This window comes from Rhizobium sp. 2YAF20 (assembly GCF_052114685.1).
Taxonomy (GTDB): domain Bacteria; phylum Pseudomonadota; class Alphaproteobacteria; order Rhizobiales; family Rhizobiaceae; genus Rhizobium.
This window is the reverse complement of the sequence record NZ_JBFRFF010000044.1, coordinates 1-46217: the sequence shown is the minus strand read 5'-3', so window position 1 is coordinate 46217 and position 46217 is coordinate 1. Positions and strand designations below refer to the sequence as shown.

Annotated in this window: 46 protein-coding genes and 6 pseudogenes; 29 read left to right on the top strand and 23 right to left on the bottom strand. The window is 59.0% G+C overall.

Going from position 1 to position 46217, the window contains the following annotated elements:
• Positions 1-111 precede the first annotated feature (111 nt).
• The 4 genes and pseudogenes from AB4Z52_RS30815 to AB4Z52_RS30800 all read right to left on the bottom strand — a co-directional run bounded on the left by AB4Z52_RS30815 (position 112) and on the right by AB4Z52_RS30800 (position 3740).
• Complete coding sequence (locus tag AB4Z52_RS30815) at positions 112-1056, bottom strand: HEPN domain-containing protein (RefSeq protein WP_442221666.1); 945 nt, start codon at positions 1054-1056, stop codon at positions 112-114.
• A gap of 159 nt (positions 1057-1215) precedes the next feature.
• Positions 1216-2181 (bottom strand): annotated as a pseudogene (locus AB4Z52_RS30810) (type IV secretory system conjugative DNA transfer family protein); the annotation flags it as partial.
• A 48-nt stretch (positions 2182-2229) separates the two neighbouring features.
• Positions 2230-3053, bottom strand: a pseudogene (locus tag AB4Z52_RS30805) (IS5 family transposase).
• A 108-nt stretch (positions 3054-3161) separates the two neighbouring features.
• The gene (locus AB4Z52_RS30800) at positions 3162-3740 is read right to left on the bottom strand and encodes a TetR/AcrR family transcriptional regulator (RefSeq protein WP_442221665.1); all 579 of its coding nucleotides are present in this window, start codon (positions 3738-3740) and stop codon (positions 3162-3164) included.
• Positions 3741-3968: 228 nt separating this feature from the next.
• Here AB4Z52_RS30800 and AB4Z52_RS30795 point away from each other — a divergent pair, with 228 nt between their 5' ends.
• The 6 genes and pseudogenes from AB4Z52_RS30795 to AB4Z52_RS30770 all read left to right on the top strand — a co-directional run.
• Positions 3969-4928, top strand: a complete 960-nt coding sequence (locus AB4Z52_RS30795) for an SDR family oxidoreductase (protein ID WP_442221664.1) — start codon at positions 3969-3971, stop codon at positions 4926-4928.
• 516 nt (positions 4929-5444) lie between these two features.
• Positions 5445-6197 carry an SDR family NAD(P)-dependent oxidoreductase gene (locus AB4Z52_RS30790; RefSeq protein ID WP_442221663.1) on the top strand — a complete coding sequence of 251 codons (753 nt, stop codon included), beginning with the start codon at positions 5445-5447 and terminating at the stop codon, positions 6195-6197.
• Positions 6198-6393: 196 nt separating this feature from the next.
• The gene (locus AB4Z52_RS30785) at positions 6394-7014 is read left to right on the top strand and encodes an NADPH-dependent F420 reductase (RefSeq protein ID WP_442221662.1); all 621 of its coding nucleotides are present in this window, start codon (positions 6394-6396) and stop codon (positions 7012-7014) included.
• Positions 7015-7081: 67 nt separating this feature from the next.
• On the top strand, positions 7082-7498 hold the full coding sequence (locus tag AB4Z52_RS30780) for a nuclear transport factor 2 family protein (protein ID WP_442221661.1): 417 nt from the start codon (positions 7082-7084) through the stop codon (positions 7496-7498).
• An 8-nt stretch (positions 7499-7506) separates the two neighbouring features.
• Complete coding sequence (locus AB4Z52_RS30775; protein WP_442221660.1) at positions 7507-7656, top strand: hypothetical protein; 150 nt, start codon at positions 7507-7509, stop codon at positions 7654-7656.
• Positions 7656-8042 (top strand): annotated as a pseudogene (locus AB4Z52_RS30770) (hypothetical protein); the annotation flags it as partial. The gene AB4Z52_RS30775 and the pseudogene AB4Z52_RS30770, both read left to right, overlap by 1 nt.
• 97 nt (positions 8043-8139) lie before the next feature.
• Here the strand turns inward: AB4Z52_RS30770 and AB4Z52_RS30765 are convergent.
• Positions 8140-9177 (bottom strand): LysR family transcriptional regulator, encoded by a 1038-nt coding sequence (locus AB4Z52_RS30765; RefSeq protein ID WP_442221659.1) that lies wholly within the window; start codon positions 9175-9177, stop codon positions 8140-8142.
• A 12-nt stretch (positions 9178-9189) separates the two neighbouring features.
• On the opposite strand from AB4Z52_RS30765, the gene AB4Z52_RS30760 reads away from it, so the two are divergent.
• From AB4Z52_RS30760 to AB4Z52_RS30750, 3 genes are all read left to right on the top strand, one after another.
• Positions 9190-9789, top strand: a complete 600-nt coding sequence (locus AB4Z52_RS30760; RefSeq protein WP_442221658.1) for an FMN-dependent NADH-azoreductase — start codon at positions 9190-9192, stop codon at positions 9787-9789.
• A 28-nt stretch (positions 9790-9817) separates the two neighbouring features.
• On the top strand, positions 9818-10447 hold the full coding sequence (locus AB4Z52_RS30755) for an NADPH-dependent F420 reductase (protein ID WP_442221657.1): 630 nt from the start codon (positions 9818-9820) through the stop codon (positions 10445-10447).
• Positions 10448-10510: 63 nt separating this feature from the next.
• Positions 10511-11359: a pirin family protein gene (locus AB4Z52_RS30750; RefSeq protein WP_442221656.1), complete on the top strand. Its 849-nt coding sequence runs from the start codon at positions 10511-10513 to the stop codon at positions 11357-11359.
• Between the two features lie 955 nt (positions 11360-12314).
• Here AB4Z52_RS30750 and AB4Z52_RS30745 read toward each other — a convergent pair.
• Positions 12315-12878: a TetR/AcrR family transcriptional regulator gene (locus tag AB4Z52_RS30745; RefSeq protein WP_442221655.1), complete on the bottom strand. Its 564-nt coding sequence runs from the start codon at positions 12876-12878 to the stop codon at positions 12315-12317.
• 128 nt (positions 12879-13006) lie between these two features.
• Between AB4Z52_RS30745 and AB4Z52_RS30740 the strand changes: the two genes are divergently transcribed.
• Positions 13007-13726 (top strand): SDR family oxidoreductase, encoded by a 720-nt coding sequence (locus AB4Z52_RS30740; protein WP_442221654.1) that lies wholly within the window; start codon positions 13007-13009, stop codon positions 13724-13726.
• Positions 13727-14054: 328 nt separating this feature from the next.
• Entirely contained in the window at positions 14055-14807 is a 753-nt protein-coding gene (locus tag AB4Z52_RS30735) for an SDR family oxidoreductase (protein ID WP_442221653.1), read from the top strand.
• 57 nt (positions 14808-14864) lie between these two features.
• Here the strand turns inward: AB4Z52_RS30735 and AB4Z52_RS30730 are convergent, their stop codons facing one another.
• Both AB4Z52_RS30730 and AB4Z52_RS30725 read right to left on the bottom strand, forming a co-directional pair.
• The gene (locus tag AB4Z52_RS30730; protein WP_442221652.1) at positions 14865-15809 is read right to left on the bottom strand and encodes an alpha/beta hydrolase family protein; all 945 of its coding nucleotides are present in this window, start codon (positions 15807-15809) and stop codon (positions 14865-14867) included.
• Positions 15810-15841: 32 nt separating this feature from the next.
• Positions 15842-16600, bottom strand: a complete 759-nt coding sequence (locus AB4Z52_RS30725; RefSeq protein ID WP_442221651.1) for an SDR family oxidoreductase — start codon at positions 16598-16600, stop codon at positions 15842-15844.
• Between the two features lie 98 nt (positions 16601-16698).
• On the opposite strand from AB4Z52_RS30725, the gene AB4Z52_RS30720 reads away from it, so the two are divergent.
• Complete coding sequence (locus AB4Z52_RS30720; RefSeq protein ID WP_442221650.1) at positions 16699-17598, top strand: cupin domain-containing protein; 900 nt, start codon at positions 16699-16701, stop codon at positions 17596-17598.
• A gap of 387 nt (positions 17599-17985) precedes the next feature.
• Here the strand turns inward: AB4Z52_RS30720 and AB4Z52_RS30715 are convergent, their stop codons facing one another.
• Positions 17986-18876 carry a LysR family transcriptional regulator gene (locus AB4Z52_RS30715; RefSeq protein WP_442221649.1) on the bottom strand — a complete coding sequence of 297 codons (891 nt, stop codon included), beginning with the start codon at positions 18874-18876 and terminating at the stop codon, positions 17986-17988.
• Between the two features lie 110 nt (positions 18877-18986).
• On the opposite strand from AB4Z52_RS30715, the gene AB4Z52_RS30710 reads away from it, so the two are divergent.
• Together AB4Z52_RS30710 and AB4Z52_RS30705 are read left to right on the top strand one after the other, a co-directional pair.
• Entirely contained in the window at positions 18987-19856 is an 870-nt protein-coding gene (locus tag AB4Z52_RS30710; RefSeq protein WP_442221648.1) for an SDR family oxidoreductase, read from the top strand.
• Positions 19857-19896: 40 nt separating this feature from the next.
• A pseudogene (locus tag AB4Z52_RS30705) lies at positions 19897-20151 on the top strand (AtaL-like protein); the annotation flags it as partial.
• 57 nt (positions 20152-20208) lie between these two features.
• On the opposite strand, the gene AB4Z52_RS30700 reads toward AB4Z52_RS30705, so the two are convergent.
• Positions 20209-21282, bottom strand: coding sequence for an ROK family protein (locus AB4Z52_RS30700; protein WP_442221647.1), 1074 nt, complete (start codon positions 21280-21282; stop codon positions 20209-20211).
• Between the two features lie 369 nt (positions 21283-21651).
• Between AB4Z52_RS30700 and AB4Z52_RS30695 the strand changes: the two genes are divergently transcribed.
• The 5 genes from AB4Z52_RS30695 (at position 21652) to AB4Z52_RS30675 (ending at position 27162) form a co-directional block, all read left to right on the top strand.
• Positions 21652-22977: a glycoside hydrolase family 30 protein gene (locus AB4Z52_RS30695; protein ID WP_442221646.1), complete on the top strand. Its 1326-nt coding sequence runs from the start codon at positions 21652-21654 to the stop codon at positions 22975-22977.
• A gap of 64 nt (positions 22978-23041) precedes the next feature.
• The gene (locus tag AB4Z52_RS30690) at positions 23042-24313 is read left to right on the top strand and encodes an ABC transporter substrate-binding protein (RefSeq protein ID WP_442221645.1); all 1272 of its coding nucleotides are present in this window, start codon (positions 23042-23044) and stop codon (positions 24311-24313) included.
• A 72-nt stretch (positions 24314-24385) separates the two neighbouring features.
• Positions 24386-25291, top strand: coding sequence for a carbohydrate ABC transporter permease (locus AB4Z52_RS30685; RefSeq protein WP_442221644.1), 906 nt, complete (start codon positions 24386-24388; stop codon positions 25289-25291).
• Complete coding sequence (locus tag AB4Z52_RS30680) at positions 25288-26118, top strand: carbohydrate ABC transporter permease (protein ID WP_442221643.1); 831 nt, start codon at positions 25288-25290, stop codon at positions 26116-26118. The genes AB4Z52_RS30685 and AB4Z52_RS30680 overlap by 4 nt, the downstream gene beginning before the upstream one ends.
• Before the next feature lie 30 nt (positions 26119-26148).
• On the top strand, positions 26149-27162 hold the full coding sequence (locus AB4Z52_RS30675) for an ABC transporter ATP-binding protein (protein WP_442221642.1): 1014 nt from the start codon (positions 26149-26151) through the stop codon (positions 27160-27162).
• 452 nt (positions 27163-27614) lie between these two features.
• Here AB4Z52_RS30675 and AB4Z52_RS30670 read toward each other — a convergent pair whose 3' ends face one another.
• The 6 genes from AB4Z52_RS30670 to AB4Z52_RS30645 all read right to left on the bottom strand — a co-directional run bounded on the left by AB4Z52_RS30670 (position 27615) and on the right by AB4Z52_RS30645 (position 30879).
• Positions 27615-28814, bottom strand: a complete 1200-nt coding sequence (locus AB4Z52_RS30670; protein ID WP_442221641.1) for an MFS transporter — start codon at positions 28812-28814, stop codon at positions 27615-27617.
• Positions 28815-28915: 101 nt separating this feature from the next.
• Positions 28916-29050, bottom strand: a complete 135-nt coding sequence (locus AB4Z52_RS30665) for a DUF1330 domain-containing protein (RefSeq protein ID WP_442221640.1) — start codon at positions 29048-29050, stop codon at positions 28916-28918.
• 7 nt (positions 29051-29057) lie between these two features.
• On the bottom strand, positions 29058-29309 hold the full coding sequence (locus AB4Z52_RS30660; RefSeq protein WP_442221639.1) for a hypothetical protein: 252 nt from the start codon (positions 29307-29309) through the stop codon (positions 29058-29060).
• A gap of 37 nt (positions 29310-29346) precedes the next feature.
• Complete coding sequence (locus AB4Z52_RS30655) at positions 29347-29751, bottom strand: putative quinol monooxygenase (RefSeq protein WP_442221638.1); 405 nt, start codon at positions 29749-29751, stop codon at positions 29347-29349.
• Positions 29752-29769: 18 nt separating this feature from the next.
• Positions 29770-30486 (bottom strand): carboxymuconolactone decarboxylase family protein, encoded by a 717-nt coding sequence (locus tag AB4Z52_RS30650; protein ID WP_442221637.1) that lies wholly within the window; start codon positions 30484-30486, stop codon positions 29770-29772.
• Between the two features lie 18 nt (positions 30487-30504).
• Entirely contained in the window at positions 30505-30879 is a 375-nt protein-coding gene (locus AB4Z52_RS30645) for a DUF2255 family protein (protein ID WP_442221636.1), read from the bottom strand.
• Positions 30880-31027: 148 nt separating this feature from the next.
• Here AB4Z52_RS30645 and AB4Z52_RS30640 point away from each other — a divergent pair, with 148 nt between their 5' ends.
• A complete protein-coding gene (locus AB4Z52_RS30640) occupies positions 31028-31927 on the top strand; it encodes a LysR substrate-binding domain-containing protein (RefSeq protein WP_442221635.1) in 900 nt (299 codons plus the stop codon).
• A gap of 52 nt (positions 31928-31979) precedes the next feature.
• Here the strand turns inward: AB4Z52_RS30640 and AB4Z52_RS30635 are convergent, their stop codons facing one another.
• The 6 genes from AB4Z52_RS30635 to AB4Z52_RS30610 form a co-directional block, all read right to left on the bottom strand.
• Positions 31980-33020, bottom strand: coding sequence for an alpha/beta hydrolase (locus AB4Z52_RS30635; protein WP_442221634.1), 1041 nt, complete (start codon positions 33018-33020; stop codon positions 31980-31982).
• Between the two features lie 147 nt (positions 33021-33167).
• On the bottom strand, positions 33168-34145 hold the full coding sequence (locus AB4Z52_RS30630; protein WP_442221633.1) for an amidohydrolase family protein: 978 nt from the start codon (positions 34143-34145) through the stop codon (positions 33168-33170).
• Positions 34146-34243: 98 nt separating this feature from the next.
• The gene (locus AB4Z52_RS30625) at positions 34244-34933 is read right to left on the bottom strand and encodes a type 1 glutamine amidotransferase domain-containing protein (RefSeq protein ID WP_442221631.1); all 690 of its coding nucleotides are present in this window, start codon (positions 34931-34933) and stop codon (positions 34244-34246) included.
• Positions 34934-34945: 12 nt separating this feature from the next.
• On the bottom strand, positions 34946-35995 hold the full coding sequence (locus AB4Z52_RS30620; protein ID WP_442221630.1) for an NAD(P)-dependent alcohol dehydrogenase: 1050 nt from the start codon (positions 35993-35995) through the stop codon (positions 34946-34948).
• A 94-nt stretch (positions 35996-36089) separates the two neighbouring features.
• Complete coding sequence (locus AB4Z52_RS30615; protein ID WP_442221629.1) at positions 36090-36389, bottom strand: superoxide dismutase; 300 nt, start codon at positions 36387-36389, stop codon at positions 36090-36092.
• A gap of 20 nt (positions 36390-36409) precedes the next feature.
• The gene (locus AB4Z52_RS30610; protein ID WP_442221628.1) at positions 36410-36988 is read right to left on the bottom strand and encodes a flavodoxin family protein; all 579 of its coding nucleotides are present in this window, start codon (positions 36986-36988) and stop codon (positions 36410-36412) included.
• A gap of 165 nt (positions 36989-37153) precedes the next feature.
• Between AB4Z52_RS30610 and AB4Z52_RS30605 the strand changes: the two genes are divergently transcribed.
• From AB4Z52_RS30605 to AB4Z52_RS30570, 8 genes and pseudogenes are all read left to right on the top strand, one after another.
• On the top strand, positions 37154-38077 hold the full coding sequence (locus tag AB4Z52_RS30605; RefSeq protein ID WP_442221627.1) for a LysR family transcriptional regulator: 924 nt from the start codon (positions 37154-37156) through the stop codon (positions 38075-38077).
• Positions 38078-38544: 467 nt separating this feature from the next.
• Entirely contained in the window at positions 38545-39285 is a 741-nt protein-coding gene (locus AB4Z52_RS30600; protein WP_442221626.1) for an SDR family oxidoreductase, read from the top strand.
• A 108-nt stretch (positions 39286-39393) separates the two neighbouring features.
• Positions 39394-40239, top strand: a complete 846-nt coding sequence (locus tag AB4Z52_RS30595) for an NmrA family NAD(P)-binding protein (RefSeq protein WP_442221625.1) — start codon at positions 39394-39396, stop codon at positions 40237-40239.
• 301 nt (positions 40240-40540) lie between these two features.
• Positions 40541-41446: pseudogene (locus AB4Z52_RS30590) on the top strand (NADP-dependent oxidoreductase).
• 496 nt (positions 41447-41942) lie between these two features.
• Entirely contained in the window at positions 41943-42875 is a 933-nt protein-coding gene (locus AB4Z52_RS30585; protein ID WP_442221624.1) for an NAD(P)-dependent alcohol dehydrogenase, read from the top strand.
• Positions 42876-42877: 2 nt separating this feature from the next.
• Positions 42878-43582 (top strand): helix-turn-helix transcriptional regulator, encoded by a 705-nt coding sequence (locus tag AB4Z52_RS30580; RefSeq protein ID WP_442221623.1) that lies wholly within the window; start codon positions 42878-42880, stop codon positions 43580-43582.
• Positions 43583-44275: 693 nt separating this feature from the next.
• A complete protein-coding gene (locus AB4Z52_RS30575; protein ID WP_442221622.1) occupies positions 44276-44554 on the top strand; it encodes a hypothetical protein in 279 nt (92 codons plus the stop codon).
• 303 nt (positions 44555-44857) lie between these two features.
• On the top strand, positions 44858-45367 hold the full coding sequence (locus AB4Z52_RS30570; protein WP_442221621.1) for a hypothetical protein: 510 nt from the start codon (positions 44858-44860) through the stop codon (positions 45365-45367).
• 5 nt (positions 45368-45372) lie between these two features.
• Here AB4Z52_RS30570 and AB4Z52_RS30565 read toward each other — a convergent pair whose 3' ends face one another.
• The gene (locus tag AB4Z52_RS30565; protein ID WP_442221620.1) at positions 45373-45549 is read right to left on the bottom strand and encodes a hypothetical protein; all 177 of its coding nucleotides are present in this window, start codon (positions 45547-45549) and stop codon (positions 45373-45375) included.
• A gap of 94 nt (positions 45550-45643) precedes the next feature.
• On the opposite strand from AB4Z52_RS30565, the pseudogene AB4Z52_RS30560 reads away from it, so the two are divergent.
• Positions 45644-46217, top strand: a pseudogene (locus AB4Z52_RS30560) (IS6 family transposase); the annotation flags it as partial.

Below are 46217 nucleotides of genomic sequence, written 5' to 3'. Positions count from 1 at the left end.
CGCATGGATTGATCTCCTGTATCTCTCCATGATTATAGCATGAAGTAGGATAGAATCCTACTCATTCCAAGCCGCGTATGACAGGGGTTGGGCGGCGTCAAAGTCTGGAGACTACAGGCCCGCTTTTTCCAGCCGTTCACGGCAGATTTGCTCGACAATTTCCTGAAGCATTCTGACGTGTTCGATCAGCCATTCAAGCTCTTCGACCGTGATTTTATATTGTGAGGAATAGCGCGCCTCGACGTAGGCGCGCGACAGAAGTTCGAAGCGGCGTCGGGCTATACGGGTGTCGCGCGGCCAGGCCTCGATCAGCCGGCCATCGATATCTTCTGCTTTTGACCGAAGAACCTTAATACGATGAAGTTTTGGACTGTAGAGCGTGCAGACAAATAAAAAGCAGTGGTATGCGCGCTCGGTAGCCTGATGCAAATTAAAGGCTGCATGGTTGTATTGGTGTTTGCCAATAGCGAATAAAGCCATTTCGAGGAAAAACGCAGCGTCAGGTAGCCATTTTTCAAAATACCGCATCGCTTCGGCCTTAGCATCCTCTGGCGTCAGCGGCTTCGGCTCGGCAAGCGGATGTCCCGGCGCCTCATAGAGGATCTTGCCGTCCCGCACGATGTCGATGAAGAAGGGCCGGCCGCGTGCCAGTTGATCGTTGACATCTGCAAGGCTGTGAATGATCGGCACGACAGGCGTCTGGATATGACGAGCGATCTGCGCCTGGATGAGCCGCTCCTCGAGAGCGAGCCAAAGATCGTCTTCCTCGGCGAAGCTTTGGCCATTGACGACGATCAGAAGATCATAGTCGGACCGGTAGCCGCTGGCGCGATCCTCAACCCAATCACCGCGCGCATAGGAGCCATAGAGAATGACCTTCAAAACCTTGCCGCCAGTCTTGCGATCGGACTGCTTGTGCGCCCGGAAGGTCTGTACCTCGTCGAACAGGATTTCCAGCGCGCGGGCAAGCTCGCGTCTCTTGCTGGCAGGTAAATGGTTGAGCGTATCGGTCAATGTCAAAGCCGCATCAAAATCTTCACCGGGAATCGTATCCATCCTAACGGCTCGCTGTTAACAAGGGGCGCAACCTTTTTACGTGTATTTCTTTTAATCGGCAACTAAAGAAGGCGGTCGACCGATCGATCTACGGAATTGCTTCGCAGTCGGTGCCGCCCGGCCAAACGAGTGTCTTCGAAATATCCTTGAATTCATCATTCATGTTGGATCGAACGTCCCTGTGTATTCAGGGTCGGCATAGTAGGCAAGTTTTCGGGCGAGGATGGGCCGCTGGCCGGCTAGAAATAGAAGTTGGGTCTGCGCCGGCAGGTTACGGACCTCATCCGGCGTGAGCAGCGGACGAGCGCTATGTTGCTCCCCGAATGTGAGCCCGGACTTTTCCGCATCGAGGGCGCGGCTGATGGTCTCGAAGACGACGGTCTCCTGTCCGAGCAGATCGGAGACGAGACGGGCGCTGTCATGATCATTGACACCGAAGACCTGCAGCACGCCGGCATTCGACAGGAAGGTGCCGGCCCGCTTGCCATAGTTGGCACGCAGCTGATGGATGTCCTGCAGGATCGGCCAGAGCTGCACGCCGTAGCCTGCCATCAGGCCCATGGCGCGCTCGACCGGGGTGAGGTGGCCAAGCGCTGCGAACTCATCAAGCAGATAAAGAACCAACCTGGTTGGAGGCTTGGCCAGCGACCTGGTCGGAGGCACGGTCGATGACGCGAACGGTGTTCCCGGGCCTCTCGCCATATCGATCAGGCTGTGGGTGATGAGGAGCCGCAGCCATCGGGAATAGGTCCCAAGCCGATCGGGCGGCAGTACCAGGAACACCGTTGCGGTGCGCACTTTCAGATCCCGGAATGCGAAGTCCGATCGCCCGAGGACGTTGGTCATGCGCGGACTGTCGAGGAAATGGGTATGGCGTTGAGCCGCCGACAGCACGCCGGCAGCTTCACGGTCGGACTTGCCGAGATGACGATTGGCGGCACGCGCAATCAGCCCCGCCGCGGCGTCAGTCGCCTGCATGCGCCGGAGGAGCGCGCTAAAGGCGTCGGGCGGCAAGGTCAGGTATTCCCTGAGCGTCGCAAGATTGCGCCGGCTCTGCGTTTTGACGGCGGCGATTTTCAGGAGAAGGCCACCGATCAGCGTCTTGGCTTCCTCGTTCCAATGGGAGGGCGGCAACCACCCCATCTTGTTATGACCCCTAGGAAGTGTGGACAGTTATCTGATCCATAGGACGATTGCTGCGATAGTGACGACTGCGAGGTAGTTTTCGGCGGTTTTTTCGAAGCGCGTAGCGACCCTGCGGAACTGCTTGGGTCTCGAGAAGCAGCATTCGATCAGGGGGCGCTGGGCGTAGAGATGCTTGTCCAGCGGGTATTTTTGGGCGCGGGAAGGATTGTTGGGGATCACCGCCACAGCGCCTTTATCAGCGATGGCATTGCGCAGGCGATCGCTGTCATAGGCGGTGTCGGCCATGACGATGTCGGCGGGTAGGCCCTCGATCAGGGCATCGGCTTGCGGCGCATCGCCCTTCTGGCCTGCGGTCAGTGTGAAGCGGACCGGGCAGCCGAGACCACGCACGGCCATGTGTATCTTGGTGCTCAGGCCGCCGCGAGAACGGCCAAGGGCTTGATCTTCAGCCCCTTTTTTGCGCCGGCAACGTGCTGATGGGCGCGGATGATGGTGGAATCAACGATCAGGTATTCGAAGTCCGGATCCTCCGACATCGCGGCGAGCATGCGCCACCAGATGCCCTTCCGGCTCCAGCGGCTGAAACGGCGGAAGACACTGTTCCACTCGCCGAACACTTCCGGCAGGTCACGCCAGGGCGAGCCGGTCCGCACAATCCAAAGCACTGCTTCCACGAACATGCGGTTGTCGCGGCCGGACGAGCCGCGCGTGCGCTCGTCACCAATGATGTGATGCGCTATCCGCGCCCACTGCTCGTCCCGAAGGATTAGACGATCCAAAACACCCTGACTGCCTCCAAAAGACAGTCTTGAATCTGATTTGCTCAGCCTTGGAAACCCAAGAGTCCACACTTCCTAGTCTCCACGGCTGGAACAAGGTGGATCTCCTACGCTTGCGCAGCGGGCGGCCTGTTCCCGTTCGGTTGAGGGCGAGCATCGACCGTTAGATGCGGACGTTGTTCAATACGCTGCCTTCTCAACATCGCTGCTCGACGGATTTGCCAGGATGGCGCTCGCGACAATGTGAGTGAGATGATCGGCCCGTGGCGCAAATGAGGGTAAGTCAACGAGCCATCCGAGCGCCGACATCAAGCCAAACAGATCGTCCCCATTCATATCGGCGCGCGCCCTGCCTTCTCCCTGAGCGCGGGCCAGTAATCGCGCGCTCGCTGAGTGCACCGCAGCGCATGAAGCATAAAGGGCGGAATCCGGGTTCGTGTGTGCGGCCGCCATCATTGCGACAACGCCCTTCTGGCCTTGGGCGAATGCTATCCATTCGCGAAACCAAGACAGGAGCGCTTCGTCAGGCTGGGTCGACGTTTCGAGCTCGTCTGCCTTTTGCGTCAGTGCGTCCAGCTTTGTACACACCAACGCTTCAAACAAGGCTTCCCGCGTCGGGAAATGACGAAGCAGCGTGGCCAGCCCGACGCCGGCGCGGCGGGCAATATCGCGCATGGACGCGTTGACACCGTGCTCTGCGACGACGTCACGCGCGACCGCGAGGATATGGTCGTAATTTTTCCTAGCGTCCGCTCGCATATTTCGCCTTGATAAAAGGATCGGTGATCCATATATAGCGGATCAGTGGTCCGATAGATATAGTGCATGTTTGCAAATGGCAACAGAGGCGCTGTTCGATAGCGTGGAAGTGGAAGCCATGGGAAGCACGAACATGCGCATTTTCGGCGTCATCGGCTCAAGCGGCATGGCTGCAGCAGTCGGCTAGCCTTGCCGCCGCGGCCGGTCCCATTATCAAGGAGCAATAGCATGCATGTTTTCGTTACTGGCGCGACCGGTCACGTTGGTTCGTACGTCATCCCCGACTTGATCGCAGCTGGCCACGAGGTGACCGGCCTGGCCCGGTCGGACAAGTCCGCGGGCGCGGTGTCCGCGCTCGGCGCCAACGTTCGTCGCGGCGATCTTGCCGACCTCGAAGCGCTTAAGGCGGCGGCCGCGGGCTCGGACGGCGTCATCCATCTCGGTTACAGGGCTGAACTGCTTGGGTCCGGCGGGATCGTCGCGCTGCGCGATTCGGAACTGTCGATTGTGCTCGCGTTCGGTGAGGCGCTGGCGGGCACTGGAAAGCCGCTGGTCGTGGCGGGTAGCATCGCCACGCCTACGAACGTCGGCCGCGCGGGCCGCATAGGCGCACCGGTCAGTCTCGGCCGGCCGGCGACCGAGGATGATCCAGCCCTTCCCAGCGGTCCCATGGACGAAGGCACTCTGGTGTCTCGCAACGTCGTAGAGAGCACGGTGGTCGGACTTGCTGAGCGGGGCGTGCGCTCTTCGGTCGTGCGTATTCCCCTCATCGTGCACAGTTCGACCGGTCGCTTGCAGATGATCGGGCTTGCGAAGGAGAAGGGCTCCGTCGGTTATCCCGGAGAGGGAAAAAATCGTTGGCCCGCCGTGCACGTCCGTGACCTCGCCTCCTTGTTCCGCCTGGCGCTGGAGAAGGGCCCCGCCGGCAGGACCTGGCACGCGGTCGGTGACGAAGGAATCCCATTCCGCGATCTTGCCGAGGCCGTTGCCGCTCGCATGGGCCTGCCCACGGTGAGCATCCCCGCTGACGAACTGATGGTACCGGGTTACTTCGGGTCCATGTCGGCTGTGGTCACGGGCGACTTTCCCGCGTCCAACGCCGTTACGCGCCAAGCCCTCGGCTGGGAGCCGGTTCAGCCGGGCCTGCTCGAGAATCTGGACAGCGGCCATTACTTCCCTGCCGGCTAAGTTGAGCAGACGGCGGGGCTCGCATCGCGACGAGCCGATCACAGACCTCGTCGGCCCAGCGACATACGGACAACGCGCCGCGTTGCCCGGCTCACGCGGACCCCTTGATAATCGTTTCAGTGATAAATCCGGATCAGCGCTCCACAAGACGGGAAGCATGAGACGAAACGGAACTGAGGCGCTGCCCAGCAACGGGACGGAGGGAGTCACGAGACACCCGCAAGGAACACGCACATGAGCTTTATCAGCCCGACTTCGGCACGACGAGAGATGTCTCGCATTGACGCGTCGGGGCCATACCCGGTGATCACCTCGCGCGCGACCGAGAGTAGGTCGCTGAAATTTTATTTGCCTCGGCGCGCAGGAGGTGCCTTGTAAAGTGGACCGGTGATCCACATATACAGATCGGTGATCCGTTTATAAGCGGATCGATGATCCGTTGGATAGGGCGCAAACGTGCAAATGGCAACAGAGGCACTGCCCGACCACACTTAAGAAAAGCGAAGGATGCACGATATGACAAGACTGAATGGAAAGATCGCCGTGATTACGGGCGGAAGCAGCGGGATCGGCTTGGCCACAGCCAAGCGTTTCGTGGAAGAAGGTGCGCTGGTCGTGATCGTTGGGCGACGCGAGAAAGTCTTACAAGAGGCCGCGGCCCTTATCGGGAGAAACGTGACAACAGTCGTGGGCGACGTCTCGCGCTTGGAAGATTTGGACCGGCTCTACGCCATCGTGAAAGAGAAACATGGTCACATCGACATTCTCTTCGCAAACGCGGGCGCAGGGACAGTCGCGCCGCTCGCGACAGCTACTGAGGCACATTTTGACCAGACCTTCGATGTGAACGTCAAGGGGTTGTTCTTTACGGTGCAGAAGGCCCTTCCCATCTTCAAAGACGGCGGATCGATCATTCTGAACTCTTCGGTCTCGAATGTGATGGGGCTGCCAGCGTTCAGCGCCTACGCAGCAAGCAAGGCGGCTGTTCGCAGCTTCTCGCGGTCTTGGACCCAGGAGCTGAAGGACCGCAATATCCGCGTCAATACGATGAGCCCTGGCGCGATCGAGACTCCCGCCTTGACGACAACGACCGGCCTTACCGCTGAGCAAGCCGAGCAGGCGGTCGCCCAGTTTGCTGCACAGATCCCAATGGGTCGCAGGGGCAAGCCAGAGGAAATCGCGGCTGCCCTGACGTTCCTCGCCTCAGATGAAAGCTCCTACATCACCGGTATAGATCTCGCCGTCGATGGTGGTTGGGCGCAGGTCTGACCCGGGTGGGTCCCACGACTGGCTGGCCTCCAGCCCCGCCGGACGTGGGACCACCCTTCACAAATTCTGATTCTATGCGGGCTGAGTTGAGGCAGGGAGCCGGTTCGCAACGAGCCCAGCGGACATCGAAATCTCAACTGGGGGATGCCCTGCTTAGACAGGACGAACAATGCCCCAACTGAAAAGGAGACTGAACATGAGCACTATCAGTATCATTGGCTCTGGAACCATGGCTGCGGCGGTTGCGGGCCGTATCGCTAGTGCCGGACACACCGTCGAGGTCGTCAACCGCGACGCCGCGAAAGCACGAGAACTGGCCGACAAGCTCGCGGGCAAAGCGACCACGGGGACGTATGGCGCTGCACCGGTGGGCGACATCGTCATCCTTGCGGTGCCTTACGGCAGTGTGGCCGCGGTAGTGGCCGACTTTGGCGACGCCCTCGGCGGCAAGGTGATCATCGACCTCGCCAATCCAGTCAACGCCGACATGACGGGCCTCGTTACCCCTGCCGGCAGTTCCGGCGCGCAGGAGACTGCAAAAAGCCTTCCCGCGGGCGCTCACGTCGTGAAGGCGTTCAACACGATCTTCGGTCACGTGCTCGCCAAGGGCGGGCACCTCGACGCCTTTATCGCAGCCGACGATGCAGAAGCGAAGGCGCGTGTCTCGAAGTTCCTCGAAAGCCTCGGGCTGCGTCCGTTGGATGTCGGCGGCCTGAACATGGCACAGACGCTCGAGGCACTTGGCCTGATGATGATCGGCCTCGCCAAGAACGGCGCCGGCTCCTGGAACATCGCCATGAACGTCGAGATCGGCTGAGCTACCGACCGCACGCTATCGGATAGATCCACAACGCAACCGACACAAGGAAAATGGAGAGACTTCGATGAGCATCGAAGACAACGTCCGGACTGTTAAGGCATTCTTCGCGGCGATGGGTGAAGGCGATAAGCAAGCCCTGTTCGCGTTGTCTGCCGAAGACATCGAATGGATCGTCCCGGGCGAGGGCTGGCCGCTGGCCGGTACACACCGCGGACACGCCGGATTGGCGGATTTGCTTCAGACGGCTTTGAAAGAGCTGGAAACGTCATTCTCGTTGCCTCCCGAATACGTAGCGCAGGGCGACCGGGTTCTGGTCGTCGGCTCCGCGGAGGGGACAATAAAGGCCACCGGCAAGGCGTGGGAGGATAACTGGGTCTTCGCCATCACGGTTCGAGATGGCAAGCTGACGAACATCCGTGAGTATGTCGATACGCAAGCACTGGCGCGGGCCTCCGAGACGGCCGCGAGCCCCAGACCCTGAGCTTCACGATGACGAGGCAGCACAACCGTCGGGTCGAGTGCCTCATTATCCGCGGCGGTCCCGCGGGACTGACTGAGGCGGCCGCGCTTGCGCAGCGCGCTGTTGCCTATCTCCACAATCTCCAGCCGCAGTTGGAGACCGGGCGCGAGACCGCGTGATGCTCCATGCTCCGAATCTTGCAGGGAGGCAATACGCTCCCCAATCCGGCTGCGCGCGCTCTCGCTTGATGCCGGCGTCCAGTCCACGACGATGGCCCTTATGGCCGCGCACGGCGAGATCGGGTCGATGCCAGACTGCGCTATTTCCGCGGATACAGGCTGGAAACCCAAGGCCGTCTAAGACCATCTCGAGTGGCTGAGGTCACTGAATGTGCTGCCGTTTCCCGTGCACGTCGTCTCGGACGGAAAACATCCGAGCGCAGCTTATACAGGCCGGCCCGGATAACCGCTGGGCTTCTATTCCGGCCTAGGCAAAGTCCGTCACGCCTGCCGGCACAAAACTGCCGGTCCTCGACGAGGACGGTGCACTGGTAGAGGTCGCGACAGAGACACCAACCGATACGCCTGCCTGATACGGCGCCGCTCACAGACGCCGGCACGCCAGTATGACCAGTGCGCTCGACACCAGTAGAATCTTCATCGTCATCCTCGCGAAATTTGTGCCGCGTGCCTGTCAGCCGCGTTGAAATGCAGCCCCGGACCCGACCTCAACCGTTCGATCAGCCATCGAGCGCCGGGGCCTAACCGATCGCCGGTGGGATAAGCACATCCCATTACCAGACGAGCGACACGCGGATCGAAGTCTGCCGGTCGGATGATCTTCAACCGACCCCGCTCGATGTCATCTTCAACCATATGAAAAGGCATGTTGCCCCAGCCGAGGCCGGCCAGCAGCATCGACTGCTTGGCACGAAGGTCTGCCAAGCGCCAGGTTCGCGCGGAAAGGACGCCGTAGTCCCGCCCCGCCGTCAGGGCGGAGCGATCGGTCAGCACGAGTTGCACGTGCTGCTGCAGGACATGCGTCTCGATCGTTCCTTCGATCGCCGCGAGTGGGTGATCGGGAGCGACGACCGGGACGAGGTCGATGGTCAGTAGTGGAAAGCTCTTAAAGGCGGCCATGTCACTGAAGATGAGTGGGAGGAGACCGACTACGCAAGTTCCGTCGAGCACCAGTTCCGCTGCCGCGCCGAGCGGCTGTACGTAGACGCGCGGTTGGACGGTTGGAAACGTCATCGTAAAGGCCCGGAGCGTTTCGACGATCGGGGGCACCGGGAACATCGAGTCCATCACGATCGTCAACTCGGCTTCCAGCCCGCTTGCCAGACTTCGCGCGGACTGCTGAAAAGCATCCGACTCGTCGGCAATGCGTCGCGCACGCCAAAGGAGCGTGCGGCCCGCCTCGGTCAGCGTCGGACGGTATGCGATGCGGTCGAACAGCGGCAATCCGATTTGCGCTTCGAGCTTCTGTATCCCGTAGGTCACGGCGGACCGTGCACGGTTCAACCTAGCCGCCGCTTTCGTGAAGCTTCCTTCGTCAACGACGGCAAGGAACACTTGGATTTGATCGAGCGTCAACGGACCCATGTTCGAATAAATAGCCCGAGTTGATCGAAACTTCGACAGTTTTTTTTCACCACTACGATGCGCGATCTTACGGGCAACCACAGACCTTCGCAGCATTGGAGCTCCGACATGACCTCACTTCTCGCCATCGACTGCAGCCCTCGATACGAGCTCTCGACTTCCCGCAAACTCACGTCGCTCTTCGTCGAAAAATGGCGAGCAGCGCACCCAGGCGGCGAGGTGGTCGAACGCGACCTGGTCAAGACCACCCTGCCGTTTGTCGATCTGCCATGGATTGGCGGCGCGTTCACGCCCCCGGAGCAACATTCGCTGGAGAGCGCTGCCGCCATCAAGATATCAAATGATCTGGTCGGCGAACTGCAGGCTGCCGATCGCATCGTCATCGGCACGCCGATGTACAATTTCACCATCCCGGCGGTGCTGAAGGCCTACATCGACCATGTCGTCCGGGTCGGCGTCACTGTCGTCGATAATGTCGGGCAGCTGACGGGCCAGAAGGCCACCGTCATTCTTGCGAGCGGGGGTGATTTCAGTCCGGGCTCGCCGATCGAAGGCTATGATCACGCCGGCAGCTACCTCCGTCAGGTGCTGGGGTTCATCGGAATTACAGATCTGGACATCGTACTCGCCGGATCGGCGCGCGCTGGAATGGCAGGCGAGACGGCGGTGGAGGAGTTCGGCGAAGTGCTTGCATTGGCTGCGGCTTGAGTCAGCGTTTGATCGAGGAGAAACGGTTATGAAAGTTGGGTTCATCGGCGCTGGTCGCATGGCTACGACCATCGGTCGTCATTTGATCGCGGCGGGCCACGAGGTCGTCCTGTCCAGTTCGCGGGGGCCGGAGGCGTTGGCGGGGCTCGTCGCCGATTTGGGTCCGGCCGCCAGCGCAGGATCCAAGCAGGAAGCTGCGGAATGCGAGGTGGTGATCCTCGCCACGAATTGGGCGGATGCGCCGGATGCGCTCAAGGGAATCGACTGGAGCGGCCGCATACTCGTCGACGGGACGAACGCCCACATGGGCGAGAAACCGGACATCAGCGCTTCCGGCGTAGCAAGATCGGTTGCCGCGTTGGAGGGCCGCACGTCGAGCGAGACAATCGCCGCAATGGCGCCCGGGGCCAGGCTGGTGAAGTCGATCAGCAATATGCCGATGGCTTGGATACAGGATTTCTCGCCACAGAAGCCGAAGACCGTACTGTTCGTGTCAGGAGACGATCGCGATGCCAAGGCGCTCGTAGTCGAACTTATCGATTCGACTGGCTTGGTCGCGCTCGACCTCGGCTCTCTCGCGGACGGCGGTGCGATGCAACAGCTCGGCGGCCCTCTATCCGCTGTGGAATTGCACTTCGGCCGCCGGATCGTTCGCTAAGCTAAATTTGAGCCGCGTGCATTGTGAGTGCGCGAATTAGCCGCCCGGCCAGAAGGATTCAGGATGAACGCTCCCAAACCGATATTGGTTCGAAAAGTGGCCCGCATCGACGACCCCCGGTTCGTGTCGGGACAAGTCGCCGGTCATCGCGCGCGCCGTTTGATCGACGCACCGGACGCCGCGTTCGGCGATCCCTTCGTCCTGATGGCCGAGGATTGGGCACCCCAGGGGCTATTCGGTTTTCATCCACATCGCGGCATCGAGACGGTTACATTCGTCATCGAAGGGGCGATCGAGCATCGCGACAGCGCCGGATATGAAGGGGTGATCCAGGCCGGCGATGCTCAATGGATGACCGCCGGCCGAGGTATCCAGCATGAGGAAAACCCTCCGGCCGGGACAATTGCTCATACCCTGCAGCTCTGGGTGAATTTGCCTGCGGCCGAGAAGATGGCTGTTCCACGGTATCAAGATCTGGTGGCTTCCGCCTTGCCGGTCCGGAGCGGGGATGGAGTTGAGATCAGGGTCTTTTCAGGAGCCTACGGCGACATGATCTCACCCACACTCAACCATCTTCCTGTTACGATGCTCGAGGTGCGGGTCGAAAACAGTGGTGCGTTTCGGCACTCGTTTGCAGCGACCGACAATGCCTTTGTCTACGTCCTCGAAGGCGCGGTCGAGATCGGGCCCGCCGGTGACCTTTTGGAGGCAAGCCAGCTTGGCTGGTTGACGCGATCGGAGGAGCCGGGATCGTCAGAACTTACCATAACGGCGCGGGGCACTGCCGGCCGCTTTCTGCTTTTCGCCGGCCAGCCCTTGCGCGAGCCGATCGCGTTTGGAGGCCCCTTCGTGATGAACACGCAGGCGGAAATCCAGCAAGCGTTCACCGACTACCGGGCCGGCCGCTTCTAAAGACCCAGTCGATTTCGCGGATTGCAGTTTTCCGGCGGAACGGAACTGCAAGTCGACAGCGGCGATGCCGAGGATTGAACCGGCTGCGCCGGCCCGCACTCAATGTCAGTGCTATCCGCTCCGCATGTGGAGCGGTAACATGCACGTTTGAGACCTAACGGATACCGATGCGCGTCCACGCGACCAGTTGATCAATCGGCAAGCCTGGTGGAGGGCTGTTGAAGCAGACACTCTCAGGCAGATGCCGCCTGACGCGGAGATCGAAGTCCGCTGGTCAGAGGATCTTCAATCGCCCGCCCTCACACAAGGCGCGGGTCTGCCGGCTTGTGCTCATAGTCATCGTGACGGCCATCGACATATTTTATCGACTTGGCGATTTGGTCGGCGTCCTGCCCGATATCGTCCAACGCGGCGATAGACACTGCGTAGAATTTACAGACTGCGGCTGTCTGGCAAGAATGTCGTCTATAACGATCTTTCCGAGGCCGATTACGAAAGTGTTCTGGCTGGCGCTGGGCTACCCGCTGATCTCGCTTCTCTTTTGGCGGACGCCGACGCTGCGGCCTCGCGCGGTGCGCTATTCGATGACGGGGCGTTGCGACAACTGATCGGTCGCCCGACGATCACAGTGCCTAGCCTCGTCGCAACCGCTTTGGGAATTTAAAGCCACGCTGGCGGTGGCTAGCGCTTTGATCATCCGGCTACGGCCCCGTTTCATAAATCGTTGCTATGCCGCAAAGACTAAAGTTATCAATATCTTGATGAAAGGGGATGTGGTTCAATGGTTCATATCCCTCAAGACCGCAGATCCGATCAGTTTCATTTCGCCAATTTCCGAACTGCCGATTTCGTACATTTTCCTAACAGCCAAAACACTGCCAGTGATCACCTTTGCCCCTGCGGGGATGCCCCGCAAAACATTGTTTTTTAAATGCGGCCGCATGCGCCACATGGGTCAAGTTGTTGTCTGCAGATACGAGCGGCACATGATCACCAGTTGCCGACGCAAGTCCTCAGCTGCTGTGCCGGAGAGGCCGCGTTCAAAAGCGTTGCGTACCGCGCCGAAGATGACGGTAACGAGCGTGCGATTCACGGATTGAACGTCCGCAAAGGTTATGTCCGACGCGCTTGAAAGCATGGCGGTTGTCGCGGCGTCAGCGCGGGCGGCAAACGCGTCGATCAGCTGCTCGTTGTCCATCTCTGCAACTGATCGATAAAGCGCTCTGGTCACATCGGCTCGATCTGTCTTCGCTCGCCAGTACACCTCGATGAGCGCCGCGACCATCTCGCCCGCGGGTGCGCCGTGTTGCCCCTGGCACGTGGCCTCAATCTTTCCAGCCAACGCTTCCAGATAACGCTCGTTGAGTGCGTAGATCAGCGCCTGCTTGTTCGGAAAATATTGATACATTGTGCCGACCGAAACGCCCGCGCGCTCCGCCACACGGGTCGTCGTCAACCGATGTGGCCCATCGCTTAGCAAAAGCTGAATGGTTGCCTCGAAAACAGCATCCAGCGTCACTGCAGCACGGGCCTGACGCGGCTTTTTCCGGGCGATTAGCGATAGGGGCGTCGGTGATGGCAAAAGCGAATCCTCAAGCTGAATGATCCTTCATATAATGACTGGAGATGCAGTTGAAAGGAATGATCATGCAGAGAGAGCGTATCGCGCTTGTCACCGGCGCCAACAAGGGAATTGGACTTGAGATCGCCCGCCAGCTCGCCGAAACCGGTGTCCACGTGATCATCGGGGCTAGGAACGACGAGCGCGGACGTGCGGCTGTCGACGACCTGGCATCGCAGAACCTGATCGTGCAATCCGTTCGGCTCGACCTCGTTGACCTCGCGAGCGTTGAAGCCGCTGCTGCGACGATCAGGGAGGAGCACGGCAAGCTCGACATCCTTGTCAACAATGCCGGGATCTTTGATTTTTCCGATGCTCCGCCCAGCAGCGCCTCGATCGAGGCCGTCCGCCGCGTGATGGACATCAACTTCATCGGCGCGCTGGCAGTCACGCAGGCGATGCTGCCTTTGTTGAAGAAGGCTCCCGCTGGCCGGATCGTCAACCTGTCCAGTTCGCTTGGCTCACTGACGCTGAATGCCGATCCGACCTCGACCTATTATTCGCAGCGCTTCATTGGATATAACGCGTCGAAAGCAGCGCTGAACATACTGACCATCCAGTTGAGCGCAGAGTTGCGCAACACGAGCATTGTCGTCAATTCCGTCAGCCCTGGCTTCGTCAAGACGGACCTGACCGGATACGGCAACATGACGCCGCAAGAAGGAGCCAAGCTTCCCGTTCGATACGCCTTGTCAGGGGATCAGACCGGCGTCTTCGTAGAACCCGACGGAATGACACCCTGGTAGAATTTTAGGTTCTACTCTGTCGAAACAGGGCTTGGTCCCCGTTCGAGGTATGTCGACAAGGCGATGTAGCCGCGAGTAGCAGCGCTAGTCGACCCCAGAGAACGAGCTTCTTTCCGCAACGGATCGTTCCACCTCCGAGACGGACTGTCCAATTTCGCCGTCTATCGCCATCAAATAAGCTCGCTAAATTGAGAATAGTCGAGCAGCTGATCAGCCCTAACACTCCAGGGACAAGCGTTGCCGGCACTCGAGACCAGATCACTGCCTCTAGCGACCTGCCCAGACGTTGTGGGCGCACCCGAACCCAGAATTCAGAAGGATCATTGCTATGAAAACCACCGGAAACACCATTCTCATCACGGGCGGCGGCACGGGGATCGGCGAGGCGCTGGCGCACCGCTTTCATGACCTCGGCAATACCGTGATCATCGCAGGCCGTCGGCTGGAAACGCTGCAAAAGGCGATAGGCGATCGGCCGAACATGCACGCTCTGACGCTCGACATGGACGATCCCGCCAATGTCGCAGCTTTTGCCGAGAGGCTCGTCGCTGACTTTCCAGCCGTTAACGTGCTGTTCAACAGCGCTGGTATCATGCGCATGGAAATGTCGCTCGACAAGGTCCGCGATCTGAGCGACGCCGAAGCCTCCGTCAACACCAACCTGCTCGGCCCGATCCGGGTCACTAACGCGCTGATCGAGCATCTGGGCCGGCAGCCCGATGCCGCGATCGTCAATGTCAGCTCGGGTCTGGCCTTCGTGCCGCTGGTGATCGCCCCGACCTATTCGGCGATCAAGGCCGCCATCCACAGCTATACCGTTTCGCTGCGCGCGGTTCTGAAGGACAAGATCGAAGTCATCGAACTCGTTCCGCCAGCCGTGCAGACGGAGCTAACCCCCGGCCAAAAGACCAATGAGCGGTTCATGCCGCTCGATGTCTTCGCCGACCAGGTCATGGCCCTCTTCCAGCAAAACCCGACGCCGAAGGAGATTCTCGTCGAAGGCGTCGACTTCATGCGCACAGCCGAAGCCGAGAACCGCTTTGACAGCACTCTGGCGGCGATCAACCCGTTCCTGAAGTGAAACGTCGACGGCGGGGTCGCGAGGAGCAACCCCGCCGTCGACCGACTTGATCATAATTCAGTGCTGGCTTTGCGTGACGTCGGCAAGCGTTTCCGCTTTACCCTTGAGCGCGAGGCACGCGCTGGGCCATGCACCTTGATCCGCTCCCAGCGCTGTCTGCAGCCAAGCGAGGGTCAGTCGTTTCGTTGCTTCCAAACCGTCAGGCGCCTCAATCTCGGTTTCCTTAGCGTCAAGCCCGGCAATACCGCCAAGCCCATGCCCAACCCCGTGCAGCATCAACAGGGCTTCCGCGCCCGGCGCATCGTGGAAGGCATCCGCATGCCATTCAGGGCCACGGGTTGTGAAATGCGGATCATCCTGATCGCCGCAGACAATAAGGCTGGGTCTCGTCAGCGTCGAGAAATCCACGTCGAAGAACGGAAAACGTGCAGCATTCTCCTCGGTCATGTCCTTCCCGCCGCGCCCGGGGGCGGCGAGCAGAACGCCCGCCGAGATGCGGGGATCGGAGAAATCCTCCCCGTCTAGCTGCGCGCCCAGCAGGAGCCCAACGGTGTGGCCGCCGAAGGAATGACCGGCCGCGGCAATGCGCGAATGATCCAGTCGGCCCGCAATCGCAGACGCCTGACGTTCAACCTCGGACAGTTGGTCGAGGATCGCCTTCATCTCCTCCACACGCTCACGCCAGAAGAACGGCGCGCCGGGCGTGTCGGCGGGCATGCCGCCGCCACGCGAACTGGCATGTGTCGGCTGGATTACCGCCAAGCCGCGCTCGGCCCAGAATTGCGCCAGCGGCGCATAGCCGTCCTTCGAGGGAATATAGTTGGACGGCCCGAAGCCATGCGACAACAGCGCGATCGGCAGGTTGCCGCCGCCGACAGGTGCAGTGAGGCGCAGTTCCAGCGGTTGGCGGCCGGACATCGGTAGACGGATCGGGGTATAGGCCACGGTTAGAGTGGCATCGGAGGTTGGAATGTGACGGGCGAGATCGATCAGATTGTTCATTTCAAGTCTCCTGTTTTCGGGCAGGCAATGCTTCACTCGACCGCGTGGCCTGCTTCGCGAAACCAGGTTTGTGCATCGGTGCCGGCGGGGATTTTCATAGGAGCATCTGGCTCTGTTACGGCACGCCAGACGGCCTCAGCCACGTCTTCCGGCGTCGTGAATTCAGTGCCGGATCGCAGCGTCGTGAGATAGTCGTGGACGAACACGCTATAGGGCTCTGGAATATCCATGCCCATCCGGGCCACGGCATTTTTGCCGAACCCTGTGGTCGGCGCCGATCCCGGCAGGACCAATTTCGCGCGCACCCCGAACAGGGCAGCCTCAAAGGCGAGACTTTCAGTAAAAGCGTTCAGTGCTGCCTTGCTGGCGCTGTAGACGGACAGGGCGGGCAGCGGCTTGATGGTGACGCTGGAACTGACATTGACGATGACGCCTGAGCCGCGTACCCGCATCTGCGGAAGAACTGCCTTGGTCATCGCCATTGCGCCGAATACGTTCGTCTCGAACAGCTCACGAACCTTCGCCATCTCGACGCCTTCCAGCACATTGAGCATTCCGACGCCGGCATTGTTCACCAAAGCGTCGATTGGCCCTGCAGCGTCAACGGCTTTATCGATGCTCCCCGCACTGGTCACATCCAGCGCAAGAATTTCGAGCCTATCGTGAGCAGGGAGCAGGTCATTGCGCGGCGTGCGCATGGTCGCAACCACGTCCCATCCTGCAGTCACGAATTTCTCTGCGATAGCGAGTCCGAAACCGGATGAGCAACCGGTGATGAGGATTTTTGGCATGTGTTGTCTCCTGGATAATTACTGACCAAGAGTTAGACGGGCACTGCCAGACTTGCTATATTCATTTGTCCGAGTATCTTTAGCAAAAGTCCGAACTCATGACCGATCCAGTCGCAGAAGTTGTTTCCTTGCTCATGCCCAGCCCATCGATTTCGAAGCTGGTCACCGGCGCAGGCCAGTGGCTCGTCGAGCGCACCGAGCTTGGCAGCCCTTTTTATTGCGCTGTCGTGGAAGGTCGCTGCTTGATGACGATCACCGGTCGCGAGCCGATGGTGCTGACAGCGGGTGACTTCGTGCTCGTTCCGGAAATCTTCTCGTTCACGATGAGCAGTCTGGAGCCACCACCTCACGGGGCAATTGCACAGCGCCTTGAGACAAGCCCCGGTGTCTTCCGGCTCGGAGATCCTGACGCGCCGATCGAGGTCGTGGCGATGGTCGGGCATTGTGCTTTCGGCTCGGACGACAGGGCTCTTCTGGTCTCGCTCCTACCGGAGGTCATTCATGTACGTGGCGAAGAACGCCTGACGCTTCTTGTCCGGATGATCAACGACGAGACCAGCGCCGACCGGACCGCCCGCGCCATGGTGCTTCGCCGGTTGTTGGAGGTGCTGCTGATCGAGGCGCTCCGCTCGACGGGCGGAGCAGCGGCGCCTCCAGGGTTGCTGCGCGGCATGGCCGATCCGCTACTTGCGCCGACACTGCGCCGGATCCACGCGGATCCGGGTCGCAGCATGACGGTTGAAGCACTGGCGCAAGATGCCGCAATGTCACGATCGACCTTCTTCGATCGCTTCCGCAGAGAGGTCGGAGTGCCCCCCATGGAATACGCAACCGGCTGGCGCATGGCACTGGCGAAGGAACTCCTTCGCAAGGACGTGGCCACGGCGGAGATTGCGCAACGCGTCGGCTACGGCTCGGCGAGCGCGTTCAGCGTCGCCTTCACCCGCCATGTCGGGAAGCCACCCGGAGCCTATTCACGGGAAGGCACGGCAGCATAGAGCTGCCGCAAGAAACCGCACCGAGTACCGCGTACTGAAGAACTGCGGAATGTCGTTCACGGCGACGAGCGTCATAGGAACTGGCAGCCGGCGCAAACCAGCTTTTGGGGGAAAAGACCGCTTTTGGCCCTGATAAGGGCCGCCGCCCGAATAGGGCGGCCGGTATCGCTTCGCTGTGGGATTAGGCACAAAGGCTACCAAGGAACAGTCTCACCGTCGAAAAAAAAGCCGCCGGTCGGGCCGTCCTCGGCGAGGGTTGCGAGAAAGACAATGCTCTTGGCAGCCTGCTCGACGGTGCGATAACCGGAATGACCGAAGCGGACGGTGAGGCGGAGCGAGGATATATAAGCAGTCTCACCGGCGAGACGACCAAGAGCTCCATGGATGCTATCTGCCGATATAAGCAGCCAGTTCGTCGGGCGTCCCGTTGGGAAAAGCCTGCTTCAGGTAATCGAGGAACGCTGACACGCGGGCACTGAGCAGCCGTCGTGATGGGTAGAGTGCCCATAGCGCGACCTCCGATTCCTCAACATCTCCCCAATGTAGCAACGTGCCGTGAGCCAGATCGTGGCTCACCAGCGAGATCGGCAGGCTTGCAGCGCCAACACCTATTCGAACCGCATCCCGCACCATGCTGAGTGACGACAATGCAAGGACTGGCTCAATACTGAATGTCGAGGGCCCTGCTGATGTCGTGCATTTCCAGATCTGCCGATTACCTGCACCGCGCACCACGCCCGGCACTGGGGAGTCTCCAACCGGGCGGAGGAGGTCAGGGCTTGCCACGACAACCAGCCGGTCGCGCAGGAAGACCCGGCCAACGAGGGCTTCGTCCGGTTCCGGGTTGACCCGGATCACCAGATCATAGCCTTCCTCGATCATATCGACGGCTCGGTCTTCAGTGGTGATTTCCAGTCTTACATCCGGGTATTTCAAGGCGAAACCGGCAGCAATCTTTCCCATTGCGGTCTGCGACAAAAGGAGTGGCGCGCTGATCCGCAATCGGCCGCGCGGCTTCTCCGCACCAGACGCAATCGCGGCCGCTGTTTCGTCCAACTCCGTCAGCAGAGCGGCTGTGCGTTCATGAAGCGCGCGTCCTTCCTCGGTGAGCTTCAGATTGCGCGCGCCACGCTCGAACAGTCGAAGCTCAAGGGCAGCCTCAAGTTCTGTTACTCGTCGCGACAGGGTCGCCTTTGGACGGCCTGTGGCACGCGCTGCTTTGCCGAAGCCGCCATAGCGCGCAACGAGATTGAAATCGGCAAGAGCGAGGAGATCCATGAGCGTTTCACCTGTGGGACGACGTGTCTAAAATGATGGTCTATTGGACCAGCAATGAACCAGCCATATTCCGGGTGTCAAGCGAAACCAAACAACCCGGAGATACTCCCATGACCATTCTCGTTACCGGCGCCACAGGCAATATCGGCGGCCAAGTCATCCAACACCTCGTCAACCGCGGCGCTGATGTCCGCGCCCTCGTCCGCGATCCGTCCAAAGCCAACTTCCCGGAAGGCGTTGCCGTCTTGAAGGGCGACTTCCTCGACGTAGACTCCTTGCGCACCGCTTTCGAGGGCGTCTCCACGCTGTTCCTGCTGAATGCCGTCGTACCGGATGAATTCACCCAGGCCCTGATCGCGCTCAACGTCGCCCGCTCGGCCGGCATCGAACGGATCGTATACCTGTCGGTCATTCACCCGGACGTCTACGTGAACGTGCCGCATTTCGCCGGGAAGTTCGGCGTCGAGCGGATGATCGAGCAGATGGGCTTGGCAGCGACGATCCTGCGCCCGGCCTATTTCATCCAGAACGATCTGACGATCAGGGACGTGATCACTGGCTATGGCGTCTACCCGATGCCCGTTGGCGAAAAGGGTCTCGCCATGATCGACGTCCGCGATATTGCGGAGATCGCCGCCCTTGAGCTGCTTCGTCGCGAACAGGCTGCACAGCCGCTTCCGATCAACCGCATCAATCTGGTGGGCCCCGAGACACTGACCGGAACGGATATCGCCGCCATCTGGTCGGAGGTGCTCGCCCGCCCGATCAACTACGGCGGTGGCTATACCCAAGCCTTCGAGCAGAACCTCAAGCAGTTCATGCCCCCGTGGATGGCCTACGACATGGGCATGATGGGCGAGCGGTTTCTGACCGACGGCATGCTCCCCGAGGGCGGCGACGTTGAGCGCCTGATAACGCTTCTCGGCCGTCCGCTTCGCTCCTATCGCAACTTTGCCGCGGAAACCGCTGCCTCCGCCTGAGGCCGCCAGTCCCGATCCAGAACAATCAAGGACCATCGTCATGATTTATTCAACCGCTACCGTTCCCGTGAAACCGGAAGGCGAAACGAAGCTTACCCGCGAGCAGGTCTGGAAGGGCCCGGAACTTAACGCGCGCGATGCGTGCCTGTTCCTTCCCCCTGGTCTCTGCACCCACTGCGACGTCATCGAGGAAAGTGCGACGCACTTCGTCCGCGAAGCCACCATCGCCGGTTCTGACATCAGAGAGATCATCACCCTCGAACCGGATCAACGAATCCGCTTCCTATGGCTTACGGAACGCAGCGCGCATCAACATTTGCAATGGGGCATGAGATATCCTCATTTCGCGGCTTCAGCCAGGGGCAGTTTCGCTCGGGATAGGTGATCCCTGCATTCCTAATACACTCTCGAAATCAAAAAAGCTTTGAATAGCAAGCGCTGCTGCCGCACGAGACCAAATGTCGTTCGTCCAATCGAACGCGATCTCGGGTAGTTCTCCCCACGTGAACTGCTGGAGCGAACTTTGAATCGCATCGGCGAATGCCGGTCCAAAACGCATCGCTTCCCCACCTATGATGACGATTTCGGGGTCCATCATATTGATCATTGTTGCAAGGTGTTGACCTATACGAACGCCACGTTCGTGCAGAAAAACCAATGAATTGCCATCTTGTTCAAGCGACGCGGCACCTAAACCCTCATTCGGACGGGCTTCATTGCGACAGATTTCGTCCCAATCCGCCTCCATCGCCGGCTCAGAAAACATATCGCTCCATGAACGCCCCGGGTGGTCAATAGTGTAGCCCACTTCGCCGGCCATGAAACGTCCGCCTCTATGGACTTGACCGCCAATCATTATAGCCGCTCCCACTCCTGTGCCCAAGATCAGGACAAGGGAAGAGCGCCTGAGACGACTTAACCCAAAAAGGTTTTGCGCGATGGCGTAAGCATTGACATCGTTGTCCACCCAGACCGGCTTCCCGACTGCGCCGGCAAGAACTTGAGCCACGGCTACGTTGTTCCAACCCAGCCTCGGAGATTGCAGGCAGATCCCGCGCTCCACATCGATGAAACCCGGCATGGCCACGCCCAAGCCCAGCAACATTTCATGCCGCTGGGTCGGATCAGGCAGAAGTTCCGTTACCGCTGCTGTCGTTGCCCGCGCAACTTCATCAATGGCCGTGCTCTTGATCTTGATCGAGGTAAAGCCGATCGGCTTGGTCGACAGATCGGTCATCATCGCATCGATACGGTCATGCATCAGCTTGATGCCGATGGAAACACGAAAACCATAGTTGATCGAAACAAGAACCGGTTTTCGCCCGCCACTGCTCCGAGCCGCCTCACCTTCGATGACGAAGCCCTCGTCCATTAGTTCGCCGACCACCCCCGAAATGGCAGCAGGACTGAGTCTGGTATAGGCCACGAGGTCCATCCGCGTGACTTGACCCGCGCGGCGCAAATAATTCAAGACAAGCCGACGATTGATTAGGCGTGTGGTGCTCTGGTCGCCTTTCATCCTCATGCCGTTTCAGCACTTTCTTTCAATGACTTAAAGTCTGACGTTCTTAGCATCATGGTTCTGCGCCAGCAAACGGTACCGATCGATTGTATGCTACTAATGTCAACATACTTCATACAGTGTATGAAGTATGTTGACATTTCTTCCTTTGATGCGTTATGTTGCCGTCATGGAGCCGGGGGTGAGGACCTGCCGGCCGCCATCGGGAGGTTTCAAAAAGCTATGCAGTAGATGTCTGCGCCCCTTCAGACGGGTGCGCGGCGGAGCTGTGATTTGACCTTCCGCTTTGCGACGCAGTTGGAGCGGAAGATGCGGATTGTCACGACGACGGAAGAAGCGGCCTGGGTTGCCGTCGAGGCGAGCAGTGCACGGGTTGATAACGACCTTGCTCCGGGCGAAGAGATCACGTCGCGTTTCAAGGGGTTCGGTACCTGCTTCAACGAGCTTGGCTGGATCGCTCTGCAAAAGACATCTGACGCGGAACGCGCCGAGGTGTTGCGTCTGTTGTTTGCGCCCGACGAGATGGCCTTCACCTATTGCCGCCTGCCGATCGGGGCAAACGACTACTCCGCAAGCTGGTATAGCTACAACGAAACCGACGGCGATTTCGCGATGGAGTCTTTCTCCATTGCTCGCGACCGGGAGGCGGTGATCCCGTATATCAGGGCTGCGCAAGCCGTCAGCGGCCGGCCGCTCACTCTCTTTGCCTCCCCGTGGAGTCCGCCGAGCTGGATGAAATTCCCGAAGGCCTATAATTACGGCCATATCGTTTGGGAAGACGCGTATCTCAAGGCCTATGCGGACTACTTCGTCCGCTTCGTAAAGGCGTATGAAGCCGAAGGGCTTCCGATTTCCGCAGTCCATCCTCAAAACGAGCCGGACTCCGACCAGAAGTTCCCTTCATGCCGCTGGACCGGCGAACAGTTGCGCGACTTCCTCCGCGACTATCTGGCGCCAGCTTTCCGCCATGCCGGGCTCAATACCGATCTTTGGCTCGGCACGATAGAGCGAGGCGACGTTCGCGGGGACTTCAATAAATTCGTCCTACCGACGCTCGCTGATCCGCAGGCGCGCGCTGCCATCAAGGGGATCGGCTTTCAATGGGCGGGCAAACATTCGATCCGGCAGGCACAGATCTCTGCGCCGGAGCTTGATCTCATCCAGACCGAAAACGAGTGCGGCGACGGTGAGAACAGCTGGGACTACGCCCATTACGTCTTCAATCTGGTGCGCCACTTCCTGGACCACGGCGTCAGCGCCTATGTCTACTGGAACGCCGTTCTGGAAGATGGCGGTGTCAGCACATGGGGATGGAAGCAGAATTCGATGTTCACCGTCGCAGGTGACGGCACACTGGCGATCAGGCCGGAATTCCACGTCATGCGCCACTTTGCAGGCTTCGTCCGGCCAGGCGCAACCGTGCTACGGCCGTTGGGTCGATGGGCCGGGAACGCAATTTACTTCCGCAATCCGGATGGGCTGGAAGTGGTCGTAATGAACAATCCAACACCTGACGCAGTGCAGGTCACCGCCCGGTGCGGCTCTACCTCCGTCACACTCGACCTACCACCCTATTCGTTCACGACGATCGCGGAATGACAGACAGGCGCATGGGCTTGGCATCACCTGTGCGCCTGTTCACTGAGATGCCTTGGAGGAGAGCATGAATTTCAAACACTTCAGAGCAGCCGCATTCTTGGCGGCGTTCACATCAACGGCACTCGCGTTGCCAGCCTTTGCCGACACTACGATCAAGGTCTTACGCTCGGAACCTGGCAACGAGGGCGAAAAAGCGCTCTATCAACAGATGGTTACGGCCTATGAGGCGGAACATCCTGGTATCCATGTGCAGTTCGAATATCTATCGACCGAAGCCTATAAACAGAAACTGCCCACACTGCTTCAATCGGATGCGCGCCCTGACCTCTTCTATAGCTGGGGCGGCGGGGTGCTCGCCGATCAGGCTGCTGCAGGCTTTCTGAAAGACATCACCGCGGATGTGGCCACGGAATGGGCCGACCGCTACTCGGCGGCGGGTGTAAAAGCCTTCACGATCGGCGGCAAGATCGTCGGTGCGCCGATCAATGCGTCGGAAGTCGTGTTCTGGACGAATCTCGATCTTGCTAAGAAAGCGGGCATCGACATCCCGGCGATCAAGACCTGGGACGAGTTCCTCGCCGCCGTGAAGAAAGCCAAGGGCACCGGCGTCACACCGATCGTTGTTGGCGGCAAGGACAAGTGGCCCCTGCATTTCTACTATGGCTATCTGGCACTGCGCGAGGCCGGTGCAGACGGTTTTGCCGCAGCGGTCGCCGGCAAAGGTGATGGTTTCGCATCGGCGCCGTTCGTCAAGGCGGGAGAGGACTTCAAGAAGCTTGTCGACCTCGCGCCTTTTCAGCCCGGTTTCATGGATACGACTTTCGAGCAGGCCTCAGGCATGTTCGGAGACGGCAAGGGACTGTTCCATCTCATGGGCGACTGGGACTACGGCTCGGCCAAGCAGGCTTCCGTCAGTGGCAAGGGAATTGACGACGCCCGGATGAGCATTTTGCGCTTTCCCACGGTCGAAAGCGGCACGGGCGCTGTTGCCGACACGTTCGGCGGGCTCAACGGATGGGCCGTGTCGTCCACTGCTTCTGCGGAATCCATCAACTTCCTGAAATTTATCAACAGCCCGGAAAATCTGGCCAAGGGCGCAACTGCCGGCTACTACATCCCGGCGACCAAAGGGACTGAAGCCGGGATCACAAATCCCTTCTTCAAGGCAATGTCCGAACATCTTGCGGCCTCTCAATACCATCAGGTCTTCCTCGATCAGGCGCTCGGTGCCGATGTCGGGGCCACGTTCAATGACGTCTCCGCAGACCTCGCCCAAGGGGGCGTGACTCCACAAGAGGCCGCGACGAAAATTCAGGATGCATGGTCCATGCGATGAAACGACCCTGGCGGCCCCATCCGGTGTCCGCCAGTTCCGCCCATCCCAAGCTCCCGCATGAGAGGCTCTTCGATGTCTGCTTTCGCTCCTTATCCGGCGCGCAGGTGGCGCCTGGATGATCGCACGACTGCGATCGTGCTGATGCTGCCGCCTGCATTGCTGCTCTTCACGCTGTTCGTCATATTGCCGCTTTTGGATGCTGGCTATTACAGCCTTTTCAAGTGGAACGGCTACGGTGCCCCGAGCGAGTTCGTAGGACTCGACAATTACGCACAGGTTCTCGGTCAGGGCATATTCTGGCAATCCGTCCGCAATTCCATGATCGTTCTGGTGGTTTCCATCGTGGTGCAAATGCCACTGGCATTGCTTCTGGCACTTCTCGTTTACCGCCAGACACCGACGAATGCAGCCTTCAGGCTCGTCTTTTTCCTCCCATACATTCTCGCCGAAATCGCCTCCGGCCTGATCTGGAGTTTCGTGTTCGACGGAAACACGGGTGTCGCGGCCGGACTATTCGCGGCATTGGGAATGAAGCCGTTCTTCATCCTTGCAGACAAGAACTGGGCGTTCTTTGCAATCACAGTCGTCGTCGTGTGGAAATACTTTGGATTTCACATGATGATCTACATCGCCGCGTTACAAGGCGTGCCTGCTGAGATGATCGAGGCCGGCAAGATCGAGGGTGCAGGCCGGTGGCAGATCGTCCGCCACATACTGATCCCGCAGATCAAGCCCGCGCTGATGGTATCCGGGTTCTTCGCTGTCGTCGGCTCCCTCCAGCTCTTCGATGTCGTGATACCGCTGACCAACGGCGGTCCGTCAAACAGCACCCACACGATCGTGACCTATCTCTATGCGTATGGCCTGACCCGCCTGAAGGTGGGTTTCGGCAGCGCGGTCGGTGTGATCCTCTTCCTGGCGGCCGTCGTTGTGGCTGTTGGCTATCAACGCACCCTCAACAAGGAAGCCTCGCGATGAAGATTTCCGCTTTCTTCGCCGGCCTCGGCCGCGCGGTGGTCCTGACGCTGGTAAGCGCATTCGTGCTGGGGCCGATGCTGGTGACGGTGTTGGGCGGCTTCAAGAGCGCCGGCGAACTGCGAACCAATCCGTTCGGAGTTCCGCAGAACTGGCACATCGAATTCTTCTCGTCGATTCTTTCCGATGCGTCGTTCTGGCGGTTTCTGGGAAATTCGCTGTTCATCTCGCTGATGTCGGTAGTGCTTACGCTGATCGTCGCGGCCGCAGCGGCCTACGTCTTTGCCCAGATCCGCTTCTTCGGAGCACGCTGGCTGCAGGCATATCTATTGCTGGGCCTCGTTTTCCCGTTCGCGACGGCAATCCTCCCGCTGTTCATCAAGGTGCGCGATTTGGGACTGCTTGACAGCTATTGGGCCGTCATTCTGCCCCAGACTGCATTCGGCCTTTCCCTCTCGATCCTTCTGTTCAAGACGTTCTTCGAGCAGTTGCCGAAGGAGCTGTTCGAAGCGGCGTGGGTGGAAGGTTGCGGTTATATCCGCTTCTTCTGGCGGTTTACCTTGCCGCTGTCGACGCCCATTCTGGCGACCGTCGGCACGTTCGTGTTCGTTTCGAGCTGGAACAACTTTCTGCTGCCGCTGGTCGTCTTGAACTCCCGTGAGCTCTACACCTGGCCGCTTGGAATGATGCAGTTCCGCGGCGAATACGTCGTCGAGTGGAATAGGACGCTTGCATTCATCACGCTGACAATCCTTCCCTCTGTCGCCTTCTTCCTGGCTGCCCAGAAATACATCGTCGCAGGCCTGACCGGCGGGGCGGTGAAGGGATGAGCCGTAATCTTAAGTCAAGGAGCCGTCACCATGGCTGAAGTTCAACTGTCTGCCCTCAACAAGACATTCGGTGCTGTTGAAATCATACCGCAACTGACGCTGACCATTCCCGATGGATCGTTCACGGTCCTTGTCGGCCCGTCGGGATGCGGAAAGTCGACCCTGCTTCGCATGATCGCCGGACTTGAGACGCCGACGCGGGGCAGTATCCATATCGGGGGACGCGATGTGACGGGCAGCGAACCGTCGCAGCGCGGGATTTCGATGGTTTTCCAATCCTATGCTCTCTTTCCACATATGACGGTGCGCCAGAACATAGACTTCGGCCTGCGGCTGGCGAAGGTTCCGGCCTTGGAACGCGATGCAAGGGTGGCAAAGGCGGCGGATATCCTGCATTTGCAACCTCTTCTCGATCGCAAGCCGGCCGCCCTGTCTGGCGGTCAAAGGCAGCGCGTGGCGATCGGCCGCTCGATCGTTCGAAATCCCGAGGTCTTTCTATTCGACGAACCTCTGTCGAACTTGGATGCAGCACTACGGACCCAGATGCGCGTGGAACTGGCGGAGCTGCACGAGCGTCTTGCAGCCACCATGGTCTACGTGACGCACGACCAGGTTGAGGCCATGACCTTGGCCGATCAGATCGTCGTTATGAATGCGGGCCGTATCGAACAGGTCGGGAGCCCGGAGGAACTCTATCAGCACCCGCAAACGATCTTTGTGGCGACTTTCATCGGTTCGCCGAAAATGAACCTGTTGACGGGGTTAATCGCAGAGGAGCGGGGCGCTACAACCTACGGCATCCGGCCGGAGCACCTGTCTCTTACAGAAGAAGGCGGCTGGGCAGCGCAGGTCAAATTCACCGAGTATCTGGGCAACGAGACTATCTTGTATCTGACAAGCGAATTGGGCGATCTTACGATGCGTATCAATGGAAATCGACGCTTTGGCGCCGGAGACGCCGTGCGTATAGTACCCGACTCAGTGCACGAACACCTATTCGACAATGAAGGCCGGCGTATCGGCCTGGGTCGCAGGCTCCGATAGCAGAAATGTCGCTGCAATCTTAACGCTTCACATACGGCCTTGCCGACGACCATGCCGGCTATGTTGCTGTTGATATCGGTGGGTCTGCATAAAAGGGCCAGCAGCTGAAGGCCGAGGGTTGAGATCAGCGGCTGATTGCGCAAGGAATCGTCTTACGCCAGAGCGTGGATTGATGTGAACACATCTGAAATCTCGGAACTGCTTGCGTGGACGCGCTGTCAATCGGCGCGGAATGTTAATGCCATCCTCCATTGATCATGCAGTCAATCAAACGATGCTTTGGACAAACTTGGCCAACACAGCGTTCAGTATGGCCGCCTTCCAAAGGCAAGGCATGTGCGATGACGAAGCTGGATGCCGGACACTTACCCATGTCATCGAAAAGTGAATTGAGCGATGAGGCGAAAAATGTGGCGAGAATTCCCGTGTCGCCTCCTCTGGTTAAGAAGCTGTCAACCGGCGACGAGCCACCTGCGCTGGGTCACCCAAACGATCATCGCCAGCGCGATCAGGACCCCGCCGCCTGTGACGACAGCAACCCAGCCGCCGCGTTCCCACAAGACGCCTGCCATCATCGACCCCATTGCGCCGCCGATAAAGTTGCAGACCACGAACGCTGTGTTCAGTCGGCTGCGCGCGCCAGGGTCGACGGCGAACAGTCTCGATTGATTGAGAACGTTGGTAGCCTGGATTGCGACGTCCAGTAATAGGACAGCGGCTAGGACAGGAACGATGTGAGTTGAACCAAAGCCCGCGATCACGAGAGAGATCAGCCCAAGAGCAAGAGCGGCCCCCGTACCTTCGACTGACCAGCCCCGATCATGGAGCCAGCCGGCGCGGCGGGCTGCAAGCGCGCCCGCAAGACCGACAACGCCGACCAGACCGATCTGACTAACGGAGTAGGCGAAAGGCGGCGAACTGAGAAGGAAGGTCAGCCCAGTCCAGAATAATGTGAAGACGGCAAATGCGCAGGCACCGATGAAGAGTGTAATGCGTACGAGACGATGTTGACGCACGACCGAAAAGACCGAGGCCAACAATTTGCCATAGGAAACAGTAGGCCTCGGCTTCTCCGCCGGCAGAGCCCAGGAGAGAAGGACCGCAAGCAGAAAGATGAACAAGGCGGCCGCAACGTAGATCGCCCGCCAACCGAAGGCATGCGCAAGAAAGCCGCTGATTGTGCGTGACAGCAGGATACCGGTGATCAGCCCTGAGACGATTGTTCCGACCACGCGGCCGCGCTGGTCGGGCTCGGCGAGATCACCGGCTAGAGGCGTGAGAAGTTGTCCAGCGACCGTCGTCAATCCAACGGCTGCAAGCGCGGCGAGCAGAGCCGCGAAACTCGGTGCGAGCGCGCACGCGATAAGCGCGACCGCAGAACAGATCATGATGGCCGGGATCAAGCGCCGCCTGTTCATCGTATCGCCAAGCGGGACGACGAGCAGAATGCCAAGCGCATAGCCGATCTGCGTCACTGTAATCAGTGTGCCGGCGGCGGCGATCGAGACACCGAGCGAACCGGCGATATCGGATAGCAAGGGCTGGGCCCAATAAAGATTGCCGACCGCCGCGCCACCGGAAATCGCAAACAACAGTGTAAGCGCTGGCGACATTGCGGTGGACGTTGGAGTTTCAGAGTGCGCGCGCGACATGGTTCGGTCCTTGAACAGAAATCGAGGTGCGCCGACCTTGCTGGCTCACCTTGTGTTTTTCTCAGAAATTTTCGTTATCGACCTGCAATCAGGACCGGGTCTCAGCTTGCGGGACCTTCGACAATATAGACGCGCGACGTTGCCGACCTATGCCGGATCGGTTTGAGTTCTTCATATTCGGGCGGGTTGTACCAAGCCTTTGCCTTGTCCACGCTGCCAAAAGCGATCACCACCATGCGCCCTTCAAACCCCCGCCTTTGAGTGAGACGACATTTCCTCCACCCCGGACAATGAAACGTCTCCCGAACGGCTTGAATGTTGATTCCACCTGGTTGCTGTATGGCTGATCCCTTCCGGATCAGTCACCTGGAACTCGGAAATATAGTGGGCGGGCTTCACACTGGAAGCCGGCTCCTGGGCCCAGGACGCTGACATCGTGAAAAAGGTGGCGGCGCCAAGCGCGATCAAGAACGTTGCGATGCGAGCTTTCTTCATCTTGGGTTCCTTACGTTTCAAGAGAGGTGGGTCGACGTTACCTTGGCTGCCATTGCTGCTTGGCGCTGAGCTGAAAATTGTCCGTTTCGAACAGCTTCCGATCGAGGATCATGTCCTTGGTGGTGGCGACATATGTCTTGAAGTGCGCAGAGTTGCGGTGAGCCGCGTAAGCAGCGTTGTCTGCATACATCTCGAAGAAGCGAAGATGGTTTGGCTTGCCCTTGATCGAAACGGCATAGAGCGCCTGAACTCCCGGCTCCACCCGGATCGACGTCTCCATCTCGACTTTGACGGCGGCCGAATAGGCTTCCATCTGGGCGGGATCGATTTCCAGCTCGGCGATGCGGATCACGGGAGTGCTCGTATCCTGCGCCTTCGCCGAGTGGCCCGCCAAAGTTAGGATGACCACGGCAAAGACAACGAAAATCTGCTTGTTTTCCATGGAACGTTCCTCAGCTGGTCACGACCGGTTTACAAACACATCCTTGACCACTGGCATGGCTGAGAACACACATGGCCAGCCGCTGTGGAAGGCGAGCTGGGTCAGGACTTCGGACGCCTGTTCCTGCGTCAGGCCGTTATCCATCGCGCGGCCGAGGTGGTAGCTGATCTGGGCGACCTGACCATTCGCGACGAGGGCCGCGACAGTGACGAGGCTGCGATCCCGTGGCGCGAGGCCCGGACGAAGCCAGAGGCTTTTGAACAGGACCTCTGCGGTATAGTGCACGACGCCGGGGGATACATCGCCAAAATTGGCTTGGACGCCATTCGCACGCTTTGCTTCCGCCTCCTCGTTCAGAGGGAGAAGCTGCGGTGACGCCTCGGGCAACTGATCGGCGCCGATACCACGTTCAACAAAGATATCCTTGACGATCTCGACAGCGAAGAAGGCATTGGACCATCCGGCGTAGAAGGCGAGATGTGTCACGATTTCGGAGACTTCGGCAGCCGAGACGCCACTGTCGAGTGCCTTGTTGACGTAATGCGGCAAGCCGATCGTCTGATTGCGCGCGATGAGCGCTGCAACGGTCACGATGCTGCGGTCTCTCGCAGACAGTCCGGAGCGGCTCCAGAGATCGCCGATGACCGTGTTCTGGGTAAAGGCAGCCAGGGCCGGCGAAACGCTGCGAAGATCGTCAAGTGTCAGTGCGGGATGGTTGTCGGTTGGTTTTGCCATGATGTTGATCCAGTCGGTTCACGAGTTTAGGGGTGTCACTTTGATCGTCGCTGCGCGGGCGCGCGCACCGATCATCGGGTTGAGATAGCGGCTCTTGGCGTATTTCGCGCGGTAGGCATCATCGATACGGTCGTTGATTGGCCCTTTAGCAGGCGCGAATTCGACGTCTTTGGTCATGCCGGCGACCGACACGCGGCCGGTCTTCTGTGTGACCGCGGCCTGATACCAGCGAGATGCCTGCCCGTTATATCCTCTTACGTAGAGCGCGCCATCGACGACCACCGACCAGACCCACGTTGGCGTGCCGTAAGTAGTGCCGTCTTCGCGAAACGGGGAAATGTACAGATCGTCCGATACGGCGACCTTGCCGAGCTCCTGATCTGACCAAACCATGAAAAAATGCCTTCCATTGATTTTGGGCTATCCAGTCAGCAAATACCCCAGGGATCACCACGAGCGTGACTGATCCTCGAAATATAGTATCTAGTTCTATTTCGATTAGGCGTTAATATCTCATTGAACTTATATCGGAGATCAATGAATGCGGCGGGAAGATCTTGGCGACCTGATGGCCTTCCTCACCGTGGCCGAGGAACAGAGTTTCACGAAAGCGGCGGCTCGTCTCGGAACATCGCAATCCTCCCTCAGCCTGATCATACGCAGGCTGGAGGAACGGCTCGGGCTTCGTCTCCTGACACGGACCACCCGCAGCCTCGCTCCGACGCCGGCAGGGGAGCAACTTCTTTCGACCCTTGGACCCGCCCTGGGGAATATCGATGCACAACTCTCGGCGCTGACCGAGTTTCGCGACAAACCCGCGGGCAACTTCCGTATCACCGCCGGGCAACATGCCATCGACACCCTGATCTGGCCGAAGCTATCAAAATTCCTTCGGACCTATCCCGATATAAAAGTGGAGCTCGTGGCAGAATCCGCCTTGACGGATATCGTCGCGGAACGCTTCGACGCCGGCGTCAGGCTCGGCGACCAGATCGAAAAGGACATGATCGCAGTTGCCATAGGACCGATGGCGCGGATGATCGCGGTAGCGGCGCCCGCCTGTTTCGACCAGTTCACTCCCCCCTCGACACCACAGGAGCTGACGGCCCATCGTTGCATCAATCTTCGTCTGCCGAGCTATGGTGGCTTTTACGCGTGGGAATTTGAAAAGGATGGTCAAGAGCTGCGGGTTCGTGTGGACGGACAGGTGGCGTTCAACGCCGTTCCCCAGACCGTGACCGGAGCCTTGGACGGCTACGGGATCGCGTATCTTCACGAGGACGCGGTTCGTGAGCATTTGGACAGCGGCCGGCTCATCCAGATACTGGCAGACTGGACTCCACCGTTTGCGGGGTACCATCTGTACTATCCGTCACGACGCCATCCATCCCCGGCATTTTCCATGCTCGTCGATGCTCTCAGGCATCATCCGGCAGCATGACTGGTTCGGCTTATGAAGTGGGGAGGGATGGCGCCTTGCTCAAATTTGCCGATCAGCGTTTGAGATGCGCATCAAAGAAGCCTTCAAGCTCCCGGAAATACTCCTTTGCCTCATGCATATCTGGCGAGAACAGATATTGTGCGTGAGAAAGGCCCTCGAAAACGATGAGATCTGCGACCGCGCCGGCTTCTCGAAGCTTGCGGTGAACACGGATCGTATTGCTCAAAAACAGGTCGCGGGTGCCCGTGACCAGGATTGTTGGTGGGAAGCCCCGATAGTCGCCGTAGATCGGCGATAGGTATGGATCCTTCATGTCATGGCCGCCTGCATACAGCTTCGCAGCGTCGCCCAGCCACCCTTCGTAGCGAACCAGGACGTTATCGACACTGTCGTTGCTAAAATAACTGTCGCCGATTTTTTCGAGATCAGCCCAAGGCGTGCCAGCGGCGATCGCTCCAGGAAGCGGCAGCCCCTCCGCTTTTGCGCGAAGTACCAAGGCCAACGTCATGCCGCCGCCCGTTGACGTGCCGAACACGCCAATCCTGGATGCATCCTTCGTCGCCAAGACACCTTTATAAACTGCAAGGGCATCATCCATCGCCGCCGGATAAGGAAAATCCGGCGGCATCCGGTAGTCGACTGAAATCACCCGCACATGACCCATGCCGGCCATCATGATCGCTTCGCCCGTTCCGGCCTCGCCGGGATTGAGGACATATCCGCCGCCATGAAAATGAATGAGGACGCGATCGCGGTTTTCCGGTGATACTTGCCTGGGAACGATCACAAAGACATTGACGCCGGCAATCTTGCTCGCCTCGACGGTCACGCCCATCTTCTCGCGCAAAGCAGGCAGCACTGCGCTTGCCTTCTCGGCACCTTGCGCAATCCACGATTTCCAGTCGTCAGCCGTCGCCGGGTGGTCGTTCCATGTGGCCATCGAACCGGTCTGGATGAGCGCGCGAAGCTCGGGACTTGCAGCCTCCGGGAGAGGGAGCTGACGCGCTGGCACGCCGCGCATCTCCTGCGCCAAAACAGGCGACGCGAGCATCAAGCTGGCGATAATATAGAAAATTGGCCTCATGGCGTGCATCTTGAACTCCAACTGCAGGGGCGATAGGTCAGTGGTTCTGGGCGAACACCGGTGGACGGGATGTTGGCACTGTGTCCCCGAGGATTAAAGGCAGTCCAGATGGTACTTGCTATGACGGGAAGTCTTGAGGGAGGAGGGGACGGAGTTCTAAGCGCTGCCTACAGTCAGAGCCTCCCAATTCTCGTGCGCAAACTTCAGTTTCTCGCCGTCGTCGAGAGAGAGTCCTTCGACAAACAGCCGGGCGTCGTTGCCTGGACGGTACTGGTAGGGATAGTCAGTGGAGAACAAAATCCGATCGATACCGACAGCATCAACGGCCTGGCGCAGATAGGCGTCATTATACATGCCGCTTGCCGTCAGATGGAGGTTGTTGCGCACGTAATGAATGAAGGGATGCTTCAATCCCGACACGCGATCGAGCATTGCAAGGCGCTCGAGATAAAAGATGACAAGCTCGCCCCAGTGGCCAAGGATCACCTGTAGGTTGGGATGCCGGTCGAAGACGCCGGCCAGAACGATGCGAACGAACTGCATGCCGGCTTCATAATGCCAGCCAAGTCCGAACGTCGAAAGCGCAAGGTCGACCGGCGCGCCGAAGCCTGAGTAATAGGTTTCGCGAACACTCGATTGAGGGATTTGGGGGTGAATGAGCAGCGGGACATTAAGTTCGGCGGCGACGGCAAATGTCGGCCCGAAGATCGGGTGATCCATGCCTTTTTCTCCGACCCGGCCATACAGAATGGCTCCTTTACACCCGAGGTGCTCTACGCTTCGCTGCAATTCCCTCGCAGCGGCATCCGCGTCGGCTGATGGCAGCACCGACAAAGCCTGGAAGCGGGATGGATGGGTCGCGACGGCCGCGGCGAGCATGTCGTTCGTACGACGCGCGATATCGATGCCGTGATCACCGAGATTGTTGAGACCGGGCGTCGTGAGGGAGAGCACCTGCACATCGACCCCGGTCTCATCCATGAGCGCCAGCCGCTTTTCGCCAAGATCGGCGAGGCGTTCTTCGATAACGCCACTGTTCAGCGCTAAGGTTCCGTCGTCGGCGCCAGGGGTCGTACCCCAGGCGTTTTTCACGTCATTTGGCAGCACATGCTCTTCTATGGCGATAATCTTCACAGTCAGCTCCAATTGCTTTCGACGCCATTTTATCCGGCGCGACGTTGGGGCGGCGACGAGCGAGCAATGCCGCCCCCACTATTTGAACACTCGGGCGATCAGCTTAAGGCTGCGAGCTTATCGACGATTGCTTTGCCGACGCCATGTGCCGATGCTGGATTTTGGCCTGTGATCAGGCGACCATCGGTGACGACATTCTCCGACCAGTTCGGCGCTGGCTGGTGTAGCGCGCCGCGATCTTTGAGGGTTGATGCCAGCAGATAGGGTACAACCTTGTCGTATTTGACCTCCGCCTCCTCTGCATCGGTGAAGGCAGCAAGTTTCTTGCTGGCCACGAGATAGCTGCCGTCGGACAGCTTTGCGTTCACCAGCGCGGCCGGGCCGTGGCAGACCGCGGAAACGATGCCGCCGGCTTCCCATATTTCGCGGATGACCATCTGCACGACAGGGTCGTCGGCGAAATCCCACATAGTGCCATGGCCCCCGGCGAAGAACACCGCCGAGTATCGCGCTGGATCGAGGTCCGCGAGAACCAGCGAGTGGGCAAGCGCGTCGCGAAACGCCTTGTCCTTCCAGAAGCGGTCGTTGACCGGATCGGAAAGGTCGAAGAAGTCGATCGGCGGATGTCCGCCGCGAATGGAGGCGATCTCCACCGGGATGCCCGCAGCCTCGAACACTTCGAGCGGGTGGGTGAGTTCCACCATTGCAAAACCGGTCGGCTCGCCGGTGTCGCCGCGGATCGGGTGGCTGGTGACCACGCAAAGGATGGGCTTGATGTTATCTGCCATTGACTTTTATCCTCATGATTTGAGCGAGGCCATGTCGATGACGAAGCGATATTTGACGTCGCTCTTCAACATGCGCTCGTAGGCTTCGTTGATCTGTTGGATGGGGATAATCTCGACGTCGGAAACGATGCCGTGCTGACCACAAAAATCCAGCATTTGCTGGGTCTCTGGCACGCCGCCGATGAACGACCCGGAGATCGCCCGACGCCCTTGCACGACGGAACCCGCCCTGACCGGAGTTGCCAGGGGACCCATGTAGCCGACGAGGACGAGCACGCCCTCGAGCGCCAGGGTGGTCATGTAAGGATTGACGTCGTGATCGTAGGGGACAGTATCGATGATGACGTCGAACCGCCCTGCCACCGCCTTCATCTGCTCGAGGTCTCCCGAAAGCACGACATGATCGGCGCCGAGACTGAAAGCGTCTTCTTCCTTGCCGGCTGAACGAGTGAACAGCGTGACGTCCGCGCCGAGCGCCTTAGCAAGCTTCAGCGCCATGTGGCCGAGACCACCGAGACCGATCACCGCGACCTTGCTTTTCTCTCCAACCTTCCAGCGATGAAGCGGAGACCAGGTCGTAATGCCGGCACACAGAAGCGGCGCTGCACCCGCCGGATCCAGCCCCTCCGGCAGCTGTAATACGAACTTGTCACGCACGGTGATGGAATCGGAGTAGCCGCCAAAGGTGACGCTGGCGTCTCGCCGGTCAATGCTGTTGTAGGTGAACGTCGCGCCCTCAACACAGTCCTGCTCCCAGCCCTTCAGACATGGTTTGCAGTGTTGGCAGGAATCGACCATGCAGCCGACGCCGACCATATCCCCTGTCTTGAAACGGGATACGTCGGTTCCGACCTCGCGCACTCGGCCGACAATCTCGTGGCCGGGAACGATCGGAAAAGTAGTATAACCGCCGTGGTTCCTGGCCAAGTGCAGGTCGGTGTGGCAGACACCACAATAGAGAATATCGATGGCAACCTCATCCGGTCCCGCAGCACGCCGTTCGAAGGCGAAGGGCTCCAGCGGGGCAGAGGCCGATTGGGCGGCAAAGCCAAGTGCATTCATAATGGGTTCTCCGTATTGGTCACGCCTGTTCTGCAGGCGTGATTGCCCAGGTCATGCCAAGACAGCGTGACCTGGGCTAAGGTGCGAGCCGGAATCAGACGTTGCCGGGTGCGAAAAGGGCTTCCCAATTCGCAAACGGGCCGAGCGGGATGACGTCCCAGTCGATGAGGCCGGCCTTGGCAAGCGGAAAGTCGGCAAGCGACGCCTTGGCTGCCTCAACGGACTGAGCTTCCGCGATGATGGCCACGCCTGGACGATCCTGTCGGAAATAAATGTCACGGATGACGCCATCCTTGTACATCTTCCAGGAGTGCCGGACTTCATCCAACATGTGCGGCTGGTATTTCTCAAGGCTGGCGCCGGGCTGCGGAATATCAAGGCAAAGCAGTTTCATCTCAAGGATCCTTTTGTCTGTTAGGCGAATTGCGTGGGTGTCAATCGTCGCGTGATCTCGGCGACGCGACGGCCCAGATAGCGCGCGGTCCGAATGTCGCACTCGGGCGGCGCCACATCCGGCGCCTGGTCAATGTTGGCGTGGGTCATCACGCCGAGCCAGCTCCCAAGGCGATTGAGGTCGTCCGGGCTCGATGTGCTGCTGTTGTTTCCTGGCATCAGGTCGAGACCGACCCAGATCATGCCGTGCTGGGCGGCGAACAGCGCCATGGAAACAAGCGAGTTCAGCTTGTCTCCATGCTGCGCGCCGGAATTGGTGAAGCCGGCGCTGATCTTGTTGCGCCACTTGAGCTCAGTCCAGGCGGCCTTGGTGGACTCCTCGAAGAACTGCTTGAGCCGGGCGCTGATCATCCCATTGTAAGTCGGGGAGCCAAAGACGATCGCATCGCTCTTTTCAAGAGCTTCCCAGTCGACCGGCCCATCGGCGACGGCGATCAGCTCTGCCTGAACATTATCCACGTCTCTGGCACCCTCGGCGACTGCCTGGGCAACACGCGCCGTGTGTCCGTATCCACTGTCAAATACGATCGAAACCAGCAATTGTCCGTCCTTCTTGGTGATGAATGCCCGCGCTCCGACGGGATCGCCGTTTCTCGGGCCGTTGAAACTCGTTTACCGACACGGGTTTCTATCGTAGAATTTAGGTCAGCAGTGGCGATAGTTTTTCCGTTATCTGCTTCCCCGCATTCTACATCAGAGGCAGAAATGGTTGGTTCAAAGTCGGTTCGCGACAGATTTGACGGTATCGAAGTGTTCGTCGAAGCGGTCGAGGCAGGCGGTTTCGCCAAGGCAGCGGATCGGCTGTCGCTGACACGCTCGGCGGTCGGCAAGTCGATCGCACGACTGGAGGAACGGCTCGGCGTCCGCCTTTTTCAACGGACGACCAAAATGCAGTGCCTCACCGAAGGCGGTCAGCAATATTATGAGCGGTGTCTGCGCGCCATTGAGGAACTGCGTGCAGGAGAAGTGATGCTGGAGACCGGCCGTCAGGAAGTCGCCGGTCGGCTCAGGGTTTCGGCTTCGATCCTATTCGGGCGCTATTGCGTCGCCCCCATCTTGCGGGCCTATGCTCGTCAACATCCCCGACTTGAACTCGAACTAAGTTTCAGCGACCGCCAGATCGACCTGATCGCCGATGGCTTTGATTTGGCGATACGGAACGGTGCGCTGGGTCATTCATCAGCTTTACGAGGACGCCGGCTGGGCAGCCAGCGCAAAGTCCTGTGCGCGTCGCCAAGCTATATTGCGACAAAAGGCGAGCCTCGTTCAATCAAGGACCTTACCAATCACGACCTGCTCGCCTACTGGAGAAGCGATCATGGGCTGGCTTGGCAATTACCTGACCAAACGGGCACACTCACAGACGTTGCGGTAACAACGCGGCTGCGTTTCGACGATCTCGAGGTGATCGCAGACGCCGCCGTCGAAGGCATGGGGCTTTGCTGGCTGCCTTACTGGCTTCTTCGCGATCGGATACGGCACGGTGAGTTGGTCGAGGTTTGGGCAGACCGCCCAAGCGCATCAATGGAATTCTACGCTGTCTGGCCTGCAGCCCAGTACCTGCCGCTTCGCTCCAGGCTGGCGATCGACGTGCTCGCCGCCGAACTTCCCAAAAGCTTTGAAGACTAGGCCTGCAGGCATTAAAGGTCGCTGGCTGCCTTGCGCATGACGGCGCGACCGCCGCGTTCGCCTGGTGGGACCTTCTGAGGGAGCGCAAGTGCGCCGATATCGAACGAGGCCCCGCTCCAAAGCATCGCCCAAGGTCAACACCGCCGAGCAGCAAACGTCACAACCAAGACAACGGCATGCGACGGCCGATCATCGATAGGCATAAGCGGCATATCAAGAACAGGAGATGCAGCACGGAGACGGCAAACACGACCCAATTGTACATACCCGATATGTCTGATAAAAAAAACTCCGTCGAAAGAGTGCTGACCGGATGGTAGCCCGGTCGCCGTCTTAACGGACGGTAACTCTTCCTCTCGGGGTATCCGCGACACCTGGACCGGCACGCCGGTTGCAAAGGTGTGTCCGCCGATAACTCCACGTCATCGTCGGCACACCTTCTCAATTCGTTAGAAGGAAGTACGACTTTGAAACTTGCAGGAAACACAATACTCATCACTGGCGGCGCAACGGGTATCGGCTTCGCGCTTGCGAGGCTCTTTTCCGAGAAGGGCAATCAGGTCATCATCTGCGGCAGAAGCCAAGCAGCGCTGGAGAAGGCGAAAGCCGAGGTGCCGGCAATAGTGACGCGCATTTGCGACGTAGCCGACACAAATAGCCGCCGCGGGATGGTCGAATGGCTGAAAGTCGAATACCCGACCCTGAATGTGGTCATAAACAATGCAGGTATTCAGGTGCGGCGTGACTTCACCGCCGATCCGGAGATTGCCACGCTTGACCAGGAGGTCGCAATCAATCTCACGGCCCCCATCCATCTGATCGCAGAGCTGCTACCGACACTGAGACAACAGGGGCAGGGGTTCATCATCAACGTCAGTTCTGGTCTGGCCTTCTCGCCGATGGCTGATGTTCCGGTCTATTGTGCGACAAAGGCCGCGATACATTCCTTTACGCTCAGCCTGCGTCACCAGTTGAAATCAACTGGCATCCGGGTGGTGGAAGTCGCCCCACCGATTGTCGACACTGGTCTTGGCGGCAAGACCCGCAGTGGAGGGACAGCCAATCAGATGATGGTGACCCCTGAAGACTTCGCCATCGAGGCCCTCGCGCAGTTTGAAGCAGACAAGGACGAGGTCCTGATCGGGGTTTCGGCCAAGACACGCGAGCTGGGCGAAGCCATGTTCGGACGCATGAACAGCCGCGCTTAAGGCAATGCAAGTTGCCGCAATCGTCGCGGCAATCCTCTCTGATGCGTTTCGAGCTGCACTGGCTCGGAAGACACGTCCGCCGAACAGCCAAGTCAGGAGAACGATTTCATGAAAATATTGGTGGTCGGCGCAGTCGGCGAAACCGCTGGTCTCGTTGTCCCGGCACTTGTCGAGCGCGGCGTCATTGTGCGCGGCCTCGTCCGCCGCCCCGAACAGGTCCAGCTCGCAAAGGACCGCGGCGCTACCGAGGCGGTCGTGGGCGACCTTGCGGACCCTGAAAGCCTCGACGCCGCCCTGACGGATGGCGTCGAGGGCGTATTCCACATCGGTCCCGTCTTCGCGCCGAACGAGGTGCAACTTGGCCTCAATATCGTTGCGGCTGCGCAGCGCGCGGGCGTGCGCAAATTCGTGTTCTCGTCGGTGATCCATCCAATTCTCGACTTGCCCAACCACGCGGCCAAGGCGCCGGTCGAAAGGGCGCTGGTCAATTCGATGCTGGACTATACGATCCTCCACCCGACCATGTTGTTCCAGAACTATGCATCGTCATGGGCCACCATACTGGAAACGGGAGTCCTTGCTGAACCCTGGGCGCCCGAAACCCGTTTCAGCCGTGTCGACTACCGCGATGTCGCCGAGGTGGCTGCGATCGCGTTCACCGAGGCTCGGCTCGCTTATGGTACCTTTGAACTATGTGCATCGGGCATTCACTCCCGCCCGGACCTGGCCAGGAAGCTGAGCGAGATTTTGGGCCGCGATATCGGGGTTGGAACGGTTGACCGAAGCAAGCTTTCAAACCTCCCCAGCGAAATGATTGAGATGTTCGCACATTATGACCGTAGCGGCCTGCTCGGCAGCCCGCTTGTCTTACGGTCAATTCTTGGGCGCGAGCCACGCACCCTCGATGCGTATTTCAGAGAGCTCGCTGCGGCTAGTGGGCGCGGAAGGGGATGAATGATCCGCTCCAAGGTGGCTATCTGTCCCGTTTCCGAGCAAGCGAAGCTGTGACCGCTCGAATTTTGGCAGCTCAAACGTCGCGAAAGTATCGTGCCAGAAATTGTCACGCAGATGTGCATATTGGGTTTCGACCAGAGCAAGGCTCTACAACAAGTTTGCGGGGCTTGCGACATCTCGACGCGAAGGATGCTGGCGTAAAGGTAGGCACGAGGCCGCATGGAGATTGCGCCAGTTGCACGATCAGGCCCTGGCACCACAGGTGTCGGAGCGCCTGCCTAACTTCAAAAAAGGAAAACATATGAAAGCCGTTACATTCAACGAATATTGTGGCACTGATGTCCTGCGCGTCGTTGAGGTGGAGGCGCCGCACGCGGGCCCCGATCAGGTGCGCATTGCGGTGCGGGCCGCAGGGGTCAATCCGATCGACTGGAAGCTGCGGGCAGGATATGTTCGCGACCTCATGCCGCTTACCTTTCCCGCCGGCGTTGGTTCCGAAGCGGCGGGCATCGTCGATGAGGTCGGGGTTGGCGTCTCGGGCGTCGCCATTGGTGATGCTGTTTTCGGTTATGGCCAAAATACGGTGGCCGAATAGACGGTGTTGAGGGCCTGGGCGCGCATTCCGGACAACATGCCGATCGAGGTGGCCGGTGGCCTACCGGTCATCGTTGAGACGGCGACGCGCATCCTCGATCACGTTAACCTCAGGGCCGGTGAGACGCTGTTGATAGCAGGTGCCGCCGGCGGGGTGGGAACCGCCGCCATCCAGTTGGCGCGCCACCGTGGCGCTGTTGTGATTGGTACGGCGAGCAAGCCGAAGCATACTTACATCCGCGACCTAGGTGCTTTCCCGACGACCTATGAGCCAGGGCTTGCAGCGAGGGTACGCGAATTGGCGCCGCAGGGCGTTGACGCGGCGCTCGACCTGGCCGGTGACGGCGTCATCCCGGAGCTAGTCGAGATTGTCGGCGATCCCGCGCGCGTCGTTTCCATTTCCGACGTCACGGCCCCGCAACATGGCGCGACCTTCTCGGGGCGATCGGCCGATCACCCCGAGGCCGCCTTTACCGAGGCAGCGCGGTTGTATGGCGAAGGCGCACTTCATCTACGCATCGAGCAGACTTTCCCGATCGAGCAAAGTGACCTGGCGCAGGAGGTTAGCGCTGCCGGGAGGGTGACCGGCAAGCTCGTAATCACAGTAGTCTGATCCGATCTCCGGCCCGCATGACGGTTGCACCTGCGGGCCGGAAGGCTCAGTTTCACTGGCCGCTTGCTGGCTACCGATCGCTCGCGCTCATTGCCCACGGCAACTTAGAAAGCCTGTTGCGGCATTGATGCAAAGCAAGCGGTCTCCTTGATTACTACGACCGGCGCCCGATTGCGGCAATCCAAACCGCCATTGCAGCCAAGTCGAACGCGCGTTGGTGAACTCGGCGCTTATCTGAACCTATTTGCAACCGACCATGCTGTTCCGTTTGAGCGTTCCGAAAGAATGGTGACAGAAACTGTCCCCATCCTGGTTTATGTACGCTTGCAATTGCAGAGAGACGTCGAACCTCTCTCGTACGACGCCAGAAAGGATTTGAAAGTATGTCCAGACTTAAATCAGTCGACGCTTCTTCAGTCGCTTGCCAGAAGTTAGCGCGGCCTCGCCTGTGTGACAAAGCAACCGTTTTCGAATTTGCTTGGCTTGAGGCGCTCTGATGAAACGAATTCAATATAGCAGGTATGGCGGCCCGGAGTTGATGCGGGTCGAGGATTTCGAGTTGCCCGCGGTCGGAACAGGTGAGGTTGCCGTGCGGGTCAAGTTCGCGGCGATCAATCCTATCGACTGGAAGCTGCGCGCAGGCCAGATGAAGATCGTCACCGGCAGAACCTTTCCCCGCGCCATGGGAATGGACTTTTCAGGGATAGTCACTGCGATCGGCTCCGACGTCACACGGCTTAAGATTGGCGACGCTGTGTTCGGTCTTGCCAAATTCAAGCAAAGCGGTGCGTTCGGGCAAGCCGTGGTGACAAAAGATACGTTCCTGGCTCGAAAGCCGGATAATGTTTCTTTCGAGGATGCCGCATGCCTTGGCACACCAGGCGTCACGGCTTGGAACGGACTTATCGATAAGGCAAAGCTCCGGCCTGGCCAGCATGTGTTTATCAACGGATGTGCCGGGGCGGTCGGCGAAGCAGCCGTGCAGATCGCGCAGCTCTTCGGCGCCACTGTTTCGGGGAGTTGCAGCGCGCACGACATGGAGCGTGCCAGATCGCTTGGCGTGAAGACGGTCTATGACTATCGTACCACCGATCTGTCTAAGATTGCTGATCGCTTCGACGTCGTCTACGATACGGCGGCGAAGCTGACACTTTCTGACGGGATGAATATGCTGAGCAAAGGAGGCGTATTCCTGGATTTGAACCCTGGGCTCGGCAAGTTCATTCGCGCAACCTTTGATCGCCGGCTAAAGCCCATCATTGGTTCTCCTCGAGCCGAAATCCTGGAAAAAGTTGCCGAAGCTGCGGGCGCAGGCAAGTTCAAAATACCGATTGCAAAAACTGTTTCACTCGACAGCGCGATCCCACTCATTGGTGAGCTTGAGAGAGGTCACAAACTCGGCGGCAAGGGCGTCGTGGCAATGGAGTAGAAATGGCAAGAAGCCATCGACTGTTCGACCTGATGCAAGTACTTCGCAGACATCGCGCGACGGTGTCGGGACGCACACTTGCGAACGAACTTGGCGTGTCTCTGCGCACCATACGCAGGGACGTGGCCACCCTGCAGGACATGGGCGCAGAAATCGATGGTGAGGCGGGTGTCGGCTATATCTTGCAGCCCGGCTTCCTTCTCCCCCCGCTGTCGTTTACGGACGAGGAAGTTCAGGCGCTCGTGATCGGCGCCCAGTGGGTTAGTCGCCAGACGGACGATTCGCTGGCCTTCGCCGTGACGAACGCGCTGGCCAAGATCAATGCTGTTCTTCCACCTGACATGCGATCCGCTCTCAACGAGGATATGATCTATGTCGGCCATTCCCTAAAAAGCGCCGGCCCGCTGGATCTAAGCGAGGTTCGCAGGTCACTGCGTGAGCAGCGCAAGCTGCGCATCACGCTATCTCTGAAACATGTCAACCTGGGAAAGGAGATCATCTGGCCCATCATGCTGGGGTTCATAGAATCAAAGCGGTTTATCGCGGCCTGGTGTGAACTGGACGAAAAGTTTCGTGTAATCGGATTGGAAGATATCGAAACTGCAGAGGTCTTAGTCGAGCGATATCCACGAAGCCGCCGCCAGCTCGTAAAGGAATGGCGTGCACAAGAGATGAGGCCTTGCAATAGCGAAGGCGAAGTTTGTTGAGCCTCGCCATTATTCGACGACGTTTTGCGTGGGGCTAAACCATTTCCGACGAGCCGTCGTCGCGGGATCTCATCTGACCGGTACCCATGAAAGGCATGTTGGCCCCGAACTTACATAAATCGAATTAGGGCCCGCTCGTGTGCGTGCGTCTCCCCGGATATGCGTTCCCGGTCTGTGCTCAGAACGTCGCATAAGGTCTCAACGGGAACGCCGAAAGCATGGGAAGGCCAAATCGCGTCATGTGCTGAGCCCTTTGGATTTAGTGGTCTCCGGTTCGAATCCTCTTGTAGGCGTGGAGCTTTTTAAAAGTGGGCCGCGGGTTCCGATCCCTTCAAGGCGTTCACATCTAACGGGCCAAAAGCGCCACCGCGGCGGTCGCTGGTTTAAGAGCGGACCCGCGCGCTGGGGCTTGTCGGTCCCGGTTTCCGGCTTTTTGCCGGCGCTATGCTAAACCTCCTGCGGCAACCCTTTAACCGATCTTGCGGGAAGCGAACGGCTTTCGCAGATCCTGCTACAGCTGGTATGCCCTTCCTATTTTGGACGCTTCTGCGCAGCAACCCAAGAGCTGTCACTGCGTGATTGTAAATCTTGCTCGCCAGGTTGGCTGAAATCGCATCTCACCAACAAGGCTGATCTGCCGATCGTGCCGTGTTTTGAAGTAGGAAAATTGGCGGCGGGGCTTTGACAACAGGAATGGCAGAACAGTTTGACATGTTTTCGGAGCAGGCTCCGCCCGACCAGGTGGTCACGCGTAGCTCCTCCAAATCCGCCAAACCCGACACGCATGTCATCCCCATGAGCGCAGAGGACATGGTCCGACATCTGTCGGAGACCGGTCGATATCGGATCGTGCAGAAACTTATGCCGCTGATGGCCCGTAACTCTTCAGAAGCGTTCGAGGCTAGAGTTGGGCCTCAAAGAAATCGCGCCACCAACTCGTTGAGCGGGGTGCTGAAGCGGCTCGGGAAATGATGGAGCAGCGCTCGCGTCAGGCCGAGCGTGGTCGGGGGAGCAGCAGGGCTTCGAGCGGCAGCGAGGGAGTGCTCGGCGAGGCCGGCGACCGCCATCGGCCTCGCATTCGTGGTTCGCGCGCCGCCAGTCCTACGGCCCTTGATGAGGAGAGCAGGCTGGCCGCGCGCTGCTCCGTCGTGAAGCTAGCCACGCGCAGAACTTTTGGTATAAGGCTCGGATCAGAAGGGCGGGTTCTTCTTAAAACACGAAAATATAAAAAACAAGACGAGCGCCCAAATAGCCTCAACCTGGAGAGCTCAGACAATGAATGAAAACCTTCTTGCGTTCTATATGGGCTATGCGTTTAGCCATGCCGTCAATACGCAGCATCTTCTTGCGCCAAACGAATTGATGGTTCCATATGTTGTCTACTGGCAAGACGAACAACCGGCGCCTGTGCCGTATTCAGCGCCGACTCAAAACGAAGCTGTACAGAAGGCAAATACCGCGCGCACTCAAAAAGCGGCGGAAGTTACAGGCTGGTCATCTGGCCGCGAAGGTCTCATTACACCGAACGACGGAACCAAACTTGACGTTTTATTCATTGAGGGTTGGGTGCCAGGACTTACTCCGCCGCTTGAGATGTTGGTCTATTGCCGGAAGGAGCCATTTAAGCTGATACAAGGGTTCATGTGGAAACCCCATTCTCAGGCAAGAAAAGATAGTCGAACCTTCATGATGGATTTCAAGCGCGGAATCATCAGTCAACCATTCGGACAACAATGCCTCGAATATGTTGAGCATAGCGAGCCTGTTCAGCTTGTAAGCGGATAAGAGGGTTAGACGACCGTCCCGGTTTCAGTATAGCGTTTCCTCAACTCCGGCAAAGCCGCTATGATTTTATCGAGGTCTGCTATGCGCTTTGGCTTCCCCGTTTTGTATTCGTCGCTTCGATAATGCTCAACAAAATCGAAATCGCCGAGCAAGATACGCACAACGCAAACCATCACACCCATCTGCATCTCCATCTCGTCATAAGGCGAGTTAATATGACGTAATCCGGCATCGTCAACTTAACGGAACGTGGAATTCGATGTGCGATGACGGGCCATGACAGACCGTGATCCGCTCTATCGCCGCCATCGCTTTCCCGCTGAAATCATTGCCCACGCCGTATGGCTTTATTTCCGTTTCCCTCTCAGCCTACGGATGGTCGAGGACATGCTCGCAGCGTGAGGGATCATGGTTTCGCATCAGACAATCCGGCTGTGGGCGGAGAAATTCGGCCGCACCTTCGCCAACGAGATCCGTCGTCGATCATCCGGTCGGCTTGGGGACAAGTGGCACCTCGATGAGGCCGTTGTTTCGATCCGTGGCAAGAAGCATTGGCTATGGCGGGCTGTGGATCAGGACGGTTTCGTCTTGGAGGTTCTTGTGCAAAGCCGCCGCAATGCCAAGGCGGCCAAACGCCTGATGCGTAAGCTCTTAAAGAGCCAGGGCCGAGCGCCGCGGGTGATGATCACCGATAAGCTTCGATCCTACGGCGCCGCAAAGCGGGAGATCATGCCCGGTGTCGAGCATCGCTCCCACAAAGGCCTGAACAATCGGGCGGAGAATTCCCACCAGCCCGTCCGGCGGCGAGAGCGGATCATGAAGCGCTTCAAGTCACAGCGTTATCTACAAC

What these genes read in the sequence shown, in the direction of transcription:
- AB4Z52_RS30815 (WP_442221666.1), bottom strand. Translation starts at nt 1,056, where the DNA reads ATGGATACGATTCCCGGTGAAGATTTTGATGCGGCTTTGACATTGACC.
- AB4Z52_RS30800 (WP_442221665.1), bottom strand. Translation starts at nt 3,740, where the DNA reads ATGCGAGCGGACGCTAGGAAAAATTACGACCATATCCTCGCGGTCGCG.
- AB4Z52_RS30795 (WP_442221664.1), top strand. Translation starts at nt 3,969, where the DNA reads ATGCATGTTTTCGTTACTGGCGCGACCGGTCACGTTGGTTCGTACGTC.
- AB4Z52_RS30790 (WP_442221663.1), top strand. Translation starts at nt 5,445, where the DNA reads ATGACAAGACTGAATGGAAAGATCGCCGTGATTACGGGCGGAAGCAGC.
- AB4Z52_RS30785 (WP_442221662.1), top strand. Translation starts at nt 6,394, where the DNA reads ATGAGCACTATCAGTATCATTGGCTCTGGAACCATGGCTGCGGCGGTT.
- AB4Z52_RS30780 (WP_442221661.1), top strand. Translation starts at nt 7,082, where the DNA reads ATGAGCATCGAAGACAACGTCCGGACTGTTAAGGCATTCTTCGCGGCG.
- AB4Z52_RS30775 (WP_442221660.1), top strand. Translation starts at nt 7,507, where the DNA reads ATGACGAGGCAGCACAACCGTCGGGTCGAGTGCCTCATTATCCGCGGC.
- AB4Z52_RS30765 (WP_442221659.1), bottom strand. Translation starts at nt 9,177, where the DNA reads ATGCTGCGAAGGTCTGTGGTTGCCCGTAAGATCGCGCATCGTAGTGGT.
- AB4Z52_RS30760 (WP_442221658.1), top strand. Translation starts at nt 9,190, where the DNA reads ATGACCTCACTTCTCGCCATCGACTGCAGCCCTCGATACGAGCTCTCG.
- AB4Z52_RS30755 (WP_442221657.1), top strand. Translation starts at nt 9,818, where the DNA reads ATGAAAGTTGGGTTCATCGGCGCTGGTCGCATGGCTACGACCATCGGT.
- AB4Z52_RS30750 (WP_442221656.1), top strand. Translation starts at nt 10,511, where the DNA reads ATGAACGCTCCCAAACCGATATTGGTTCGAAAAGTGGCCCGCATCGAC.
- AB4Z52_RS30740 (WP_442221654.1), top strand. Translation starts at nt 13,007, where the DNA reads ATGCAGAGAGAGCGTATCGCGCTTGTCACCGGCGCCAACAAGGGAATT.
- AB4Z52_RS30735 (WP_442221653.1), top strand. Translation starts at nt 14,055, where the DNA reads ATGAAAACCACCGGAAACACCATTCTCATCACGGGCGGCGGCACGGGG.
- AB4Z52_RS30730 (WP_442221652.1), bottom strand. Translation starts at nt 15,809, where the DNA reads ATGAACAATCTGATCGATCTCGCCCGTCACATTCCAACCTCCGATGCC.
- AB4Z52_RS30725 (WP_442221651.1), bottom strand. Translation starts at nt 16,600, where the DNA reads ATGCCAAAAATCCTCATCACCGGTTGCTCATCCGGTTTCGGACTCGCT.
- AB4Z52_RS30720 (WP_442221650.1), top strand. Translation starts at nt 16,699, where the DNA reads ATGACCGATCCAGTCGCAGAAGTTGTTTCCTTGCTCATGCCCAGCCCA.
- AB4Z52_RS30715 (WP_442221649.1), bottom strand. Translation starts at nt 18,876, where the DNA reads ATGGATCTCCTCGCTCTTGCCGATTTCAATCTCGTTGCGCGCTATGGC.
- AB4Z52_RS30710 (WP_442221648.1), top strand. Translation starts at nt 18,987, where the DNA reads ATGACCATTCTCGTTACCGGCGCCACAGGCAATATCGGCGGCCAAGTC.
- AB4Z52_RS30690 (WP_442221645.1), top strand. Translation starts at nt 23,042, where the DNA reads ATGAATTTCAAACACTTCAGAGCAGCCGCATTCTTGGCGGCGTTCACA.
- AB4Z52_RS30685 (WP_442221644.1), top strand. Translation starts at nt 24,386, where the DNA reads ATGTCTGCTTTCGCTCCTTATCCGGCGCGCAGGTGGCGCCTGGATGAT.
- AB4Z52_RS30680 (WP_442221643.1), top strand. Translation starts at nt 25,288, where the DNA reads ATGAAGATTTCCGCTTTCTTCGCCGGCCTCGGCCGCGCGGTGGTCCTG.
- AB4Z52_RS30675 (WP_442221642.1), top strand. Translation starts at nt 26,149, where the DNA reads ATGGCTGAAGTTCAACTGTCTGCCCTCAACAAGACATTCGGTGCTGTT.
- AB4Z52_RS30670 (WP_442221641.1), bottom strand. Translation starts at nt 28,814, where the DNA reads ATGTCGCGCGCGCACTCTGAAACTCCAACGTCCACCGCAATGTCGCCA.
- AB4Z52_RS30665 (WP_442221640.1), bottom strand. Translation starts at nt 29,050, where the DNA reads ATGGTGGTGATCGCTTTTGGCAGCGTGGACAAGGCAAAGGCTTGGTAC.
- AB4Z52_RS30660 (WP_442221639.1), bottom strand. Translation starts at nt 29,309, where the DNA reads ATGAAGAAAGCTCGCATCGCAACGTTCTTGATCGCGCTTGGCGCCGCC.
- AB4Z52_RS30655 (WP_442221638.1), bottom strand. Translation starts at nt 29,751, where the DNA reads ATGGAAAACAAGCAGATTTTCGTTGTCTTTGCCGTGGTCATCCTAACT.
- AB4Z52_RS30650 (WP_442221637.1), bottom strand. Translation starts at nt 30,486, where the DNA reads ATGGCAAAACCAACCGACAACCATCCCGCACTGACACTTGACGATCTT.
- AB4Z52_RS30645 (WP_442221636.1), bottom strand. Translation starts at nt 30,879, where the DNA reads ATGGTTTGGTCAGATCAGGAGCTCGGCAAGGTCGCCGTATCGGACGAT.
- AB4Z52_RS30640 (WP_442221635.1), top strand. Translation starts at nt 31,028, where the DNA reads ATGCGGCGGGAAGATCTTGGCGACCTGATGGCCTTCCTCACCGTGGCC.
- AB4Z52_RS30635 (WP_442221634.1), bottom strand. Translation starts at nt 33,020, where the DNA reads ATGCACGCCATGAGGCCAATTTTCTATATTATCGCCAGCTTGATGCTC.
- AB4Z52_RS30625 (WP_442221631.1), bottom strand. Translation starts at nt 34,933, where the DNA reads ATGGCAGATAACATCAAGCCCATCCTTTGCGTGGTCACCAGCCACCCG.
- AB4Z52_RS30620 (WP_442221630.1), bottom strand. Translation starts at nt 35,995, where the DNA reads ATGAATGCACTTGGCTTTGCCGCCCAATCGGCCTCTGCCCCGCTGGAG.
- AB4Z52_RS30615 (WP_442221629.1), bottom strand. Translation starts at nt 36,389, where the DNA reads ATGAAACTGCTTTGCCTTGATATTCCGCAGCCCGGCGCCAGCCTTGAG.
- AB4Z52_RS30605 (WP_442221627.1), top strand. Translation starts at nt 37,154, where the DNA reads ATGGTTGGTTCAAAGTCGGTTCGCGACAGATTTGACGGTATCGAAGTG.
- AB4Z52_RS30595 (WP_442221625.1), top strand. Translation starts at nt 39,394, where the DNA reads ATGAAAATATTGGTGGTCGGCGCAGTCGGCGAAACCGCTGGTCTCGTT.
- AB4Z52_RS30585 (WP_442221624.1), top strand. Translation starts at nt 41,943, where the DNA reads ATGAAACGAATTCAATATAGCAGGTATGGCGGCCCGGAGTTGATGCGG.
- AB4Z52_RS30580 (WP_442221623.1), top strand. Translation starts at nt 42,878, where the DNA reads ATGGCAAGAAGCCATCGACTGTTCGACCTGATGCAAGTACTTCGCAGA.
- AB4Z52_RS30575 (WP_442221622.1), top strand. Translation starts at nt 44,276, where the DNA reads ATGGCAGAACAGTTTGACATGTTTTCGGAGCAGGCTCCGCCCGACCAG.
- AB4Z52_RS30570 (WP_442221621.1), top strand. Translation starts at nt 44,858, where the DNA reads ATGAATGAAAACCTTCTTGCGTTCTATATGGGCTATGCGTTTAGCCAT.
- AB4Z52_RS30565 (WP_442221620.1), bottom strand. Translation starts at nt 45,549, where the DNA reads ATGGGTGTGATGGTTTGCGTTGTGCGTATCTTGCTCGGCGATTTCGAT.